Source organism: Paraburkholderia agricolaris (assembly GCF_009455635.1).
GTDB classification, from domain to species: Bacteria; Pseudomonadota; Gammaproteobacteria; order Burkholderiales; family Burkholderiaceae; genus Paraburkholderia; species Paraburkholderia agricolaris.
On the sequence record NZ_QPER01000001.1, the window covers coordinates 1,317,978 to 1,375,648 of the forward strand.

The 57,671-nt window shown below is 61.7% G+C and carries 47 protein-coding genes (2 of these 47 cut by a window edge); 23 read left to right on the forward strand and 24 right to left on the reverse strand.

Annotated features, from left to right (window positions below; genetic code table 11):
- Positions 1-960: the 5' portion of a phosphodiester glycosidase family protein gene (locus GH665_RS05980; protein WP_217361863.1), read on the reverse strand. 747 nt of this gene lie to the left of the window's left edge; only the first 960 of its 1,707 coding nucleotides appear in the window; its start codon is at positions 958-960; its stop codon lies off the left edge, out of view.
- A gap of 560 nt (positions 961-1,520) precedes the next feature.
- Between GH665_RS05980 and GH665_RS05985 the strand changes: the two genes are divergently transcribed.
- Entirely contained in the window at positions 1,521-3,194 is a 1,674-nt protein-coding gene (locus GH665_RS05985) for a hypothetical protein (RefSeq protein WP_153135071.1), read from the forward strand.
- A gap of 20 nt (positions 3,195-3,214) precedes the next feature.
- Here GH665_RS05985 and GH665_RS05990 read toward each other — a convergent pair whose 3' ends face one another.
- From GH665_RS05990 to GH665_RS06005, 4 genes are all read right to left on the reverse strand, one after another.
- The gene (locus tag GH665_RS05990; protein ID WP_153135072.1) at positions 3,215-4,795 is read right to left on the reverse strand and encodes an aspartate:alanine exchanger family transporter; all 1,581 of its coding nucleotides are present in this window, start codon (positions 4,793-4,795) and stop codon (positions 3,215-3,217) included.
- Between the two features lie 153 nt (positions 4,796-4,948).
- A complete protein-coding gene (locus GH665_RS05995; RefSeq protein WP_153135073.1) occupies positions 4,949-6,079 on the reverse strand; it encodes an acyl-CoA dehydrogenase family protein in 1,131 nt (376 codons plus the stop codon).
- Between the two features lie 12 nt (positions 6,080-6,091).
- Positions 6,092-7,300, reverse strand: a complete 1,209-nt coding sequence (locus GH665_RS06000; RefSeq protein ID WP_153135074.1) for an acyl-CoA dehydrogenase family protein — start codon at positions 7,298-7,300, stop codon at positions 6,092-6,094.
- A 97-nt stretch (positions 7,301-7,397) separates the two neighbouring features.
- Positions 7,398-9,518, reverse strand: coding sequence for a 3-hydroxyacyl-CoA dehydrogenase NAD-binding domain-containing protein (locus GH665_RS06005; RefSeq protein WP_153135075.1), 2,121 nt, complete (start codon positions 9,516-9,518; stop codon positions 7,398-7,400).
- A gap of 166 nt (positions 9,519-9,684) precedes the next feature.
- Between GH665_RS06005 and GH665_RS06010 the strand changes: the two genes are divergently transcribed.
- The 4 genes from GH665_RS06010 to GH665_RS06025 all read left to right on the forward strand — a co-directional run bounded on the left by GH665_RS06010 (position 9,685) and on the right by GH665_RS06025 (position 12,158).
- Positions 9,685-10,593 carry a LysR family transcriptional regulator gene (locus tag GH665_RS06010; protein ID WP_153135076.1) on the forward strand — a complete coding sequence of 303 codons (909 nt, stop codon included), beginning with the start codon at positions 9,685-9,687 and terminating at the stop codon, positions 10,591-10,593.
- Between the two features lie 115 nt (positions 10,594-10,708).
- Positions 10,709-10,897 carry a hypothetical protein gene (locus GH665_RS06015; RefSeq protein WP_153135077.1) on the forward strand — a complete coding sequence of 63 codons (189 nt, stop codon included), beginning with the start codon at positions 10,709-10,711 and terminating at the stop codon, positions 10,895-10,897.
- A gap of 97 nt (positions 10,898-10,994) precedes the next feature.
- Positions 10,995-11,282, forward strand: a complete 288-nt coding sequence (locus GH665_RS06020; RefSeq protein ID WP_221306501.1) for a hypothetical protein — start codon at positions 10,995-10,997, stop codon at positions 11,280-11,282.
- A gap of 495 nt (positions 11,283-11,777) precedes the next feature.
- Positions 11,778-12,158 (forward strand): DUF5594 family protein, encoded by a 381-nt coding sequence (locus GH665_RS06025; RefSeq protein ID WP_153135078.1) that lies wholly within the window; start codon positions 11,778-11,780, stop codon positions 12,156-12,158.
- On the opposite strand, the gene GH665_RS06030 is transcribed toward GH665_RS06025, so the two are convergent.
- The 6 genes from GH665_RS06030 to GH665_RS06055 form a co-directional block, all read right to left on the reverse strand.
- A complete protein-coding gene (locus tag GH665_RS06030) occupies positions 12,155-13,735 on the reverse strand; it encodes a methyl-accepting chemotaxis protein (protein ID WP_153135079.1) in 1,581 nt (526 codons plus the stop codon). The two genes, GH665_RS06025 and GH665_RS06030, sit on opposite strands and share 4 nt — an antisense overlap.
- Before the next feature lie 21 nt (positions 13,736-13,756).
- Positions 13,757-15,556: a methyl-accepting chemotaxis protein gene (locus GH665_RS06035; protein WP_153135080.1), complete on the reverse strand. Its 1,800-nt coding sequence runs from the start codon at positions 15,554-15,556 to the stop codon at positions 13,757-13,759.
- Between the two features lie 352 nt (positions 15,557-15,908).
- Positions 15,909-18,020: a phosphocholine-specific phospholipase C gene (locus GH665_RS06040; RefSeq protein ID WP_153135081.1), complete on the reverse strand. Its 2,112-nt coding sequence runs from the start codon at positions 18,018-18,020 to the stop codon at positions 15,909-15,911.
- A gap of 81 nt (positions 18,021-18,101) precedes the next feature.
- Complete coding sequence (locus GH665_RS06045) at positions 18,102-18,428, reverse strand: hypothetical protein (RefSeq protein WP_153135082.1); 327 nt, start codon at positions 18,426-18,428, stop codon at positions 18,102-18,104.
- Positions 18,429-18,565: 137 nt separating this feature from the next.
- Positions 18,566-19,027 carry a RidA family protein gene (locus GH665_RS06050; RefSeq protein ID WP_028200405.1) on the reverse strand — a complete coding sequence of 154 codons (462 nt, stop codon included), beginning with the start codon at positions 19,025-19,027 and terminating at the stop codon, positions 18,566-18,568.
- A 124-nt stretch (positions 19,028-19,151) separates the two neighbouring features.
- Positions 19,152-20,015, reverse strand: coding sequence for an IclR family transcriptional regulator (locus GH665_RS06055; RefSeq protein ID WP_153135083.1), 864 nt, complete (start codon positions 20,013-20,015; stop codon positions 19,152-19,154).
- Positions 20,016-20,133: 118 nt separating this feature from the next.
- Between GH665_RS06055 and GH665_RS06060 the strand changes: the two genes are divergently transcribed.
- The 3 genes from GH665_RS06060 (at position 20,134) to GH665_RS06070 (ending at position 24,063) form a co-directional block, all read left to right on the forward strand.
- Positions 20,134-21,336, forward strand: a complete 1,203-nt coding sequence (locus tag GH665_RS06060) for an aminotransferase class V-fold PLP-dependent enzyme (protein ID WP_153135084.1) — start codon at positions 20,134-20,136, stop codon at positions 21,334-21,336.
- Positions 21,337-21,493: 157 nt separating this feature from the next.
- Complete coding sequence (locus tag GH665_RS06065; RefSeq protein ID WP_153135085.1) at positions 21,494-22,612, forward strand: porin; 1,119 nt, start codon at positions 21,494-21,496, stop codon at positions 22,610-22,612.
- Between the two features lie 80 nt (positions 22,613-22,692).
- Entirely contained in the window at positions 22,693-24,063 is a 1,371-nt protein-coding gene (locus tag GH665_RS06070; protein WP_028200401.1) for a GntT/GntP/DsdX family permease, read from the forward strand.
- A 48-nt stretch (positions 24,064-24,111) separates the two neighbouring features.
- Here GH665_RS06070 and GH665_RS06075 read toward each other — a convergent pair whose 3' ends face one another.
- The 4 genes from GH665_RS06075 to GH665_RS06090 all read right to left on the reverse strand — a co-directional run bounded on the left by GH665_RS06075 (position 24,112) and on the right by GH665_RS06090 (position 28,735).
- On the reverse strand, positions 24,112-24,942 hold the full coding sequence (locus tag GH665_RS06075) for an alpha/beta fold hydrolase (protein WP_153135086.1): 831 nt from the start codon (positions 24,940-24,942) through the stop codon (positions 24,112-24,114).
- An 8-nt stretch (positions 24,943-24,950) separates the two neighbouring features.
- Entirely contained in the window at positions 24,951-26,540 is a 1,590-nt protein-coding gene (locus GH665_RS06080) for a benzoate-CoA ligase family protein (protein WP_153135087.1), read from the reverse strand.
- A 108-nt stretch (positions 26,541-26,648) separates the two neighbouring features.
- Positions 26,649-28,247, reverse strand: coding sequence for a 3,4-dehydroadipyl-CoA semialdehyde dehydrogenase (locus tag GH665_RS06085; RefSeq protein WP_153135088.1), 1,599 nt, complete (start codon positions 28,245-28,247; stop codon positions 26,649-26,651).
- Between the two features lie 8 nt (positions 28,248-28,255).
- Positions 28,256-28,735 (reverse strand): DUF4863 family protein, encoded by a 480-nt coding sequence (locus tag GH665_RS06090; protein ID WP_153135089.1) that lies wholly within the window; start codon positions 28,733-28,735, stop codon positions 28,256-28,258.
- A gap of 184 nt (positions 28,736-28,919) precedes the next feature.
- Here GH665_RS06090 and GH665_RS06095 point away from each other — a divergent pair, with 184 nt between their 5' ends.
- The 4 genes from GH665_RS06095 (at position 28,920) to boxA (ending at position 34,522) form a co-directional block, all read left to right on the forward strand.
- Positions 28,920-29,912: a helix-turn-helix transcriptional regulator gene (locus GH665_RS06095; RefSeq protein ID WP_153135090.1), complete on the forward strand. Its 993-nt coding sequence runs from the start codon at positions 28,920-28,922 to the stop codon at positions 29,910-29,912.
- Positions 29,913-30,029: 117 nt separating this feature from the next.
- Entirely contained in the window at positions 30,030-31,700 is a 1,671-nt protein-coding gene (gene boxC / locus GH665_RS06100) for a 2,3-epoxybenzoyl-CoA dihydrolase (protein WP_153135091.1), read from the forward strand.
- A gap of 97 nt (positions 31,701-31,797) precedes the next feature.
- On the forward strand, positions 31,798-33,225 hold the full coding sequence (gene boxB, locus GH665_RS06105) for a benzoyl-CoA 2,3-epoxidase subunit BoxB (RefSeq protein WP_153135092.1): 1,428 nt from the start codon (positions 31,798-31,800) through the stop codon (positions 33,223-33,225).
- Positions 33,226-33,283: 58 nt separating this feature from the next.
- A complete protein-coding gene (gene boxA / locus GH665_RS06110) occupies positions 33,284-34,522 on the forward strand; it encodes a benzoyl-CoA 2,3-epoxidase subunit BoxA (protein ID WP_153135093.1) in 1,239 nt (412 codons plus the stop codon).
- A gap of 93 nt (positions 34,523-34,615) precedes the next feature.
- Here boxA and GH665_RS06115 read toward each other — a convergent pair whose 3' ends face one another.
- Positions 34,616-35,380 (reverse strand): TetR/AcrR family transcriptional regulator, encoded by a 765-nt coding sequence (locus GH665_RS06115; protein WP_153135094.1) that lies wholly within the window; start codon positions 35,378-35,380, stop codon positions 34,616-34,618.
- 302 nt (positions 35,381-35,682) lie between these two features.
- On the opposite strand from GH665_RS06115, the gene GH665_RS06120 reads away from it, so the two are divergent.
- The 8 genes from GH665_RS06120 (at position 35,683) to GH665_RS06155 (ending at position 45,615) form a co-directional block, all read left to right on the forward strand.
- Positions 35,683-36,963, forward strand: a complete 1,281-nt coding sequence (locus GH665_RS06120; RefSeq protein WP_153135095.1) for a Zn-dependent hydrolase — start codon at positions 35,683-35,685, stop codon at positions 36,961-36,963.
- Between the two features lie 108 nt (positions 36,964-37,071).
- Positions 37,072-38,421 carry an NAD(P)-dependent oxidoreductase gene (locus tag GH665_RS06125; RefSeq protein WP_153135096.1) on the forward strand — a complete coding sequence of 450 codons (1,350 nt, stop codon included), beginning with the start codon at positions 37,072-37,074 and terminating at the stop codon, positions 38,419-38,421.
- Positions 38,422-38,488: 67 nt separating this feature from the next.
- Positions 38,489-39,817 carry an NAD-dependent dihydropyrimidine dehydrogenase subunit PreA gene (gene preA / locus GH665_RS06130; protein ID WP_153135097.1) on the forward strand — a complete coding sequence of 443 codons (1,329 nt, stop codon included), beginning with the start codon at positions 38,489-38,491 and terminating at the stop codon, positions 39,815-39,817.
- Between the two features lie 117 nt (positions 39,818-39,934).
- Complete coding sequence (locus GH665_RS06135; RefSeq protein ID WP_153135098.1) at positions 39,935-41,446, forward strand: NCS1 family nucleobase:cation symporter-1; 1,512 nt, start codon at positions 39,935-39,937, stop codon at positions 41,444-41,446.
- A gap of 108 nt (positions 41,447-41,554) precedes the next feature.
- A complete protein-coding gene (gene hydA, locus GH665_RS06140; protein ID WP_153135099.1) occupies positions 41,555-43,006 on the forward strand; it encodes a dihydropyrimidinase in 1,452 nt (483 codons plus the stop codon).
- 353 nt (positions 43,007-43,359) lie between these two features.
- Complete coding sequence (locus GH665_RS06145) at positions 43,360-44,142, forward strand: amino acid ABC transporter substrate-binding protein (protein ID WP_153135100.1); 783 nt, start codon at positions 43,360-43,362, stop codon at positions 44,140-44,142.
- A gap of 22 nt (positions 44,143-44,164) precedes the next feature.
- A complete protein-coding gene (locus GH665_RS06150) occupies positions 44,165-44,842 on the forward strand; it encodes an amino acid ABC transporter permease (RefSeq protein WP_153135101.1) in 678 nt (225 codons plus the stop codon).
- Positions 44,842-45,615: an amino acid ABC transporter ATP-binding protein gene (locus GH665_RS06155; protein ID WP_153135102.1), complete on the forward strand. Its 774-nt coding sequence runs from the start codon at positions 44,842-44,844 to the stop codon at positions 45,613-45,615. Before GH665_RS06150 ends, GH665_RS06155 begins: the two co-directional genes overlap by 1 nt.
- Before the next feature lie 400 nt (positions 45,616-46,015).
- On the opposite strand, the gene leuA is transcribed toward GH665_RS06155, so the two are convergent.
- The 3 genes from leuA to GH665_RS06170 all read right to left on the reverse strand — a co-directional run bounded on the left by leuA (position 46,016) and on the right by GH665_RS06170 (position 49,721).
- Positions 46,016-47,734, reverse strand: coding sequence for a 2-isopropylmalate synthase (gene leuA, locus GH665_RS06160; protein WP_153135103.1), 1,719 nt, complete (start codon positions 47,732-47,734; stop codon positions 46,016-46,018).
- Positions 47,735-48,070: 336 nt separating this feature from the next.
- Positions 48,071-48,940, reverse strand: a complete 870-nt coding sequence (locus tag GH665_RS06165) for a class I SAM-dependent methyltransferase (RefSeq protein ID WP_153135104.1) — start codon at positions 48,938-48,940, stop codon at positions 48,071-48,073.
- A gap of 127 nt (positions 48,941-49,067) precedes the next feature.
- Positions 49,068-49,721 carry a cadmium resistance transporter gene (locus GH665_RS06170; protein WP_153135105.1) on the reverse strand — a complete coding sequence of 218 codons (654 nt, stop codon included), beginning with the start codon at positions 49,719-49,721 and terminating at the stop codon, positions 49,068-49,070.
- A gap of 298 nt (positions 49,722-50,019) precedes the next feature.
- Here GH665_RS06170 and GH665_RS06175 point away from each other — a divergent pair, with 298 nt between their 5' ends.
- Positions 50,020-50,580 (forward strand): hypothetical protein, encoded by a 561-nt coding sequence (locus tag GH665_RS06175; protein ID WP_153135106.1) that lies wholly within the window; start codon positions 50,020-50,022, stop codon positions 50,578-50,580.
- 96 nt (positions 50,581-50,676) lie between these two features.
- On the opposite strand, the gene GH665_RS06180 is transcribed toward GH665_RS06175, so the two are convergent.
- The 4 genes from GH665_RS06180 to GH665_RS06195 form a co-directional block, all read right to left on the reverse strand.
- Complete coding sequence (locus GH665_RS06180) at positions 50,677-52,557, reverse strand: glycosyl transferase family 1 (protein WP_153135107.1); 1,881 nt, start codon at positions 52,555-52,557, stop codon at positions 50,677-50,679.
- Positions 52,558-52,707: 150 nt separating this feature from the next.
- Complete coding sequence (locus GH665_RS06185) at positions 52,708-53,997, reverse strand: DUF3443 domain-containing protein (RefSeq protein WP_153135108.1); 1,290 nt, start codon at positions 53,995-53,997, stop codon at positions 52,708-52,710.
- 61 nt (positions 53,998-54,058) lie between these two features.
- Positions 54,059-54,523 carry a DUF2844 domain-containing protein gene (locus GH665_RS06190; RefSeq protein WP_153135109.1) on the reverse strand — a complete coding sequence of 155 codons (465 nt, stop codon included), beginning with the start codon at positions 54,521-54,523 and terminating at the stop codon, positions 54,059-54,061.
- A gap of 233 nt (positions 54,524-54,756) precedes the next feature.
- Positions 54,757-55,002 carry a hypothetical protein gene (locus GH665_RS06195; protein ID WP_153135110.1) on the reverse strand — a complete coding sequence of 82 codons (246 nt, stop codon included), beginning with the start codon at positions 55,000-55,002 and terminating at the stop codon, positions 54,757-54,759.
- Here GH665_RS06195 and bamC point away from each other — a divergent pair.
- Complete coding sequence (gene bamC, locus GH665_RS06200; protein ID WP_153135111.1) at positions 55,001-56,233, forward strand: outer membrane protein assembly factor BamC; 1,233 nt, start codon at positions 55,001-55,003, stop codon at positions 56,231-56,233. The two genes, GH665_RS06195 and bamC, sit on opposite strands and share 2 nt — an antisense overlap.
- Before the next feature lie 181 nt (positions 56,234-56,414).
- Positions 56,415-56,570 (forward strand): hypothetical protein, encoded by a 156-nt coding sequence (locus GH665_RS38925; RefSeq protein WP_217361864.1) that lies wholly within the window; start codon positions 56,415-56,417, stop codon positions 56,568-56,570.
- 530 nt (positions 56,571-57,100) lie between these two features.
- On the opposite strand, the gene GH665_RS06205 is transcribed toward GH665_RS38925, so the two are convergent.
- Positions 57,101-57,671: the 3' portion of a DMT family transporter gene (locus tag GH665_RS06205; RefSeq protein WP_153135112.1), read on the reverse strand. It continues 356 nt past the right edge of the window; the window shows 571 of its 927 coding nt (coding positions 357-927); its start codon lies off the right edge, out of view — the gene reads right to left on this strand; the stop codon is at positions 57,101-57,103.

The window sequence follows — 57,671 nt, forward strand, 5'->3', positions numbered from 1 at the left end:
ACTGCCGCAATTGTATATTTGACCGAGGATCGACCGGTTGACCCCAACGATCTGGGTGCTCGCGCCTGCCGCGTTGGCGAGCGTAACCGTGGTCGACAGGTTGGGTAAAAAGACCACGCTCGGCTGCCCGTTGACCTGCGTGAATGACACACCGGCTTCTCCGTTTGCGGCCATACCTTCGAGCTTGCCGTTGGACACGATCGTACTGGCCGCGCCCTTCAACTCGACACCCGTAGCGCCAGCATTGGTCGACCAGAACCCGGCATTGATTGCGGCGATACCGCCCAGGCGCGCGGCAGTCGCTTGAGGCGTTTCGCCACCCACCCCTAGCATGCCACCGACGTCCGTCTCGTTACCACCGGCGATGACGTTCTGGAGGTTGCCTTTAAACGTCGGCGAGACGGCTAGAATGTTCACGAGCCAAGGTCCGGTCGACGTGGCGTTGCCGTCGGTTCCGGTGTTGCGCACCGTGGGCCGATACTTGCGGCCGGTCGCTTTGGCTATCGCAAGCGCGACTGCTTGCGCATCGGCCTGGATCGCATACTGCCCGATTGACACATTGAAGCCGAGGGCTGAGCCGTCGGGAGCGAAGCCCGCTGAATCGTAGCGAACCTGATAGCCCGCCGCGGCCATTGCCGCCGCCGCCGGTGCCGCGGCACTCTGCGTCGCGGCGAATTCCACCGTGACTGTCCAGAAATCGGTACTCGCCGTTTGACCGCGCGCGATGTGATAGTACGTTAAGCCGCGCGTCAACTGGGTTGTCGTACGGGCTTCCGGTAGCGCAGATGGACCGAGCGGCAGTTCCGCTGCGGGCAAATGCCAGGCCTCAGCGGCGGGTTGCCATGGACTGCTGCTGCGATTGTCATGCGGGCTGTCGCTCAGACTGTCACTTCCACAGCCCGCTAGTGGTGCCGCGGTTGCGGTGAGCAGCGCCAGGCTTACGATCATGGTACGAAGCATCTTTTTGGCCGATTTCATGACTAACCATGTTGGCATTCGATAGCGTAAAGCCGGATTTCGCTCAATTGCGTATTCGCGATGAACTCAGGTCGACGAAAGCCGCGGTGGACTTCTTACCGGTCCGCGTGAACCTTGCCGGTCGAAGGAGTCTGGAGCGCCCCTTGGGTAACACAGGTTGTCGGAGAGTTCCACAAGCAGTCGATTTCACTCAATAGATGCAACCTGTCTGGCGAGGTTGTCACCTGGACCACGTGTTGGCAAGATCGCGAAAGCCGATGTTCCCCGGGGGGCGATGTCGATCGCCGTGCTCGGGGAATTTCTGTTCTGGGGTGCCCTCGTGAGGCTCCCGAACTCCCGGGCAGGAAAGCCGACCGGGAGGGGCATTCCGTCCTCTTCGACACGAAGCGGTGCAGTGCCGAGGTCTTTTGCCATTAGCCAGCTCTCTTCGCTTTTCTGGCAATAACCTCGCGCGTTTAGAGTCGGCTACGAGTCGCGCACATACACTGAGCGATCGCCGGGTGAAGTGAGCAGTACGTTGTCGTGCGCGAGGCTGTGTGGTCATGACTGAGAGAATCAGCGATTCGGACTCGATATCTCCGATCGAAAAGCCGGTTGCGGAAGCACCACTGCAGCAGCCGGCCAGTGCTTCACGGCTGTCGTCGATGCCGGCCGAACTCGACGCCTTGCGCGAGAGGCGCGCGGCTGGCGGAGCGCTCGGCAACGTGTCCTCCGCCACTTTTCGCACGGCACGCTCGGCACAACTCGTGGCAAACGCGGCCGCGTCCCCGCTTTCCCTGCGGTCGGTCGACGGTCCAACGCCCTTTATCCCCGTCAGTTATTCGGCCAGATCCCATGCAGTGATCGCGCAAAGCCTGGACGGTTCAAACGTCGACATCGCGGTTTATCGTGATGAGTCCAGTCAGGCCGGCGGCTGTGCGGCGATCGAGATCCGCAGCGAAGGGGGTTACGCGGTAGAACATGCGCAGTTGAGCAGGGTGATCGTCGACGCGGTCAACGCGTACGGCCTGCATCCGGGCAACGGTTTTGTCCTGATCAATGGCGACTCATCGATTTCACACACGCCGGCCGCTCTGGAGCGTGCTGTCGGCGACGCACTTGCTTCGCTCGGCTACCGCGAACTCCGGGCACGCGCGATGCGATTTCCGCACCCCATCACGGGTGATATGACCGGCGGCATACAAGTGGAGGGCACAGCGCCGCCTGCGCTCGATGTCGCACAAGCCGTGGACAGTCCGCGCACTGTATTGCATTGCCACCAGACCCTCTGGCGAAAGTCACCTGATATTCTGTTCGCGGCTCATGGGCGTTTGCCCAAGGGGCAGGCAGGAGAAGCGTTCCATGTGCCGCTGGATGCGTACTTCGTCCGTGGCGCGATCCATGCGGACGGTCACGTGATGAGCGCGCATGAGATCGTCTACCGGGTGGTCTCTTCGGGCGCGTACCGGTATGGGCAGCAGCTTGCGTTCTTGGCCGAGCCTGATGGCGCGTTTTCCCAGGAGCACATTGACCGGCTCGCGGAGGATATCGCCGACGTGACACAGGTTCCACTCACGCATATCCGCGACGAACACGCGAAACGCTCACCTGGACCGCCCGGCGCAGCGTTCGAGGTGGTAGCCGAGAACTACGCCCGCTCGATTACGCCAGAGCCGGATTTGCGCCGTCCGTCTTCCAGCGGACTGGGCGTGCTTGAGAATTTCGGCAGGGAGAAGGTCGCGTTCAAAGGCCAGGCTCTCGATCCGCTTTGGGGCGAGCCCGTAGTCGTTACCATTCAGCGCACGCCTAACGGGTCGTCGTTCATCCGCTCGCCGGATCAGATCGTGGAAGCCAAGCGCCGGATTCAGGCGCTCGGTTATCCTGTGGAGCGAATCAGACGTACCGGCAATATCTTCGGATGTCCCGCATGGATTGCCGAGGAACAAGCCTTGATATTCGATTCGAAGTCGAACTACCGGGCGGGTTCGAAGCAAAGCCCCGTCCTGAATGCGCAGACGCTTGAACATCTTCAATATATTCGGGCGCTTGCTGCGGAGAGCGGCAATGAACTGGTCGACGCGCAGATCGGCATCCGCCGCGACGGTGCCGCTGTATTACGCGACACCGGGCTTGCGAGTCTGACAGGCGTGCATGGCAGCGGACGCGGTGTCGACGCGCTTCTTGACGTCGTCGAGGCCGAAACGAGGCTTGGCATCGCAAAGCGCGACGAGACATAGTCGAAGAGATTTTCGGCCCTTCACCATAACCTCGCCGCAACATCCACAAACAGTATCTTCACGATCGTCATAGCCGGAAAGATCATCGCGTAGCCGATGTCCGGCTTGTCGGTCGCCGTGAGCTTATTGGCGAAAGCAAGGATCGCCGGATTACCACAGGCGCCGGCGACGATACCCGCCACTTCGTCGTAGGGCAGCCGGTACACCAGGAGGCCCAGGATCAGAACCGGCACGCCCAGCGCGAGGAGCACGATCGCACCAAGCGCAAGCATCAGCAATCCGGTCTGCGAGACAGTTGCGGCGAACTTCGGCCCTGACGCCATGCCGACCTGCGCAAGAAAAATCGTCAGCCCGAGGTTGCGCAGCACGAGGTTCGCGGGCAGCGGCATCGTCCAGTTGACGCTGCCGGTTCGGCGCAGTTTGCCTAACACGAGCGCCACGATCAACACGCCGCATAGGCCGAGCGCGAGCTTGCCCAGACCCGGCAGCGGAATCTGGATCGCCCCGACCAGAAAACCCAGCGCCATCCCCAGACCGACCGAAATGTAGCTGAACTCGGCGGTGCCCTTGATCGAATCGCCAAAGAAGGTCCGCAATGCCGGAAACGCCGCGCGCTGTGTCAGCAAGCCAACACGATCGCCGTATTCGAGGATGAGATCGGGGTTTGGCATGACGTCCGCGTCGCCGCGCCGCACATGCGCGACGATCGAACCGTCCGGCATCTTCAGTTCGCCGAGTGTGCGGCCCACTACATTCGCCCGCGACGCGAACACACGCAGATAGTCGAGATCGCCACGGTCTCGCAGAACCCGTCCAGGGGCTGCTTCGCCGAGCCGCTTGCGGGCTTCGGCGAGCGCATCTTTTTCCGGACTGACGGCGAGCACCACATCGTTCTCAGTCAGCACGAGTTCAGGCGTGGCCGGCGCGTTGTGATGCGCGCTGCGTACCGCGACGATCTGTACGTTGGCGGGTAGGGCGGCAACCGTCTCGCCGAGCGTCTTGCCGCTGAAAACAGGATTGCGCAGCGCGATTTCGAGGATTTCAAGGCCGGTGTTGGAGGCCGTTCTGATCTTCGGCGCGAGGATCGCGAACGCCAGATAGAGCAACAGGATCGGACCAGCCACGCCAAATGGGTAGGATACCGAATAGCCGACTGCTGCGTCTTCGGTGCCGAGGCTTGCAATGGCCGCCTGCAACGCAGCCGTGCTGGTGCCCGAACCGGAGAAGAGACCGAGTGCATAGCCCGGATTCAGGTGCATGATTCTCTGAATCGCGAAGCTCGCTGCCCCCGCGCATAGCACGCCGATCAACGCGAGAATGTTCGCACGCCGGCCGGCGGCGCTGGTCAGCCCGAGGAAAAACTGTTTGCCGTACTGCACGCCGACCGTGTAGAGGAAGAGCGACAAGCCGAGCGTGCCGATCATCGGTGCAGGTGCCGATTTTGGCGCGAACCAGCCGGCGGCGAGTGCAACGAACAACACAGCGCCGACGCCAAGTGAAAACCCTTTGATATTGATTTCGCCGACGAAATAACCTACCGCGATGGTAAGGAACAACGTCATTAAAGGCTGCTGCTCGAGAAGCGTCTTCAGGAAATCCACGTTGCCTCCGATAGGGGGTGAGACGTCGGGTTCTGCCGGTTTCCTGCGACTGCGCTGCTTATGCTGAATGAGTCAGAGAGCCGCCCTCGCGGGCGGGATGTTCGCCAGTATCTAACAGATTGCGGTTTTTTTCCTTGTGTTTGAAACCGGGCCTCAACCTTTGCCGAGTGCGATATACCGTTCGAGATGGTGATCTTCATCGCCCAGTTGATGGTCGATCATCACGAGGCGTTTTGCATAGTGAGCCAGTGGCAACTCCCATGTCATGCCGATACCGCCATGCAGTTGAATGCACTCCTCGGCGACCAACGCGCCAATCCTGCCAATGCTGTACTTTGCCGCTGAAATGGCGCGTTCCCGCACCGTGCGTTCAGACTCAAGCGCTGCCGCGCCGTTGATCACCGCCGAGCGTGCCTGTTCGATCTCGAGCAGCAGATCGGCCATCCGATGCTGCAAGGCCTGGAAGCTGCCGATCGGCACGCCGAACTGCTTGCGTGTGCGCAGATACTCGAGCGTGTAATCTTTCGCGACATCCATCGCGCCCACCGCTTCGGAGCACAAGGCAAGCACGCCGCAACTGATCGCGTATTCGAGCGTCGCAAAACCTTCACCCGTCATACCGAGTATGGCGTCATCACTCAGCGTGACATTGTCGAACGTGACCTCGGCTGCACGGCCGCCGTCGATCTTGCGGTAGCCGCGCACGCTGACACCTGCTGCGTCGCGCGGGACGAGAAAGAGGGTGATGCCGGCTTCTTCATCTTCAGCACCGGCTGTGCGTGCCGAGACGAGAAAGAGGGCAGCGTTCTCGCCTTGCTGGACCACCGCTTTCGCGCCGCTAAGCTTCCACTGGTTCCCGTTGCGTTCCGCGCGTGTCGTTACGCGTGAGAGTTCGTAGTGGCCGTCCGGCTCGCCATGCGCGAGCGCCACGATGCGGGAGCCGTCGATCAGATCGCCCAGCGTGGCCTTTTGCGTTTCATTGCCGCCATGGGCGATTGCCTGGCCGACCATGAGCGTATCGAGAAACGGCTCGACCACGAGTCCGCGACCCAGACATTCGAATACGACCGCGATATCGAAACCGCCGCCGCCAAAACCGCCATCCGCTTCATCGAACAACGCGCCGACAATGCCGAGTTCCGCAAATCGATTCCATAGGTCGGTGCTAAAGCCTTCGGGCGAGCGTGCAATCCGGTCGCGGGTTTCGAACCTGTATTGCTCCGTGATGAAGCGGTTGAGCGTATCCGCCAGCATGCGGCGGTCTTCGGTGTGCTGAAAATTCATGGCGTTCGCCCCTTAAAGTCCCAGGATCATTTTGGAAATGATGTTCTTCTGGATTTCGTTGGAGCCGCCGAAGATCGACAGCTTGCGGTTATTGAAGTAAAGCGACGCAGCGCTTGCCGCTTCGTCGGGGCCGACCGGCGTGCCTTCGAAACCGTCGTACAAGGCTTCCTCGACAAACGGCTGCGCATACGGTCCCATCGCGCGGCGCGTCAGCGAAGAGATTTCCTGGCGGATCTCGGTGCCGCGAATCTTCAGCATTGAACTTTCGGCACCCGGCACACCGCCGCCGGCTACTGCTGCGATCACGCGCAGGTTGGTGGTCTTCATGTTCTCCAGATCGATCTCGACGCGCGCCATGCGGGCGGCAAACGACGGATCATCCGCCAGCGGCCTGCCGTTGCGCCGCTGTTTCGCAGCGATCTTGCGCAGCCGGTTGAAGGCGGCCACCGAGAAGCCGACGCCCGCGATATTGGTCCGCTCGTACGTGAGCAGATATTTGGCGTAGGTCCAGCCCTTGTTTTCTTCGCCCACGAGGTTCTCGACGGGCACGCGGACGTCCGTGAAAAACACCTCGTTGACTTCGTGCTCGCCGTCGAGCGTGATGATCGGGCGCACTTCGACACCGGGCGTATTCATGTCGATCAGCAGTAAGCTGATGCCTTCCTGCTTGCGCACGTCGGTCGCGCTGCGCACGAGGCAGAAGATCATGTTCGCGTAGTGGCCGAGCGTGGTCCATGTTTTCTGACCGTTGACGATGTAGTGCTCGCCTTGCGCGTCGCTGCCGCGTATCGCGGTGGTCTTGACCGAGGCGAGGTCCGAGCCCGCGCCCGGTTCCGAGTAGCCTTGGCACCACCAGTCGGAGCCGTCGAGAATGCGTGGCAACCAGTGCTGTTTTTGCGCCTCGTTGCCGTATTTGATCAATACCGGCCCGAGCATGTTGACGCCGAACGGCACGACACGCGGCGCACCCGCCAACGCGCATTCGTTCTCGAAGATAAATTTCTGCACGGCGTTCCAGCCTGGGCCGCCGTACTCCTTCGGCCAATGATTGGCGAGCCAGCCTTGCGCGTTGAGAATCGCGTGCCATTCGGCCATGTCGTCGCGTGTGAGACGGCGGCCGCCGTGTACCTTGACGGCGAGCCGTTGCGGGAGCTTGTCGTGCAAAAAGCGCTGTACGTCGGCGCGAAAAGCCTCTTCGTCAGGCGTGAAGTTCAGATCCATGATGGGTTTTTTCCTTGATGTTTAGCGGGCCCGTGGGCCGGCTGACCGGTTAGGCTCAGGCCGTCACCGGTCAGCATGCGCCAGATGACGGGCGCTCTCAAGCTGTCTGGTTGAGGCTCGCGAAATCGGCGCCGCGTTCGACCAGGTCGACCAGCAACGGCGACGCGCGCCAGAAGAGCGGGTCTTCTCTCGCGAACTCGCGAATGTCGGCGAGAACCGTGGCGAGACCAACCGTATCGGCGTATTTCATCGGGCCGCCACGATAGCGCGGAAAACCGTAGCCATAGAGGAAGGTTACGTCGACGTCGAGCGGGCGCAGCGCGATGCCTTCGTGCACGACGTTTGCCCCTTCGTTGATCATGACGGCCATGTAACGGCGGATGATTTCTTCGTCGGTGAACGTACGCGGCGTGACGCCGGCGCGCTCACGCTCGGCTTCGATGATGGCTTCGACCTCGGGGTCGGGCGTGCCGGTGCGCGAACCTTCGGGGTACAGATAGAAACCACGGCCGGTCTTCTGGCCGAACCAGCCGCGTTCGCAAAGACGGTCGGCGATCTGCACGTAGCGTGCGTCGGGGTTGCGGGTGGCGGCGCGCCGCTTGCGCGTGGCCCAGCCAATGTCGCCGCCCGCCAGATCGACTACCTGGAACGGGCCCATCGGGAAGCCGAACGCACGCACGGCCGCATCGATCTGATAGGGCGACGCACCGTCTTCCATCATCGCGTCCGCCGCGCTGCGATACACCGCCAGCACGCGATTGCCGATAAAGCCGTCGCACACGCCGGCCCGCACCGGTGTCTTGCGCAGCTTCTTCGCGAGTTCGAAGGCCGTGGCCACCACGTCTGCGCTGACCTGCTTCGGCACGACCACTTCCAGCAGCTTCATGATGTTGGCGGGCGAGAAGAAGTGCAGGCCGATCACGTCCGCGGGGCGCGAAATGCTGGAGGCAATCGCGTCGATGTCGAGATACGACGTGTTGGTGGCGAGCACCGAGCCGGCTTTGCAGACACGGTCGAGTTCAGCGAATACGGCTTGTTTCACCGACAGGTCCTCGAATACGGCTTCGATCACCAGATCGGCGTCGGCGAGCGCGTCGTACGAGGTGCTGCCCTGCCAGCGCGTCATCACGTCCGCTTTCTTCTCAGCAGTCATGCGGCCTTTGGCGATCAGGCCGTCGTAGACCTTTTCGATGTGCGCGCGGCCGCGTGCGAGCGACGCGTCGTCGCGTTCGATCATCGTTACGGGCAAGCCGGCATCGAGCACGGCGACGGCGATACCCGCGCCCATGGTGCCGCCGCCCACTACGCCGATCCGGTTCAGTGCGCGTGGCTTTGCGTCGCGTGTTTCCGGCGCCTTGAGCACCTCGCGTTCGGCAAAGAACGCGTGAATCAGGCCGGCGCGCTGCGGGCTATCGAGGCATTCCAGGAACAGTTTGCGCTCGAGCCGCAGGCCGTCTTCGAATGTTTGTTCGACAGCCGCTTGCACGGCATCGACGATCTTGAGCGGAGAGAACAGGCCACGCGATTTCTTCGCCGTTTCCGCGCGCGCCGCGGTGACGGCGGCGAGGCTCGCGGCGCGGTCGCTTAGTGCGGCGGCGTCGCGCGTGCGGCGTACCGGCGCGTGAGCGGCCAGTAGTTCGTGCACATAGGCGAGGCCTTCTGCGAGGATGTCGTCGCTGCTGCCGAGCCGGTCGATGAGGCCGAGCGCGAGCGCTTCCTTCGCGCCGGCATGGCGGCCGCTCAGGATCAGGTCAAGGGCCGCCTGCGCGCCGACCAGGCGCGGCGTGCGCTGTGTGCCACCCGCGCCCGGCAGCAGGCCGAGCTGTACCTCGGGCAAACCGAGCTTCGCGCCATCCACGGCAAGCCGGTAGTGTGCCGCGAGGGCCACTTCCAGCCCGCCACCGAGCGCGGCGCCGTGGATCGCGGCCACCACCGGCTTCGAACACGCTTCGATTTGATTGCACACGTCCGGCAGCGAAGGCGGCACCGGCGGCTTGCCGAACTCGCGAATATCCGCACCCGCGATGAAATTGCGCCCGGCGCCGACGATCAGCACCGCCTCGACGGCCTTGTCGGTCTCCGCGGCTTCGATGGCGGCGAGCAGGCCGCGCCGCACGTCGGCGGACAGCGCGTTGACCGGCGGATGGTCGATGGTGACCAGCAGGACTTTGCCGCGCAGTTCGCGCGTGACAACGTCGGCGGAAGGGGTGGGGGTCATCGTGTCGTCTCCTGACTGTTTGCTAGCGAATCAAATCGGATCAAATCGAGCCAGAGCGGGGCATACCGGGTCTGGCGAATTCTCCGATTCTCGGTTGGTCAAGGTTTATTGACAATTACATAGACCGTTGACAGACTGTCAAAATTATTTTGACAAAGGCAGCATCATGGACGTCAATTCGCTGACCCTGCTGGTTGATATCCTCGATGCAGGCAACCTGAGCGAAGCTGCCCGCCGGCTGAAAATGAGCCGGGCGAACGTGAGTTATCACCTGAACCAGTTAGAGCGCTCGATCGGCCTGCAACTCGTGAGGCGCACCACACGCCGGGTCGAGGCGACTGAAATCGGCCTGCAGTTATACGAGCATGGCCGCACGATCCAGAACGCGCTGCTGGCTGCGCGCGAGTCGGTTACCACGCTCGGGCAGAGCTTGCAGGGGCGGGTGCGATTGAGTGTGCCGAGCGGCTATGGGCAACTGGTGATGTCGGATTGGCTGATCGCGTTCAAGCGTCTCTATCCCGGCATCGTGCTCGACGTGATGTTTGAGAATCGCGTTGAGGATCTGATGCGCGACGAGGTCGACATTGCGGTTCGGGTGATGTCCGAACCGCCGCAGAATCTCGTCGCGCGCGACATGGGGCCGGTGCGCTACGTTGCGTGTGCTTCGCCGGATTTTGCCGGAAGCCGTGGCATGCCGGCGCGGCTTGACGATTTGCGCACGGCGCCGGTGATTACGTCGGCGGTGGTTGGCAGACAGTTGCGGGTGGCCGCGTATTTGCGTGAAGAGCGCCATGAAGTGCTGCTCGAACCGGCGATTATTTCGGAAAACTTTCTGTTCTTGCGTCAGGCGGTGCTGGCGGGCCTGGGTGTCGGACTGGTGCCGGACTACGTGGTGCAGGACGACCTGCGTCGCGGCGCTGTGGTGACGGCGCTGGATGAATGGCGTTTAAGCATCTTCGGTACGAACATGTACATGCTCTATATGCCGAATCGTCATCACACGCGGGCCGCGGCGAGTTTTATCGAGTTCATTCTGGAGCAGGCGCACGGCAGCGGGAGATGCGGCGCCGGCTGAGCCGGAGCGGAGCGATTTTCTTCCTGGTTACACCGCTGCCTTGCTCGCGGTATGCTTGACGAAACGGCGCGATAGCCGTGCAGGTGGCAGCACACGAATCTCGGGGGAGACACAGATGAAATGGTCAATCGCATGTTTCGCGTTGCTTGCAATCGCCATTGTCATTGTGTTGGTCTCGCGTTTGCCGGGCGAGGACGCCATCCGTCTCGCTGGCTATGCGGGCACGGCGGGTTTCGCCGCGCTGGTCGGCTTCCTGATTCGCTGGCGCGCAAATCGCGGTCAACGCAACAAACGCGCGGGGTGAGTGCGGCAATCCCGAGTCCAATTTTTTACTGAATGAGAACGATGCATTGTCACATTCGGTTGATATACAGGAGTTGCAATCCGCGTAGGAGATTGATTTGGACGCTCGAAAATCGGTGTTACATGTCGTCGAACCTGCCACGAAGCATCCATTTGAGAGTTGCTTCCTTGACCTCGGCGGCCATTCCGCCGAGCGAGCCTTGACGGTGCTCACTGCAGCGGTTCATGCTGCCCAGCGTGAAATGAATGCTTTTGACTGGATTACAGACGCGCTCCCTGGCGCCACGCTCAAACCGGCCCTGGCGTTTGGAACAGTAGGCGAACTCTACCGCTCGTACACCCGACCTGCCGAACTGGGGCGCCTGAAAGGCGTACTACGTTCCTGACGAGGATATGTCACGGACGTGATCGAATAGCGCGAGTAGAAACGACGACATTATTCGAGCGCGACGCGACACACGACAATTCGATCAGTGAGGCACACCAGGAAACGGTAGCGCAACGCTCCCTAGGTTTCCCTGGCAGACCCGTCCGCGATGCACGTAGTGCGGAGTGGGAGCTGATGAGCGCCTTGTCACTAACGGGGAGTGTGCGGGAACACAGATTCCAGATGCACCACTACCGTGGCTGCGCGGGGGACCCGCTTATGAGCTGGCGGTGTAAAGCCGCTTTCTTTTGCCTACTTTTCTTTGCGGCAGGCAAAGAAAAGTAGGTGCCGCCCCGCACAGGGGCAACGCTAATAGACCACTACCAAAGCAAGAAAAGGCCAAAACCCCACCAGCCTGTCTCGACGCAATTGCCGGGCAAACCCGCACCCAGCGGGCCCACTTCGCCCCCATGCTACGATGCTCCGAACACCATACAGAACGCCGGAGACATAGATGCGCCCCGAGAGTGCCGCCCGTTTCGACGAACAGTTCGCCCCTCGCATTGCCGAGGCAATCGCTGCCTGTTTCGCCACCACCGTGCACACCGAAGTACTGCCTTACGGCGGCCACGGCCACCCCACAAGCGTACGGATTCACGCAGCGCCGCTCGAAGGACTCGGCCACTACCCGCATCCGCTCAACCTGTTCCTGACCTGGGATAGCGACGAGATCGAACGGCTGATGGGGCCCGAAGGACCGGCACGCTTCGCCGGCTATCTGGCTGCGTTGCCACGCAAGCTCGAAGCGTGGCGCCACGTGCGCGAACTGGATTTTCTGTCGCACACCCAGGGCGAGCCGACCATATTGATCGGCGGCCTCGATTTCGGCTCTTAAGAGGCCGTGCCGATCCGGAAGAAACTCACGCTTTGCACCAGACCCGATGCCTTGCTCTGCACCGCATCGGCTGCCGCGGCTGCCTGCTCGACCAACGCCGCGTTGCTCTGCGTCACCTGATCCATTTGTGTGACCGCATCGTTCACCTCCGCAATGCCCGCAGCCTGATCGACGCTGGCCGTCGCGATCGCCTCGACGATGCGTGTCACGCTGCCCGCGCTTTGCACCACGCCGTCCATCGTATTGCTTGCGTGGTTGATCAACTGCGTGCCGGCGTCGATGGTGGCAACCGACTCGCGAATCAGCGCCTTGATTTCGCGCGCGGCATCGGCCGAGCGTTGGGCGAGACTGCGCACTTCGCTTGCGACCACTGCGAAGCCGCGCCCTTGAGTGCCGGCACGCGCCGCTTCAACGGCCGCGTTGAGCGCCAGAATATTGGTCTGCGCGGCAATCGCTTCGACCACCGCGATGATGTCGACGATACGCTTCGACGCCGCGTCGATCTGGCCCATGGTGCGCACCGCGTCGGTCATCACGGCGCCACCGTCGCGCGCCGCTTGCGCCGCGGTTTGCGCGAGGGTAGTGGCCTCGCGTGCGTTGCTGGCGTTGCGCTGAACCGAGTCGGTGAAATGCTGCATCGACGCGGCGGTTTCTTCGAGCGACGCGGCCTGTTGTTCGGTACGTGCCGACAGATCGAGGTTGCCCGCGGCAATCTCCTGCGTCGCCGACGAAATCGTATGCGCGCCTTCGCGAATCTCGCTGACGATGTGCCGCAAGCGATGATTCATTTCGTTGAGCGCGACCAGCAGCTGGCCGGTTTCGTCGCGGCTCACCACGACAACATCGGCGCGCAGATCGCCTGCCGCGACCGCTTGCGCGACCCCCACCGCCTGTCTGACCGGCAGCGTGATGCTGCGGCTCAGGAACCAGATCGCGAACGTGCCCACCCCGAGCGAGCCGGTCACGACCGACAGAAGCAGCACGCAGGCGAGCGCATACGCATGTTCCGCGGCCTCGTTCGTGCGCACGTTGGAGTCTTGCGCCTGCTGCATCACCGAGGCGACGATGTCGTCGATAGCGGCGGTCGGCGCGCGGTCGATGCCTTTGACGAGCCCGTCTACAACGTGTGCCGTATTCGGATCGGCCGTGTCATAGCGTTTGAGCGCGTCGAGGTAGCTGTCCTGCAGCGCGGCGTGGGTGGCGAGCGCCTTGTCGACGCCATCGGCGTTGGCATCCAACGCACCTAGCTGATCCTTCAATCGAAGCAAAGCGGCGTGTGTCGTGCTGCTTTCCTTGCTGAAGGCGTCACGGTAACGGGCGAACGCGGCCGGATCGGCGCCGCGCAGCAACAGGTCCTTCCATTCCTGCACCTGCTTCTTGAACTCGACCTGCGCGACGCGCGCCGTGTCGGCAGCTTGTGCATACTGGCTGAGCGTTTGCGCGGACTGAATTTGCAGCGCATGCGTATTCGTCAAGGCGTGCCAGCCTTCCAGACCCACCACCGTCGTTGCCATTAGCAGCACCGCGCCCAGCAGCGCCAGCTTGACGGCGATTTTCAGATTTCTATAGAACGTCACTGCGATTTCCTTGGATACACCTTAGTCCAGCTTGAATTGCGCGACGGCGCCGGCAAGACTCACGGCCTGGCTTTGCAACGCGGTGGCGGCCGCTGTCGATTCCTCGACCAGTGCGGCATTCTGCTGAACCATTTCGTCGAGCTGGCTGACCGCGCGGTTGACTTCCTGAATCCCGCGCGTTTGTTCGTTGGCCGCCTGGGTGATTTCGGAAATGATGGTTGTCACGTTGGCCACGTTGCTGACGATCTCCGTCATCGTCGCGCCGGCCTGACGGACCTGGCCTGAGCCGGAGCTCACACTCGCCACCGTCGATTCGATCAGCGCCTTGATCTCCTTGGCGGCCTGCGCGCTGCGTTGCGCGAGGCTGCGCACTTCGCCGGCCACCACCGCGAAGCCGCGACCCTGTTCGCCGGCGCGCGCCGCTTCCACCGCCGCGTTCAACGCGAGGATGTTGGTCTGGAACGCGATGCCGTCGATGACGCCGATGATGTCGGAGATTTTCACCGACGCTTGTTCGATCTCGCCCATCGTCGTAATCACGTCGGAGATCACCACGCCGCCGCGCGAAGCGACCTGCGACGCGCACACGGCGGTGTCGTCGGCCTGCTTCGCGGCGCTCGCCGATTGCGTGACCGTCGAGGTGATTTCTTCCATCGACGCAGCGGTCTGCTGCAGGCTGGCCGCAGCGGATTCGGTGCGGCCCGACAGGTCGACGTTGCCCGCGGCGATTTCATTTGCGGCAACGCGCACCGATTCGCTGGCATCGCGAATCTGGCGCATCACGTGGCTGAGTTTGTCGATGAAGGTATTGAACGCGCGTGCGATCTGCGTGACCTCGTCATTGCCGGTGGCGGGCAGACGTTGAGTCAGATCGCCTTCGCCCGAGCCGATTGCGTCCATTGCATCGCGTACTTTCGAAAGCCGCTGGAACGACACGGCGGTGACCGCGGCCACGATCGCGGCGGCAATGACGGCAATCACGATCAGCGCGATGATCGAAGCCGTCAGCAGCGATCGCATGCCTGCCGTCGCTTCCGCTTTGTCGAGTGCGACGACCGCATACCAGTCGGTGCCGGGAATGGCCTGAGCGCGCAGCAGCTTCGTGCTGCCGCTCACGTCGACTTCGATGGGGTGATCGGCGCTGAAGAGTGCGGTTAGTTTGTCGCCTGTGAGCGCGGGCGCCAGGTCCGTGACCGGTTTCAGGGTCAGCTTCGCGTCCGGGTGCGCAACGATATGGCCGCTCGTGTCGATCAGCATGCCGAAGCTCGCGGGTGTCGGGTGAATCGCCTTGACGTTGGCAATCACGCTGTCCATCGCGACGTCGCCGGACACGACACCTTTCACCACGCCGTCGCGCACCGCCGGCACGGCGAACGCGACCACCAGCTTGCCGGTACCCACGTCGACATACGGTGGCGTCACCACCGGTTTGCCGGCTGCCGCGGCCTGCTTGTACCACGGGCGGCCGGTCGGATCGTAGTCGGGCGGAATGCCGGTCGGGTCGGAGAACTTGGCGGTCTTGTCCGCGTAGCCGACGTACACATTGGAGAACTTTCCCGCAGCGGCGATCTGCTTTAACGCGGCGGACGGATCAGGTTGCAACACGGCGTCCTGCAACGAGTTGATCATCTGGCTATTGGAGGCGATCCAGTCCTCGATACCGTCTGCATGTCCGCTTTCGACAGCATTCAAACTGCTTTCGATTGCCTCGGCGTTATACGAGTTGGCGACGACATAGTTGAGAACGGTGTTGGCCGCGAGCGCGACCACAACGATGGCGACGCACAGGGCGACGATGCGCGCGCGAATGGAGGAGAACATGTCGGGAGTTTTCGGAGTAAGCAGTGAGCCGTAGTCGGTGAGGCGGTGGCCTCAGATGCTGTATACGGCCTGGGCAGCGGGGACTTGAGCGGGCAAAACTTTCGATTTATGACGGCCGCCGGTAACACCGCGTGCGGCGGCGCGCCGCGATGCTCCACATTTTTTCGCGCCAGTGGCGGTTTTCAATGGTTACCGAAACACTACCCTTGGTAACGGGCTGGAAGCGTTATATTCGTCTGAATATATCGGGTATGTGTGATGACACGAATACTCAAAAAAAACGGCCGCTGCTTTTTATCGCAGCGACCGCTTCGTTCATGGGCTGAATTGAAAATTGAAGCTGAGTTGAACCCTAGCTCCCCAGCGCCGGATCGCTCATGCTGCTTCTGCCGGTTTCCACGTGTCCGGCGAAGCGCCGCGTGAACGACGGGTCGGTATCGACAGTGATCGTCAGGTCGTACCAGCCGTAGGCGTTGCGCAGATCGAGGTACAACTGTTCGGTATCGCCGCCGCGTACAGAATGCTTGACCACGTTGCCGGTGTCATAGGCGTTGACGATGGTGAACTGGCAGCGCGCGCTGCCCACATTCTCCAGCCGCAATTGCAGGTTGCCGTTCGCGACGTCGTAGCCTTCAGCCACTTCCGGCCGCGCGATATCGGAACCGTTCCACCAGCTTCTCGCGACCGGCTTGCCCGCGAAGCGGCGCAGAAAACCGTTCGGACCGTAGACCGTGTAGTCGTAAGTGCCGTCGGGATTCACCGGCAAGTGATCTTGAAGCCGCTTGCCCGCTTCGACAGTGTACGTAAGCGGTGCGGCGAGTCCATTCGCGGCATAGACGAGAAACACGGCGCCCGCGTGGCCCGAGTTGACGAAACGCATCGTCAACTGGTTCGCCGAACCTTCGCCATGCACGCGCACGAACAGTTCGTACGGCAACGCGCGAGCCGGGCGCACGCCGGGTTCCTGCTTCGGTACGGCCTGCACGAGCGGCGGCAACGGCACGTAGTCCGGATGCCGGTTCTGATCGGGCGGCACATAACCGCTCGTGCTCGGCAGCGTCGGGAACGCATCGTTCGGGGTGCTGAAGTTGAACGCCGACATCAGGTCGCCGCACACCGCACGGCGCCACGGCGTGATGTTCGATTCACCGAGATTGTGATGCTGGCCGAAGCGCTTTTCGATAAAACGGATCACCGAGGTGTGATCGAACAGTTCAGAACACACGTAGCCGCCTTTCGACCACGGCGAGACCACCAGCATCGGCACGCGCGGCCCGAGCCCGTACGGACCGGCAGGCGTGCTGCCGCTGCCCGCATAGTTTTCATTGCTGGTGTCGACGGTCGACAAACCGTTTGCACTCGATGCCGGCGCGAACGGCGGCGCCATGTGATCGAAGAAGCCGTCGTTCTCGTCGTAGTTGATCAGCAGCACCGTCTTGCTCCACACCTCGGGATTCGACGTGAGAATCTGCAAGACCTGATCGATGTACCACGCACCGTAGTTCGACGGCCAGTTCGGGTGCTCGGAATACGCTTCCGGCGCGACAATCCACGAGACTTGCGGCAGGGCGTTGTTCTGCACATCGCGTTTGAGGATGTCGAAGTAGCCGTCGCCGTTCGCCGCGTTCGTGCCCGTGCGGGCGTTGTCGTACAGCGGGTTGCCCGGCTGCGCGTTGCGGTACTGATTGAAGTAGAGCAGCGAGTTGTCGCCGTAATTGCCAATGTACGGGTTTTGGGTCCAGCCCCATGAGCCGTTTGCGTTGAGCCCCGTCCCGATGTCCTGATAGATCTTCCACGTGATGCCGGCGTTCTGCAGGACTTCCGGATAGGTGGACCAGCCGTAGCCGGCCTCTGCATTGTTGATCACCGGGCCGCCGCCGCTGCCGTCGTTGCCGACCCAGCCGCTCCACATGTAGTAGCGGTTCGGGTCGGTAGGGCCCATCAGCGAGCAGTGGTACGCGTCGCAGATCGTGAAGGCGTCGGCGAGCTGGTAGTGAAACGGAATGTCGTCGCGCGTGAGGTAGGCCATCGTCGTGGTGCCCTTGGAGGGCACCCATTGATCGTAGCGCCCGCCGTTCCATGCGGCGTGCGTGCTGGTCCAGTCGTGTGCGAGGTCTTGCAGGAATTGCAGTCCAAGGTTCGGCGCGGTGGGGCGGAACGGCAACACATAGCCGAGGTCCGCGGCGAGCGGCTGATACCACACCGGCTTGCCGTTGGGCAGGTTGATTGCGCGCGTGTCGCCGAAACCGCGTACGCCTTTGAGCGTGCCGAAGTAGTGGTCGAACGAGCGGTTTTCCTGCATCAGCACGACGATATGCTCGACGTCGCGGATGCTGCCGGTCTTGTTGTTGGCGGGAATCGCAAGGGCGTTGCGAATGCCCAGCGGCAGCATGCTCAGCGCGGTCGCAGAACCGGCGGCGTGCGCGGCGGAGCGCAGAAAATCACGGCGATTTTTTGAGGTCATGGTTTTGGCTTTCGATCTTCGGTGAAGGAACGATGCACGCAACACGCGAGCTTCGCCCGCGCAAAGCGTGGCGCGCGAAACTCAATCTACGGTGTGAATGACAGGTGTGACGAGCGGCGTCGACGCGGCGGCGGACAATGCCGGGTCGGCGCTTGATGCGGGTAGTGCAGGGGTTTGAATCGTTACTGCGGTGCTCGCGGGTGCGACGGAGGAAGGATTTGCCGACAGAACCGCGGAGCTGTTGCTGTCTCCGGTGGAACTATCGGTAGAGCTAACCGACTGGGTGTCCGCGGTTTTGTCGTCGTCGTTGCCGCAGGCGCCGAGCAACATGCAGAACGACACGGCGGCCAGTGCGCCTGCCAAACGTTTGCGACAGAAGGCAAAGGAGGGCTTCGACACAATAGACATGGCAATGTCTCCGGCACGGGGAGGATGCACCGGGGCATCCACGTGCCCAGGTCAGCGATGCGCAAGCATAGTCGCTGACCTGTGTAACTTTTGTGAAGATGTGGAAATTTGGGTATTTGTTGAGAATTGGGCGGCCGTCAATCCTGAATTGCGACAATCGCCTCGATCTCGACCGTGATATTGCCGGGCAGCGAGCCGACCCCGACCGCCGAGCGTGAATGCCGACCGGCATCGCCGAATACATCGACGAACAGATCCGAGCAACCGTTGATTACGCGCGGATGCTCGGTGAAATCCGGCGCGGCGTTGACCATGCCCAGCAGCTTGACCACGCGCTTCACGCGCCGCAAATCGCCCAGTTCGTTATGCAGCACGGCGAGCAGATTCAGGCCGACCATTTGCGCGTGGCGGTACGCTTCGTCCGCGCTGACGGTCGTGCCGACCTTGCCGGTCATCAGTGAGCCGGTTTCGTCGAGCGGACCCTGGCCGGACAGAAACAGCAGATTCCCCTCGCGTGTGCAGTGCGTGAAATTGCCGATCGGCGTCGGCACTTGCGGGAGCTTGAGGCCGCGCGTGTGCAGCCGGTCGTAGCAGTTCATCGATGGGGACGTGATGGTGAGCGGTCTGTTAAGGAGTTAGCGTTGCACGCTGCAGTGGGCTTTCGGGCTTTTTGCGTTGTGTTGCGTCGCGTTGTATCGCGGACGTTGAGGTCTTACGGATGCATTACGCCGCCGGTTCCTGCTCGCGATGCCGCCAGCCGAGACGCGCTTCGATGCGGGCGGCCACTGCCTGCACGGCTTGCGCGAAACGCTCGGTGCCGAGCGCGGCTTTTGCCTCGGGCATCACGATGGAAATCGTGAAGACGCACGCGCCGGTGTTATCGAGCACGGGCGCCGCGAGACATGCCACGGACGCATCCGATTCGCCGATCTGAATCGACAGTCGTGCCTCCAACGCTTCGCGCGCAATCTGCGCGAGCACTTGCGGCCGGGTTTCCGCGCGGCCGGTCGGCGAGCTTTGCGCGTGCTGTGCGAAGAAGGTGACCCGTTCGGCATCCGGCAGATGCCCGACCAGCAAACGGCCGGACGCGGTCCAGTTGAGCGGCACGCGGCTGCCTACTCGCGAAGTCACCCGAAAATGCCCGGGACCTTCGGCCATTTGCTGCACGACCATCATGCCGTCTTCGAGTCCGCACACCTGCACGGTCTCTTCGACTTCCGCCGAGAGCCGCTGCATTTCTTCGTGAGCGACCGCAAGGTAGTCGAGCGAGCTCGCGTACGTCAAACCATAACCATACAGACGCGAGCCGAGCCAGATCGTGCCGTCCATGCGCCGGGCCAACAGGTTCTTCTCGACCAGATCGTTGATGATCGAATACACGGTGGAGAGTGGCGCGCCGACCATGCGCGCGACTTCATACGCGGTGGCCGGCCGGTTCGCTTGCTGGAGCGCGTCGAGAATCTGCACGGCGCGATCGATCGCGCTGGTGCGGGTGCGCGGCACCGCGCTTTCTTCCCGGCTTCCAGCCTGGGTTGCGGTGTCGGCGGGTACTGCTTCAGACGCGGAAGGTCGGGACGTGCGAGCCATCGTGCTCCTCTGACGCGAGATGTTTTTGTCCAGTTGACGCAGGTCGATTGTATGCTAGACTGATCCGCAATTACAACATATATTCCATAATTAAGAAATACCGGGTTGGAGGCGCTTCATGGACATTCGCTCTCGCTTTGGCTTACGCCCTGTCATCAATGCTTCGGGCACGATGACGAGTCTTGGCGCGTCCAGTGTCAGTGCACCGGTGATCGACGCGGTGGCACAAGTGCTGCCGCAATTCGTCGAGATCGACGATCTGCAGCGTCGCGCCTCGGCGGCGATTGCCGCTGCATGCGGTAGCGAAGCCGGCTATATCACCGCGTCGTGCTCGGCGGCGATCACGCTTTCCATCGCCGCGATCATGACGGGCGACGACCCCGGCCTGATCGAACGGCTACCCGACACGAGCGCCATGCCGCGCAATGAAGTTGTGATTCAAACCGGCCACCTCGTCAATTATGGCGCACCGGTGGACCAGGCGATCCGTCTGTCCGGCGCGCGGGTCGTGCCGGTGGGGGCGTCGACCGAGGCGCACGGCTATCAACTGAATACCGCCATCACTGAACGCACCGCCGCGGCGCTTTATGTGGTTTCGCATCATACGGTGCAATTCGGCATGATCCCGCTCGAAGAATTCATTGCCGTCGCGCATGCGAAGGGCGTGCCCGTGATCGTCGACGCGGCTTCCGAATACGACCTCAAGCGTTTCATTGCAGCAGGCGCTGATTTCGCGCTCTACTCGGCGCACAAATTTCTCGGTGGACTGACCGCGGGTATTGTCGCGGGCAAGAAAGCGCTGGTACGTGCCGCCTATTTCCAGAATGGCGGTATTGGCCGCGGCATGAAGGTCGGCAAGGAGGGTATCGTGGGCGCAATCGCCGCGCTCGAACAATGGCAGCGGCGCGACCCTGTCGCGGTTCGCGCCCGCGAACGCGGCTACCTCACGCTGTGGCGTGAAACCTTAAATCGCTGCGACGGTGTATGGGCGGAAATCGATGCCGACCCGACCGGCAATCCGCTCGACCGCCTGAAACTGCATATCGATCCCGCGCAAGCTCGCATTACCGCGTGGGATCTCGCCGATGCGCTCGCGCGGCCGCCCGAAGGCCAGGTGCCGGTGATCGTGCGCGATCACGAAGCCGAACTGCATTTCTTTTTCCTCGATCCGTGCAATCTGCATCCGGGCGAGGAGCAGATCGTACTGGCGCGGCTTACCGCCGAACTCGAGCGCGCGCGGCAGTCGCCTGAACCGGTCGTCACACCGTTCTATCTGCGCGACGCACGCCGCATTGCCGCGCGCCGGAACTGGCCTGACTGATTTTCCCCGGCCCATATCGATTCATCGATGACCGTTGTTTGACCGTAGCACCGGATCGCGACCCGGTGTCGCTTTGACTTGCCTGCTAAGTACTACTTATATAGCTGGAACATCGTTGTGTAACCGGCATTTGTCTCTCTTTCGACTTGAGGAAACCATGAAGCACAAACAGATTCTTCGCACAGCCATTGCCTTCGCTGCCGCCGGACTTGCTGCACAGGCAGCCCACGCGCAAAGCAGCGTAACGCTGTACGGCATCGTCGATGCTGGCTTTACCTTCACCAATAACCAGAAGGGCGAGAAGGCGTATCAGGCGACCCAGGGCAATGTGCAGGGCTCGCGCTGGGGCCTGCTCGGCACCGAAGATCTGGGCGGCGGCAACAAGGTCATGTTCAAGCTCGAGAACGGCTTTAGCCTGGAGAGTGGCGCATCCGGTCAGGGCGGCCGCATGTTCGGCCGTAGCGCATGGGTGGCGCTCTCCAACAACACGGCGGGTACGATCACGCTCGGCCGTCAGTACAACAGCGTGCAGGACTATCTGTCGAACATGCAGATCAATGGCATTGGCGCGATGAGTCAGTACGGCAACGCGATCTACGACAACGACGATATCAACAATACGTACCGCACCGATAACGCGATCAAGTACACCACGCCGACCTATGCAGGGTTTACCGCGAACGCAATGTACGCGTTCTCGAATACGGCGGGCCAGTTCGCCAACAATCGTGCATGGAGCGTCGGCGCCGACTACGTGAATGGTCCGCTGCATCTCGACGCGGCCTACTCGCTGGTCAATCAGCCGGCTAGCAATACCGCGGGCGCGGCGCCGTCGGACAACTACTACGGCACCGGCTCGTCGATCATTAGCGGCGTACAGCGCAACCAGGTGTGGGGCGCGGGCGGCTCGTACGTGTTCGGCCCGGCAACCGTCCTGCTGCTATACACGAACTCGCAATTCCAGTTGCTCAACGGCGGCAGCCTGCATTTCGCCAACTATGAAGCCGCGGTGAAGTATCAGCTCACACCGGCCGCGCTGCTCGCGCTGGGTTATATCTACACGACGCAGAACGCCAGCGGCACCACGGCCACCAATGCGCACTACAACCAGTTGAGCCTGGGCGGCGAGTACTTCCTATCGAAGACCACCGACCTCTACCTGAACGGCATCTACCAACGTGGCTCCGGTTCGCACGCATGGGTCGAAGGCATTTCGAATCCGTCGAGCAACAACGGCCAGTTCGTGACCGTCGCCGGCATCCGCCACAAGTTCTAAGTCCGCCGCCCGCGCCGCTGCTCATACAACATTCCGCTTAACGGAAGCCGCGGCGCGGATCTATCTCTTCAGGAGCACCTATGGCGACCGTTCAAGGAAGTCTGTTACTCGTCTATGCATTGATTGCCATCATCGCGCTGGTCGTGCTGATCGCGCGCTTCAAGATGAATCCGTTCATCACGTTGATGATGGTGTCGGTAGCGTTGGCGCTTGCCGTCGGCATGCCGGCGACGTCGATTCTCAAGTCGTTCGAAACCGGTGTGGGTGGCACGCTCGGCCACATTGCCATCGTGGTCGGGCTCGGTACGATGCTCGGCAAGATGATGGCCGAGTCGGGCGGCGCGGAGCGTATCGCGCGTACGCTGATCGACCTGTTCGGGCCGAAGAATGTGCATTGGGCGATGATGTGCATCGCGTTCCTCGTCGGTCTGCCGGTGTTTTTCGAAGTCGGTTTCGTGCTGCTGATTCCGATCGCGTTCAACGTGGCGCAGCGAACCGGCACGTCGATGATACGCGTCGGTATTCCGATGGTGGCGGGTTTGTCCGTCGTGCACGGTCTGATTCCGCCGCACCCGGCTGCGCTGCTCGCGGTCACGGCGTACAACGCGGATATCGGTCATACGATTTTCTACGCATTGATCGTCGGCATTCCGACCGCTGCCGTTGCGGGTCCGCTGTTCTCCAGACTGATCGCGCGTTTTGTCGTGCTGGACGGCGTCAATCCGATGGCGCAGCAGTTCATCGAACAGGATGCGAAGCGCTCGCAGCAGGAACTGCCGGGTTTCGGCATCACGCTGCTGACGGTACTGTTGCCGGTGTTGTTGATGCTGGTCGGCAGCTGGGCCGATCTGATCGTGCCGGCCAAATCGTCGTTGAACAATGCACTGCGTCTGATCGGCCATCCGGATATGGCGCTGTTGCTGGCCGTGCTGTTGAGCTTCTACACGTTCGGCAAGTCGCGCGGCTTTAACCGTGAGCAGATTCTCAAGTTCACCAACGAGTGTCTTGCGCCGACCGCGAGTATCACGCTGGTGGTGGGAGCGGGCGCGGGTTTCGGACGCATCCTGATCGACAGTGGCGCATCGAAGGCGATCGTCGATGTCGCGACAGGCGCGCACGTGCCGCTGCTGATTCTCGCGTGGCTGGTGGCGGCGTTGATTCGCGTGGCGACCGGTTCGGCAACTGTCGCAATGGCGACAGCGGCCGGCATCATCGCACCGATTGCCGCAGCGGCGGCGGGTACGGTGGGCGGTGTGCGGCCCGAGTTGCTGGTGCTGGCCACGGGTGCAGGTTCGCTGATCCTGTCGCACGTGAACGACGGCGGTTTCTGGCTCGTGAAGGAGTACTTCGGCATGACAGTGCCGCAAACCTTCAAGACGTGGACCGTCTGCGAAACGATTATTTCGGTGACGGCGTTGGTGTTGACGTTGGGCCTTTCGACCGTGATTTGAACGGGGAGTCTTGTCGCGGCGCGTCTTGAGGACGCGCCGCGATTCTGTTCAGCGCTGCCGCGAGATAAAGGCCGCAATCGCATCATTCAGCGCGTCCGGCGCGTCGCGATGCGGCGAGTGTCCGCAGGCATCGAGCTTCATCAGTTGCGCATGCGGCACGCGCTCGCCAATCGTATCGATCTGGGCCATCGTGCCGTAGTTGTCGTCGTGGCCTTGTACCGCGAGCAGAGGCTGCTTGATCGAATCCAGTTCATCGACAATGCGCCATTCCCTGAACGCCGGATTCAACCAGATATCGTTCCAGCCATAGAACGCGGAATCGACATCGGCATGATAGCGGCTGAGCTTGCCGCGCAGATCCGTGGTTTCGTAAAGCTGTCTGGTTTGCGCGATGCTCTCCACCGAAATGTCTTCGACGAATACATGCGGGGCGATGGCAACCGCGCCGGCCAATTCATCCGGGTGCAGCGCCGCATAGAGCAGCGTGATCGAGCCGCCGTCGCTATGACCGATCAACCACATGCGTTTGCGTTCCTGCGCGCCGATATCGAGCGCATCGAATAATGCGGGCAGGATATCGCGCGCCTGCGCGGTCATGAAATCGACCGGCCATTTGATCTCCTGCACGCGCGGTGTGGACAAGCCATAACCGGGCCGGGAATAGACGAGGCCACGCATGCCGAGCCGCTCGCACAAGGCTTGCGGCCAGTCGCGCCACATCGCAATCGATCCAAGTCCTTCATGCAGGAATACGGCGATGGGTGCATGGGCTGCGGCCTGATTCACCCAACGGTACTCGATGCGCAACGACCCATGCGATGGCGTGGCGGCCAGTTCCGCAAAGTTGCTGGCCGAGGTCGCGGTTAAGGGGTTCTGCATGGATCACCTTATGACTGTTCGCGCAATTTGAAGCGTTGAATCTTGCCGGTAGCGGTTTTCGGCAAATCGTCGACGAACAGGATATCGCGCGGGTACTTATGCGGCGCGAGCCGTTCCTTGACGAAAGCCTTCAATTCATCCGCGAGTATCTCAGACGGCACGAATTCACGCTTCAACACCACGAACGCGCGAGTCTTGACGAGGCCACCGTGATCGACGCCAACCACGGCCGCTTCCAGCACGGCGTTGTGCTGCATCAGAACCATTTCCACTTCGACGGGCGAGACATACTGGCCGCTCACTTTCAGCATGTCGTCGCTACGGCCCGCATATACGTAGCAGCCGTTCGCAAGCCGGCGGTATTTGTCGCCGCTTCGAATCCACTCGCCGAGGAACGTGGCACGCGATTTCTCGCGATTGCTCCAGTACATGAGTGCGGCGCTCGGTCCTTTGATATACAGGTCACCGACTTCGCCGTCGGGCACGGCAAGACCGGCTTCGTCACGCAGTTCAACTTCATAGCCGGGCACAGGGCGGCCCGTGGTGCCGTATTCGACAGCCCCCGCGCGATTCGACAGGAAGATATGCAGCATCTCGGTCGAGCCGATGCCGTCAAGAATCTCGCAGCCGAAGTGGGCGGTAAAACGCTCACCGATTTCGCGCGGCAAGGCTTCGCCCGCGGACGTGCATACGCGCATCGCGACGTCGGCACGTGCGGGCAGGTTGGGCGAGACGAGCATGCTGGCGTAGAGCGTCGGCACGCCGTAGAAAACGCTCGGGCGATACCGCACGAGGCGTGTGAAAATCGCATCCGCGGTGGGGCGCTCGGCCATCAGCACGGCCGTGGCGCCGACCGAGAGCGGGAATGTGAGGCCGTTGCCCAGACCGTACGCGAAGAACAATTTGGCCGCGGAGAAAACCACGTCGCTTTCAACGATGCCGAGAACCGGTTTTGCGTACAACTCAGCGGTCCAGTACAGATTCGCATGCGTGTGGACCGTGCCTTTCGGCTTACCGGTCGAGCCTGACGAGTACAGCCAGAACGCGATATCGTCGCAACCGGTCGTGCATCCTTTGCTAGCCGGAGCAGCCACGTCGATCAGATCTTTGAGGCATGGTGTGGCTAAGGATTCGCTCTCGGGCTGTGAGACGATCAACTGGCAACCGTCGTGTTCGGCCGTATCGAGCGCCTGAATGACAGTCGGCAGCAACGCGCCCGACGCGATCACGGCGCGCGCGTGACTGTGCGTCAGCATATACACGTAGTCGGCAGCGGTGAGCAGCGTGTTCGCAACGACCGGGACCACGCCCGCATAGAGCGCGCCGAGAAACGCGATCGGCAGTTCGACGGTATCGAGCATCACCAGCAGCACGCGCTCTTCCGGATGCACGCCGAGCGTGCGCAATGCGCTCGCGAAACGCCGGGCCCGGTCCTCGAGTTCGCCGTAGGTGATGATGCCGGTGTCGTCGATATAAGCGGTCTTGCCGGCGCGCGATTGATTCAATCGAAACAGGTAGGCCGCGAAATTGAATACCGCGGGCGGCGGTTCGGCCGTCACGGCGGGCTGACGCGCAGCCGGTTCCAGCAGGGCTTCCATATGTCTCCTCCAACGGGTGGGGGCGGTCCGGCGGTTATGTGCTCATGATCCACGCGATGCTTACTGTGTGATTGCTTCCTTCCTTGCTTCGTGCCTGACTTGTGCGCGCTATGCCGCGGGCAAATGCGTGGCTTGCGTCAATGCGTCGAGTGCGGCGCCCGCTGCCTGAACCGCCGAGCGCCTGTGGTAGAAACCCAAGGCACGCAGGCCGCCGAGTTCTTCGCCGCCACCCGCGCGGCCCGGTCCACCATGCAGCGACATCGGCATCACGTTGCCGTGGCCGGTCTGGCTCTGTTGAACCGCGGGCGAGATCGCGTGGACACGTCCATGCGAATCGGCGAGTTCCAGTGCGAGCTTGCCAGGATGGGCGTCGTCGTTCGCATAGATCGAAGCGACAAGCGAGCCCTGGCCGCGTCGCGCGAGTGCGATTGCGTGCGCTTCCGGGAGAGTTCCGCTTGCTGCCGAAGCGACGCGATACGGCGCCACGGTTGCGACCGGTCCAAACACTTCGACGTCATGCAGCAGCGTCGCGCTATCGGGATCGTTGACCACGAACAGATGAGGTCCGACGCAAGCCGAAATCGCTGCATCGGCATCGATAAAGGGTGTCGCCGAGCCGTCGTACGCGAGCACCGCTTCCTCGCGCAACGCGGCGATGCCGGCCAGCACGTTGTCGCGTTGCTCGCGGCTTACGAGCGAGCCCATTCGCACGGCCTCGTTGCGCGGATTGCCTACCGTGATTTTCGCGAGCTTTGCTTTGAGTGCTTCGAGCACCGCTTCGAGCGATGCTTCCGGCACGAACGCACGCCGGATCGCCGTGCATTTCTGACCGGACTTCACGGTCATTTCCCGCACCACTTCCTTGATGAACAGTTCGAAGGCGAGGGTATCGGGTGTCGCATCGGCACAGAGAATCGCGCTGTTAAGACTGTCGGCCTCGACATTCAGCCGTGCGCCGCGTTCGACGAAAGCCGGATGCGCACGCAAGGTTGCAGCGGTTTGCGCTGAGCCGGTGAACGACACCACGTCGAAGGCCTGAATCTGCTCGAGCAGACCCGCGGAACTGCCGCAGATAACGGATAGCGCGCCGGGCGGAAGAATGCCCGCGTCGATCACATCGGCAACCATTCGTTGTGTAAGCCATGCTGTCGCCGTGGCGGGCTTGATGATCACCGGCACGCCGGATAGCAGAGCCGGCGCTGCCTTCTCCCACAAACCCCACGACGGGAAATTGAACGCGTTGATAAAGAGCGCGACACCACGTGTCGGCGTGAGCACATGCTGCACGCTGAACGATTGGTCCTTGCTCAGCGATACGGCGTTGCCGTCGCGCAGCGCATGCACGTCGCCGAGCGAGGCGCCGAGTTTCGCGTAGTACGACAGCGTGAAGATGCCGCCGTCGATGTCGACTGCCGAATCATTGCGCGTGGTGCCCGAGTTCGCGGTTGCGATCGCATAGTAGTCGTCGCGTTTCGTCTGCAGCAGTTTGACGATTTCGGCGAGGCGGGCGGCGCGCTGCGCATAGGTCAGCGCGCGCAAGGCGGCGCCGCCTTCTTCACGCGCGAAAGCGAATGCATGGGTGAGATCGAGGCCCTGGCTCGAGACGCGCACGAGCGCTTCGCCGGTGACCGGGTCGGTCAATGTGATGCCGTCGCCGCTGCCCGCGACCCATTGGCCTGCAACGTAGTTATTCAATAGTTCGGTCATGGCGAGTCTCAGGCGGAAGGAGGCGGGGCGGTGAACTCGATCGCGCCTTGCGGCAGCAGATACAGCACCAGCGCCTGGCCGTCCGCGACGGTCGGGCGATGCGCGCTGCCGGGGCTATACACGCACCAGCCGGCAGGATGACCGTCGAAGGTGGCGCCTTCGGTGAGCGGCATGATCAGATCGATTTCGCCGTTCGGGTGAACGTGATGTGGACCGGCAATATCCTTCATATCCACGACGTCCACAGAAAAACCGTGGGTCTCCGGCAGCGCCTTGAAGATCCGGCCATAGCGAATGCCGCCGCCTTCGCGGTTGCACAACCAGCCTTCGGCCACGCCGGTGCGGCAGGCGTCCGTCAGATTGCGGAAGGTTGCGCTATCCGCGGGATAGGTGTCGTTGAGCCATGTGGCCAGCGTGCTGTCGAGCGGCCGGCCGGCAAGCTGCTCGGTCACGCCCGCAACCAGGCGTTGGAAGTTATGTGGGGACATGCAAGCCTCCAGATCGACGCGCGTACGCAGGTTAATTCATGCGTGTCGTCGCACCGTTTCCGTAACGCTGCCGAAAAACCTCGGTAGCGTTTGTTATTGGATCAATATTTGGCGAAAATTAACCGTTCACTCTGCACCTGTCAAGCACTATAGTACATGTAACGTATTCAAGAGGCAGTTAAACATGAACCAAAATTACTCTTCCACACCGCTGGATGATTCTGCCGATGAAGACGCAAGCCGCACGGAGCGGGCCGCCGGCGCCACTGAGCGCGCCGGCGAACGCGAGGAGCGTGATCCTTTTCTCACCGCAATGGGCGAGCGTGTGCGCCTGCTGCGCGCGCGCCGCGGCATGACGCGCAAAACGCTGGCGACCGAAACCGGCTTGTCCGAGCGTCATCTGGCGAATCTGGAGTCCGGGGTGGGCAACGCGTCGGTGCTGGTGCTGCGGCAAATCGCAGCGACGCTGAACTGTCCGCTGGCTGAAGTCATCGGCGACGAAACCACCGCATCCGCCGAATGGCTGCTGATCCGCGAATTGCTGCAAGGGCGCGACCAGGCGGCGCTGCAGCGCGCCCGCGTGGCGCTTGCCGAGATGTTTGCGCAAGCGCCGCGCGACCCGCATCGCAGGGACCGGATCGCGCTGATTGGCTTGCGTGGGGCCGGCAAGTCGACCTTTGGGCGGATGCTGGCGCAGGAGCGCAAGGTGCCGTTCGTCGAACTCACGCGCGTGATCGAGCAACTGGCCGGCTGCCCGCCGTCCGAGATTCATTCCCTCTATGGCGCGAGCGCGTACCGGCGCTATGAGCATCGCGCGCTCGAGGCGGTGATTCAGGAACACGAGCGCGCGGTGATTGCGTCGCCGGGCGGGCTGGTGTCGGAGTCCGGCACCTTCAACGCACTGCTGTCGCACTGCTTCACCGTATGGCTGCAAGCCACGCCGGAAGAGCATATGCGCCGTGTCGTGGCGCAAGGCGACCTGCGCCCGATGTCCGGTAACAAGGAGGCGATGGACGACCTCAAGCGCATCCTCGCGGGGCGCAGTGAGCTTTACGGCCGCGCCGACATGACCTTCGATACCAGCGAAAAAACCTTGGCCGACGCCTACTTGCAACTGCGCGACCGGCTTGCTGCAAGGCTCGCGGCCGAATCGCCGGATGAAGTACGGATCGGCTGACGTGCAGTGGGGTTCCAGGGTTTACTAGCAAACATGCACTAAAGTGCTTTACATGGGGTTGACGATGCACTATTGTTCGAGAAACAAGTTTCGCATCGTCCAGTCAGGAGACGCCCCATGTCCACAGCAGAAACCGCAATCGCGCCGGTCGATTACCGCACCGATCCCTCGCAGTACAAGCATTGGAAGCTGAGTTTCAACGGTCCGGTCGCGACCCTCGGCATCGATATCGCCGAGGACGGCGGCATCCGGGACGGTTACAAGCTGAAGCTGAATTCATACGACCTCGGGGTCGATATCGAATTGCACGACGCGATACAGCGCATCCGCTTCGAACATCCTGAAGTCAGAACGGTCGTGCTGACGAGTCTCAAGGACCGGGTGTTCTGCTCGGGCGCGAACATCTTCATGCTGGGCCTCTCCACGCATGCGTGGAAGGTCAACTTCTGCAAGTTCACCAACGAAACGCGCAACGGTCTCGAAGACTCGTCGCGTTATTCGGGTCTGAAGTTTCTCGCTGCCGTGAACGGTGCGTGCGCGGGCGGCGGTTATGAACTCGCGCTCGCTTGCGACGAAATCTATCTGGTGGATGACCGCTCGTCGTCGGTATCGCTGCCGGAGGTGCCGCTGCTGGGCGTGCTGCCGGGCACCGGTGGCCTGACGCGCGTCACCGATAAACGCAAGGTGCGTCACGACCGTGCGGACATCTTCTGCACGGTGGTGGAAGGCATTCGCGGTGAGCGCGCGAAAGCATGGCGTCTCGTGGATGAAGTCGTGAAGCCGAATCAGTTCGACCAGGCGATTCAGGCACGCGCGCTCGAACTCGCCGAACAAAGCGATCGTCCATCGGATGCGCAAGGCGTGATGCTCACGCGTATCGAACGCACCGATCGCGAAGACGGCCTGACTTACAAAACGCTCGACGTCACGATCGATCGGGCGAAACGCATCGCCACTTTTACGGCCAGGGCGCCGCAAGCCGGACAACCCACCGGGATCGACGCGATCGTCGCCGCCGGCACGAGCTGGTGGCCGCTGCAGTTTGCGCGCGAACTCGACGATGCGATCCTGTCGATGCGCACCAACGAGCTCGACGTCGGCACCTGGGTCTTCAAGACCGAAGGCGATGCACGCAATCTGCTCGCCGCCGACGCCACGCTGATGCAGCACAAGGACCACTGGTTCGTGCGCGAAACCATCGGCCTCCTGCGCCGCACGCTGGCGCGTATCGACGTGTCGTCGCGTTCGCTATTCGCGCTGATCGAACCGGGCTCGTGCTTTGCGGGCACCTTCGCGGAACTCGCGTTTGCCTGCGACCGCAGCTATATGGCGGCACTGCCAAGCAACGAAGACGAAGAGCCGGCTATAACGCTGACAGAAGCTAACTTCGGTCTCTATCCGATGGTCACGCATCAATCGCGCCTTGCGCGGCGCTTCTATGAAGAAGTCGAGCCGCTCGACGCGGTGCGCTCGAAGATCGGCCAGGCGATCAAACCGGTTGAAGCCGAGCGTCTGGGCCTCGTGACCGCTTCGCCCGACGATATCGATTGGGCCGACGAAATTCGCATCGCGCTCGAAGAACGTGCTGCCATGTCGCCGGATGCGTTGACCGGCCTGGAAGCGAATCTGCGCTTCAACGGCCCGGAAACCATGGAGACGCGTATTTTCGGGCGTCTCACCGCATGGCAGAACTGGATCTTCAACCGGCCGAACGCAGTGGGCGAGAAGGGCGCGCTCAAGGTGTACGGCAAAGGCAGCAAGGCGCAATTCGACGTCTCACGTGTTTGAGTTTCTTCGACACGACACGACGTAACGTTTAGCGACGCCACCTGCCCGGCGCGCGCCTCTCATCCGCAAGCTCTGTATTCCGACCAGGGAACCGACCATGTCTACGATCAATTACAGCGAAAAGATTCCGAACAACGTCAATCTCGCCGACGACCGCGCCCTGCAACGCGCGCTCGAACAATGGCAGCCGAATTTTCTGTCGTGGTGGGGCGATATGGGCCCGGAAGGCTCGCATGGCTACGACGTGTATCTGCGCACGGCGGTGAGCGTCGACGCGGGCGGCTGGGCGCATTTCGATCACGTGAAGATGCCGGATTATCGCTGGGGCATTTTCCTCACGCCCGGCGAGCAGGACCGCAAGATTCATTTCGGTGAGCACAAGGGCGAAGCGGCATGGCAGGACGTGCCCGGCGAGCATCGCGCGAATCTGCGCCGCATTATCGTGACGCAAGGCGATACGGAGCCGGCTTCGGTGGAGCAGCAGCGGCATCTGGGTTTGACCGCGCCGTCCATGTACGACCTGCGCAACCTGTTCCAGGTGAACGTGGAAGAGGGCCGCCACCTGTGGGCGATGGTCTATCTGCTGCACCGTTACTTCGGCCGCGACGGTCGTGAGGAAGCCGAAGCACTGCTCGGCCGCCGTTCGGGTGACGATGACAACCCACGCATTCTCGGCGCGTTCAACGAGAAAACGCCGGACTGGCTGGCGTTCTACATGTTCACGTACTTTACCGACCGTGACGGCAAGTTCCAGTTGTCGGCACTCGCCGAGTCGGGTTTCGATCCGCTCGCACGCACCACGAAGTTCATGCTGACCGAAGAAGCGCATCACATGTTTGTCGGCGAATCGGGCGTGTCGCGCGTGATCCAGCGCACCGCGCAGGTGATGAACGAACTGGGCACGGACGACGTCGCGAAGATTCGCGCGGCCGGTGTGATCGATCTGCCGACTATCCAGCGTTATCTGAACTTCCATTATTCCGTGACGATCGACCTGTTCGGCGCCGATCATTCGTCGAATGCGGCTACGTTCTATAGCTCGGGCCTGAAGGGTCGCTATGAAGAGAACAAGCGCGACGACGATCATCAATTGAACGGTCAAAGCTACAAGCTGCTCGACGTGCAGAACGGCAAACTGGTGGAGCGCGAAGTACCGATGCTCAACGCGATGAACGAAGTGCTGCGCGACGACTACATTAAAGATTCGGTGGCGGGCGTCGGTCGCTGGAACAAGGTGCTCGAGAAGGCCGGAATCGATTTCCGCATGACGGTGCCGCATAAAGCGTTCAACCGCCAGATCGGCACCTTTGCGGGTACTCGTGTGTCGCCCGATGGCCGGGTGGTCAGCGAAACCGAGTGGGCCGCCAACGAAGCGAAGTGGCTCGCAACGCCGGAAGATCGTGCGTACGTCGCTTCGTTGATGGGCCGCGTGGTCGAGCCCGGCAAGTTCGCGAACTGGATTGCGCCGCCGGCCATGGGTGTGAACCGTCAGCCGGTCGATTTCGAGTACGTGCGTTTCAATTGAGTACGGTGATTGGAAACGCGCGGTGTCGTATTCGCGCGAATATAGGGTGGAGGAAGTCATGAACGGCCCAGTATCGATCGAAGTTCTCAGGCAGCATCTGATCGATCCGGAAATCTGCATTCGCTGCAATACGTGCGAAGAGACTTGCCCGGTCGATGCGATCACGCACGACGAGAACAACTATGTCGTCAAGGCGGATGTTTGCAACGGCTGCATGGCGTGCGTGCCACCGTGTCCCACCGGCGCGATCGATAACTGGCGCACCGTGCTGAAGGCCGACGCATATCCCATTGACGAGCAACTCAAATGGGACGTGCTGCCGGAGCAGAACACGATGGCCGTGCCGGCGCCGGAAGAGGGCGACACCGGCGCATCGGGCGATGCGCCGGCAGACGCGAGCGGTATCGAAGTCGATACCGTGCGCGGCTCGGTCGTGCCGCCATGGTCTGCCGCGAAGCCCTACGTGAATCTCTATACCCACAAGGCGCCGACTACCGCAACGGTGGTCGGCAACTACCGGCTCACCGACGCTTCGACCGATAGCGATATCCATCACATCGTGCTCGATTTCGGTTCGATGCCGTTCCCTGTTCTGGAAGGCCAGTCGATCGGCATCCTGCCGCCTGGAGCCGCCGCCGATGGCCGCACGCATCACGCGCGGCAATATTCGATTGCGAGCCCACGCGACGGCGAACGCCCTGGCTATAACAACGTTTCACTTACCGTGAAGCGGGTTTCCCGACAGCATGGCGACGCGCTCGATGGAGTCTGCTCGAACTATCTGTGCGATCTGAAAAAGGGCGACGTGGTGAGCGTGATCGGCCCGTTCGGCGGCACGTTCCTGATGCCGAATCATCCGAACTCGCATCTGCTGATGATTTGCACGGGCACCGGATCGGCGCCGATGCGCGCGATGACCGAGTACCGTAGGCGGCGGCGCCTGAAAGGCGCGACCGGCAAGCTGATGTTGTTCTTCGGCGCGCGCACCAAGGAAGAGTTGCCGTACTTCGGCCCGTTGACGAATCTGCCGAAGGATTTCATCGACACGAACCTGGCGTTCTCGCGTACGCCGGGTCAGCCCAAGCGCTACGTGCAGGACGCGATGCGTGAGCGTGGGGTGGACGTCGCGCACATGCTCAAGGACGACAACACGCATATCTACGTGTGCGGATTGAAGGGCATGGAAGACGGTGTGCTGCAGGCGCTCAAGGAAATCGGCGAACAGCATCAACTCGACTGGGAAGCGCTGTGGATGAAGCTGAAGCGGGAAGGGCGGTTGCATCTGGAGACGTATTGAACGGGTAAGCGAGCTGCCAAGCCGCGAGAGCGATCTCACGCACTAGTATGAAAACCGGCTGACCGTGAAAAACGCAGCCGGTTTTTTTGCTTTCTATCTGGACGGGTCCGCGCCGTCCTCGTGCTGCGCCGGCGACACCGCGCCACACGCGCGGATCACCAACTGCACGACTTCCTCCGTGGTTGCTTCGAATGCCTTCTGTGTCAGCGCGCGCTTGCCTTTAAGCGCGCGAATCTGCGCGTCGAAGTCGGCGTAATGCTGGGTAGTCGCCCAGATCATGTACATCAATGTTTGCGCATTCACCGGCGCCAGCAGTCCGCGTGCGATCCAGTTGTCGATCACCTTCACTCTGCTGTCCAGCCAGGGCTTCACGCGCCCCGTGAGAATGTCCTCCATGTGTTCCGCGCCGTGAATGATCTCGCTCGCCCACACTTTCGAGCCTAAGGGCCGGCGGCGCGACAACTCCATTTTCGCGCGTACGTATCCGCCGATCGCTTCGACCGGATCGTCGCTGCACTCGAACGTATCCGCCGCGCGGTGCCAGTCCTCGAACAGGTCTTCCAGCACACGCCGGTACAGCGCGAGCTTTGTTGGGAAGTAGTAATGCAGGTTAGCTTTCGGTAAGCCTGCGCGCTCCGCGATCATCGCCGTGCTGGTGCCGTCGAGTCCTCGTTCCGCGAAAACGGCTTCGGCGCACGCCAACAAATGCGTTTCATTCGACTCGCGAATGTGCGCCTTGCGCCGCCGCAAAGGTGCGGGCGTTTCGTCCTTTGTCTCGTTGTTTTCGGTGATGTCGGCAGCCACGTTGTCGTCTCTCATGTTGGCCTTCATCGGCATGTGTGCCGCGTCGCGCTTCATTCTAGTCGTTTGAGCGCGGATGGGCGCACGCATTCGATACCGCCGATAAACGCGTGCTGCACTGCAATGGCACGCTTCTCGCTATGTTTTCCACCGTACGAAAGGTGTTGATTTGGCGGGCTTAATCGTCTACAACCTGTCCAACTGGACAGGATTGAGAGAGCGGGCGATGCCCCAGGGTTTGCCCTCTGAACAGGAGGCGATCGAAAGCATCGAGTGTGCACCGCCGCCGTGCGGCCACGCCCCAAAACCCGCCGCCCCTGCACCAGTTTCATGTCGGTTCACCGAAAGGAGCGAGACGAATGAACGCGGTATCCGAAGCGCTGAAGAGCGCAGAACCCACTACGTCGATCAAGGTCGACGGCAAGCGGTTGTGGGACAGCCTGATGACGATGGCGAAGATCGGCGCGACGCCCAAAGGCGGCGTCTGCCGGCTGGCGCTGACCGACCTCGACAAACAGGGACGTGACCTGATCGTGAGCTGGGCGAAGGAAGCCGGCTGCACGGTCAGTGTCGATCAGATGGGCAATGTGTTCATGCGCCGCACCGGCCGCAATCCCGCTGCATTGCCGGTCATGACCGGCTCGCACGCGGACTCGCAGCCAACCGGCGGCCGCTTCGACGGCATCTATGGCGTGCTCGGCGGACTCGAAGTAATTCGCAGTCTGAACGACCATGGCATCGAGACAGAACATCCGGTTGAAGTGGTGATCTGGACTAACGAAGAAGGCTCGCGTTTCGCGCCTGCAATGGTTGCCTCCGGTGTGTTTGCCGGCGTCTTCACGCTGGACTACGGTCTCTCGCGTAAGGACGTGGACGGCAAGACCATCGGCGAGGAACTCAAACGGATCGGCTATGCCGGCGATCTTCCTTGTGGCGGCCGCCCCTTGCACGCCGCGTTCGAATTGCACATCGAGCAAGGGCCGATTCTCGAAGCCGAGCAAAAAACCATTGGCGTGGTGACCGATGCGCAAGGTCAGCGCTGGTACGAAATCACGCTGACGGGGCAAGAGGCTCACGCAGGTCCCACGCCTATGCCGCGCCGTCGCGATGCTTTGCTCGGCGCCGCGCGCGTGGTCGATCTGGTCAATCGCATCGGGCTGGATAACGCGCCGTTCGGCTGCGCGACGGTCGGCATGATGCAGGTCTATCCGAACTCGCGCAATGTGATTCCCGGTCGTGTGTTCTTCACGGTCGATTTTCGTCATCCGGACGATGCCGTGCTCGCGAAGATGGATGCCGCGTTGCGTCAAGGCGTGGCGGATATCACGAGCGCGATTGGTCTGGAAACCGAACTCGAACAGATCTTTTACTACGCGCCAGTGGCTTTCGACGAAGCCTGCGTGAAGTCCGTGCGCGCCGCGGCCGAACGCTTCGGCTACCCGCATCGCAACATGGTGTCCGGTGCGGGACACGACGCCTGCTATCTGTCGCAAGTCGCACCGACCTCGATGGTGTTTGTGCCGTGCGTCGACGGGATCAGTCACAACGAGATCGAAGACGCCACCTTCGAATGGATCGAAGCGGGCGCCAACGTGCTATTGCACGCGATGCTCGGACGAGCGTGCGAGCCGGTTTCATAACGCTTTAGCGGTAGCCTCACCGTAGTGCCCATAAAACAAGCCGTCCCGGCTCCGCGTCAGCGCAGCCGGCAGGACCGGCTACGTCCTCACATCGAAGAAGGAACGTGTATGGCCATCAAGCAAACCGGCGATATTGCGGCTCACCGTCTATCGGCCGATCAACTCTCGTGCGAGTTCTCGGACATTGCGCCGCTGCTCGACGCGAGTGCCGCGGCTGCGGCGGCGAGCCGCTGTCATTACTGTTACGACGCGCCCTGTGTGAACGCGTGTCCGACGCAAATCGACATTCCCAGTTTCATTCGCAAGATCGGCAACGGCAATCTGAAGGGCGCGGCCGTCGACATTCTGTCGGCGAATCCGTTAGGCGGCATGTGCGCGCGCGTTTGCCCGACCGAGATCCTGTGCGAAGGGGCTTGCGTGCGCAACCATCAGGATGCGAAGCCGGTGGCGATCGGCGCGCTGCAACGGCATGCGACTGATTGGGCGATGGCGCGCGGTGAAGTGCTGTTCAAGCGTGCGGCCGAAACAGGGCGGCATGTCGCGGTGGTCGGTGCGGGACCGGCTGGCCTGGCGTGTGCGCATCGGCTTGCGTTGGCCGGCCATAACGTGACCATCTATGACGCGCACGAGAAAGCGGGCGGCCTGAACGAATACGGCATCGCCGCTTATAAAACCGTCGACGATTTTGCCCAGCGCGAAGTGGCGTGGCTGTGCTCGATCGGCGGCATAGAAATCAGGCATGGCGTAACGCTTGGACGCGACGTGGATCTCGACACGCTGCGCAAACAGCATGACGCGGTCTTCCTCGCGATCGGTCTGACGGGCGTGCGCGCGTTGGCGATGGAAGGCGAGGACCTGAGTGGCGTGATGAACGCGGTGGATTTCATCGAGCAGGTGCGCACCGCGAACGATTTCGGCACAGTGCCGGTGGGCCGCCGGGTCGTTGTGATCGGCGGTGGCAATACGGCCGTGGATGCGGCCGTGCAAAGCCGCAAGCTCGGCGCGAGCTCGGTGACGATGGTGTATCGGCGTGGCGTCGAATCGATGAGCGCGACGTGGGCGGAACGCGACTTCGCGCAGACCAACGGCGTCACGCTGGTCACGCACGCAACGCCGGTACGTTTGATTGGAGACGGTGGCGTGGTCATCGGCGTCGAGTTTGAACGTACGTCAGGCGATGGCAATCATGAACGCTTCGTAGTCGAGGCCGATATGGTGCTCAAGGCCATTGGACAGACCCTGGTGCCCGTCGGTATCGAGCGCGAATTGCTGACGCTGGACGGCAGCCGCATTGCTGTCGACGCAAACGGACAAACCTTGTTGTGTGGCGTGTGGGCGGGCGGCGATTGCGCGGCAACGGGTGGGATCGATCTGACGGTGCAAGCGGTGCAGGACGGCAAGACCGCTGCTGCCGCGATTGACGCCGAATTCGCCCGTACGGCCGTCAAAGCCGCGTAAGGCGACATAAACCTGCCTTAGCTACGCATCACACAAGATAAAACAGCAGTCCCCCAAGGAGCCGAACATGGCCGATCTGCGCTGTACGATTGCCGGCATTACGTCGCCGAATCCTTTCTGGCTCGCCTCCGCGCCGCCGACCGACAAAGCCTATAACGTGAACCGCGCGTTCGAAGCGGGCTGGGGCGGGGTGGTGTGGAAGACGTTGGGCCTCGACCCGCATGTGGTGAACGTCAGCTCGCGCTACGGCGCCGTGCAATGGAACGGCCAGCGCATCGCGGGCCTGAACAACATCGAATTGATTACCGATCGCCCGCTCGACGTCAACCTCAAGGAAATCGCACAGGTCAAACGCGACTGGCCCGAGCGCGCGATGATCGTTTCGCTGATGGTGCCGTGCAACGAACGCGACTGGAAGTGGATCTTGCCGCTCGTCGAAGATACCGGCGCCGATGCGGTGGAATTGAACTTCGGCTGCCCGCACGGCATGAGCGAGCGGGGTATGGGGGCGGCGGTGGGCCAGGTGCCCGAGTACATCGAAATGGTCACGCGCTGGGTGAAAGAAGGCTCGAAGCTGCCGTGCCTCGTCAAACTCACGCCGAATATCAGCGACATCCGCCTCGGTTCGCGGGCGGCCTATAAAGGCGGCGCGGACGGCGTGTCGCTGATCAATACGATCAACTCGATTGTCGCGGTGGATCTCGATGCAATGTCGCCGTTGCCGATGGTCGACGGCAAAGGCACGCACGGCGGCTACTGCGGTCCGGCGGTCAAACCGATCGCGCTGAACATGGTGGCCGAAATCGCACGCGACGTGGAAACGCCGAATCTGCCGATTTCCGGCATCGGCGGTATTTCGACGTGGCGCGATGCGGCCGAATTCATGGTGCTCGGCGCGGGCAGCGTGCAGGTGTGCACCGCGGCGATGCATTATGGATTTCGTATCGTCTCCGATCTCGCGGATGGCCTCTCGAACTGGATGGACGAGAAAGGTTACGCGACGCTCGACGACATTCGCGGCCGTGCCGTGCCGAACGTCACCGACTGGAAATACCTGAACCTCAAATACGACATCAAGGCGCGCATCGATCAGGACAAGTGCATCCAGTGCGGCCTCTGTCATATCGCCTGTGAAGACACGGCTCACCAGGCGATCATGAAAGAAAAAGATGGCGTTCGGCATTTTGAAGTGATGGACTCCGAATGTGTCGGCTGCAATCTGTGCATGCATGTGTGCCCGGTCGAGCAGTGCATCACGATGGAGCGGGTGGACAGCGGCGAGTACGCGAACTGGACCACGCATCCGAACAACCCTGCGCGGGTCAATGCTGGAGCAGGCGACACGTCGGACGCGGCTGAAGCCGTCGAGCACGCCCATGCCGCAAAAGCAGCCTGAAACATGGGCTATCTGTAAGAAAGGAAACGCAGCGTTTGTACTGAACCTGGTGTTTTCCCAAGGCCCGACGCGCCATCAGAAGTCGCGCGGGCCTCAACGATCAGTGGAGATCTTTCGATGAAGCAGACAGCGCAACCCGTCGATCCGCAGTTTGCGGCCGGCGCGCAGGGCAGCAGTCTTTATAACGACGACCTTGCGCCCACCGGCATCGCGCAGCGTACGTGGCGTTGGTATCACTTTGCCGCGCTCTGGGTCGGGATGGTGATGAACATTGCGTCGTACATGCTCGCAGCCGGGTTGACGGAGGAGGGCATGTCGCCGTGGCAGGCGGTGGCGACGGTGCTGCTCGGCAATCTGATCGTGCTGGTGCCGATGCTGCTGATCGGACATGCGGGCGCGAAGCACGGCATTCCTTATGCGGTGCTGGTGCGTTCCTCGTTCGGCACGCAAGGCGCGAAATTGCCGGCGATGCTGCGCGCGATCGTCGCGTGCGGCTGGTACGGCATTCAGACATGGCTTGGCGGCAGCGCGATCTACACACTGCTGAACATTCTGACCGGCAACGCGCTGCACGGCGCGGCCTTGCCATTTCTCGACATCTCGCTCACGCAACTCGCGTGTTTCCTGGTGTTCTGGGCGCTGCAGATCTACTTCATCATTCACGGCACCGATTCGATCCGCTGGCTCGAAAGCTGGTCCGCGCCGATCAAGATCGTGATGTGTATCGCGCTGGTGTGGTGGGCGACCTCGAAGGCGGGCGGACTCGGTTCGATGCTGTCGGCGCCGTCGCAGTTCGTGCCGGGTGGCAAGAAGGAGGGCATGTTCTGGGTGACCTTCTGGCCAGGCCTCACAGCAATGGTGGGTTTCTGGGCGACGCTGGCGCTGAATATCCCCGACTTCACCCGCTTTGCCAGGACGCAGCGCGATCAGGTGATCGGCCAGTCAATTGGCTTGCCGATTCCGATGGCGCTGCTCTCGGTGATCTCCGTGGTGGTGACCTCGGCGACGGTGGTGATCTACGGCAAGGCGATCTGGGACCCGATCGACCTGACGAGCCGCATGACCGGCATCGGCGTCGGCCTTGCATTGATTATTCTGACGCTGGATACGATGTGCTGCAATCTGGCGGCGAATCTCGTCGGTCCGGCTTATGATTTTTCGAGCCTGTGGCCCAAGGGTATTTCATACCGCGTCGGCGGCATGATTACCGCAACCATCGCCATCGTGATGATGCCGTGGAAGATTCTCGCCACCACGCAGGGCTATATCTTCACTTGGCTGGTCGGCTACTCGGCTTTGCTCGGTCCGGTGGCGGGCATTCTGATGGTCGACTACTTCCTGATTCGCGGCACGCGGTTGAACGCGCGTGAACTGTTCGACGAGCATGGTGAGTACAGCTACACCGGCGGCTGGAATATCGGCGCGGTGGTGGCGCTTGTGATCGGCGTGCTGCCCAATCTGCCTGGTTTTTTGCACACCGCGTTTCCGGCATCGTTCCCGAACGTTCCGGCCATTTTCAATACGCTCTATACCTATGCCTGGTTTGTCGGGCTCGCGTTGGCGTCGATCGTATACAGCGCATGGATGAAGCTGAGCAAGGGGCCGAGCGCGCGCGTGGCGAGTGCGTGAGTGGGCAAATGCTTGAATGCTTGAATGCATGCGCATGAGCCAGGCGCGCAGCAGACGAAATAGGTAATACGTAGCACCGAAACCAGCAGTTCATAAGGAGGCGGCAACATGACGACCCTGATTCGCGGCGGCACGATTATCGACGCGGACGACACGTATCGTGCGGACGTGTTGTGTGCGGACCCGCAGGATGGCGGCACGATCCTGCAGATCGGAGCGGACCTGGCAGCGCCGGCCGGCGCCACGATCGTCGATGCGGGTGGGCAGTATGTGATGCCCGGCGGCATCGATCCGCACACGCACATGGAATTGCCGTTCATGGGCACCACGGCCAGCGACGATTTCTATACGGGTACGGCCGCGGGTTTATCCGGCGGCACGACCAGCATCATCGACTTTGTGATTCCGAGTCCGAAGCAGCCGTTGATGGAGGCGTTCAAGGAATGGCGGGGCTGGGCGGAAAAGGCTTCGGCGGACTACGGTTTTCACGTCGCGGTAACGTGGTGGGACGATTCGGTCTATCGCGACATGGGCACCCTGGTGCACGAACATGGCGTGTCGAGTTTCAAGCACTTCATGGCCTATAAGAACGCGATCATGGCCGATGACGAAGTGCTGGTGAACAGCTTTTCACGTTCGCTCGAACTCGGCGCGCTGCCTACCGTGCATGCGGAAAACGGCGAACTGGTGTTTCAGTTGCAGCGTCAGTTGCTGGCAAAGGGCTTTACGGGCCCGGAAGCGCATCCGTTGTCGCGGCCGCCGGAAGTCGAGGGTGAGGCTGCCAACCGCGCGATTCGCATCGCCCAGGTGCTGGGCGTACCGGTCTACATCGTTCACGTCTCCTCGAAAGATGCGGTCGACGCGATCGCGCGCGCTCGCAGCGAAGGCCTTCGCGTGTTCGGTGAAGTGCTGCCGGGCCATCTGGTGATCGACGAAGCCGTGTATCGCGATCCCGACTGGACCCGTGCCGCAGCGCATGTCATGAGCCCGCCGTTCCGTTCCGCGGAGCATCGCGAAGCGTTGTGGCGGGGGCTGCAAGCAGGGCAGTTGCACACCACCGCGACCGATCACTGCGTGTTCTGCGCGTCGCAGAAGGCCATGGGGCGCGATGACTTCACAAAGATCCCGAACGGCTGCGGCGGTGTTGAAGATCGCATGGCGGTGCTTTGGCATCACGGTGTGAATTCGGGGCGTCTCACGCCGAATGAGTTCGTGCGCATCACGTCGACTAACGCCGCGCAGATCTTCAACCTGTATCCGCGCAAGGGTGCAGTGCAGGTGGGCGCGGATGCCGACCTGGTCGTATGGGACCCGGCGGCCAGCAAAACGATCTCGGTGAAGACGCATCATCAGAAAGTCGACTTCAACGTGTTCGAAGGAATGACGGTGCAGGGTGTGGCGATGCACACGCTCACGCGTGGCGCACTGGCATGGACCGATGGCGAGTTGCGGGCCGTGCGTGGCGCTGGGCGTTATCTGAAGCGCCCGCCGAATCCGGCTTATTTCGACGCGATCCGGGTGGCCAACAAGCGCAAGGAGCCGCATCCGGTGGAACGGTAAGCCGTTTGCAATCTGACGGGCGGCCTCCTCGCGCCGCCCGGACTGACCCTTTTCGACGCCGCGCGTTCGCCGCGGCGATACCCCTCCCGCGTTTTCCCCGATGGCGTCCGGCACGTGTTCCGTGGTGCGATGCATGCCGCGTCTTCAATATCTGCTGTAAAGCCGAATTCGACGTTGCATGAGATGTTCTGGCTGTTCGCTTAGCACGCACGCGCATATTGATCGGAAACCTGATCCTTTGTAAAAACGCGGACCGTTTGCTACAGTCCGCCCACTCTGTCTGGCCCGACCGCCGGCGGAATGCCGCACACCACACCATGCAAACGACGTAGCAAACTTTACGGAGCCACCTGATGAAGTCGATTCGTTCCATTCTGCTGATCGCACTGCTGCAAGCGGTAGCCCTGAGCCCGGCATTCGCTGCTGACGAGCTCGCGCAGATCAAGTCCGCGGGCGTGTTCAAGATCGGCACCGAAGGCACTTACGCACCGTTCACGTACCACGATGAATCCGGCAAGCTAACGGGTTTCGACGTCGAGATCGGCACGGCGATTGCGCAACGCCTGGGCGTCAAGCCGCAATTCGTCGAAGGTAAGTGGGACGGCCTGATCGCCGGCCTCGACGTGAACCGCTACGATGCGGTGATCAACGAAGTCGCCGTCACCGACGCGCGCAAAGTCAAATACGATTTCTCGGACCCATACATCACTTCGCACGCGGCGCTGATCGTGCGTTCGGACAACACCACGATCAAGACGTTTGACGACCTGAAGGGTAAGAAGTCGGCGAATACGTTGACCAGCAACTTCGGCAAGATCGCGGCCGCGCATGGCGCGGATGTGATTCCCGTGCAGGGCTTCAACGAATCGATCGATCTGTTGACGTCGGGCCGCGTCGACGCGACCGTCAACGATTCGCTGTCGTTCCTCGACTTCAAGAAGCACAAGCCGGACGCGAAGGTGAAGATCGCCGCGCTCGATACGTCGGCGGACAGCAGCGACAAGTCCGCGGTGCTGATCCGCAAGGGCAATCCTGATTTGCAGGCGGCGATCAATAAGGCGCTTGCCGATATGAGGAAAGACGGCACGTACCTGAAGATTTCGGAAAAGTACTTCGGTAAAGACGTTTCCCAATAAGCGCTACCAGCGAGTCTGAATCATGCCGGCATGGTTGCATCTGATGGCGCAGTCGCTGTGGCCTCTGCTGTATGCGGGGCTGGTCTTTACCGTGCCGCTCACGCTGGCATCGTTTGCGATTGGTATTGTCGTGGCGTTCATCGTCGCGCTGGTCAGGCTATTCGGGCCGCGCTGGGCGATAGCGTGCGTGCGCTTCTATGTGTGGCTATTTCGAGGCTCGCCGTTGCTGGTGCAACTGTTCGTGATTTTCTACGGACTGCCGAACGTGGGCATCGTGCTCGACCCGTTGACGGCGGCGATCATCGGCTTCTCGCTGAATGTCGGCGCGTATAACTCAGAGGTCATCCGCGGCGTGATCGAGTCGATTCCGAAGGGGCAGTGGGAAGCGGCGTATTCGATGGGGATGACGCGGGAGCAGGCGCTGCGCCGCGCGATCCTGCCGCAGGCGGCGCGCGTTGCGTTGCCGCCGCTGTCGAACTCGTTCATTGCGTTGGTGAAGGACACTTCGCTTGCCGCGGTGCTGACTGTGCCCGAGGTGTTTCAGGCGGCGCAGCGGATTGCCTCGGTAACGTATGAGCCGTTGATTCTGTACACCGAAGCGGCACTGGTTTATCTCGTGTTCAGTTCGGTGTTGTCGTCGGCGCAAGTGCGGCTCGAGCGCAAGTTTGGCCGTCACGCACTTTTTCAGGCGAGCAACTGATGATTCGACTGGAGAACATCGACAAGTACTTCGGCGAGAACCGCGTACTGAGTTCAGTGGACTTGCAACTTGAGCCGGGTAATGTGACTGCGCTGATCGGGCCGTCCGGCAGCGGCAAGAGTACGCTGTTGCGCTGCGTGAATCTGCTGGAAATTCCGGAGGCCGGATCACTTGAGTTAGGCGACCAGCGCCTTGAATTCAGCCGGGATCACAAACCATCGCGCGAGACGGTGCTAACGCTTCGCCGCCGCACTGGCATGGTGTTCCAGAATTTCCAGTTGTTTCCGCATCTGACGGTACGGCAGAACGTGATGGAGGGTTTGCTGACCGTACTGAAGTGGGACAAGGAGCGGGCGCGCGTACGTGCGGACGAATTGCTGGAGAAAGTTGGCATTGCGCACAAGGCGGACGCATGGCCTTCGACGCTGTCCGGCGGCCAGCAACAGCGGGTAGCGATTGCGCGCGCGCTGGCGCCGTCACCGGAGGTATTGTTATGCGATGAGCCGACGTCGGCGCTCGACCCCGGCCTGGCAGCGGAAGTAGTTGATGTTCTGAAGCAACTGGCCACAGAAGGCATGACGATGTTGATGGCGACGCATGACCTGCGGCTTGCCGCGACGATTGCGCGGGACGTGGTGTTTCTGAACAATGGTGTGGTGGTAGAGGCGGGCCCGTCGAGGGACATTTTCATGCAACCGCGCGAACGGGAAACGGAGCGTTTCGTATCAACGCTGACACACAGCCTCCCGGACGCATGGACAGCGCAAGGCTGACGGGGCAGACCAAACGAGAACGAAAGCGCCCTCATCAGCCCCCGGTCAGCAAAAAGAAGAGGGGCGCCGAAGCGCCCCAAAAGAATACGACAGCACGAAACCAGCAACCACTGGTTTGCCGGCAGACCTTTCCGGCGAGCGCGCAGCGCGAGTCGGGAGGTATGACTGCCTTGTCACTGAGGTGGAATGTGCGAGGAGACAGATTCCAGATGTACCACTACCGCGGCTGTGCGGGGGACCCGCTTAAGAGCTAGCGGTGTAAAGCCGCTTTCTTTTGCCTACTTTTCTTTGCGGCAGGCAAAGAAAAGTAGGTGCCGCCCCGCACAGGGGCAACGCTAATAGACCACTAACACAGCAAGGAAAGGCCAAAGATCAAAAGACCAAAGGCCAGACCAGCAAATCAAACCACAACGCGCTCCGCGTCATCCCTCAACGCAACATCAAAAAACCGCCCTTGTGCCTCAGCACCAGCCCTCACATAAGCCCGATTAACCCCACTAATCACAGCCCGAATCGAAGCCGTGACAAGGTTGGCATCGATGCCAACTCCAAAAGCACTCCCAACCACATCAGCCCCAGCCATCTCGGCGACAGCCACAGCACGAGCATCGGCACCCTGCGTCAAAGCCCGTTCCTCATAGTGCTGAATCCGCACAGGCACACCAATCGCGTGCATCAACGCATCAAGTGGCCCATTCCCTTCGCCATTCAGCACGCGCCGCGAGCCATTAATCTCGACGGTGAGCTTGATATGCTCACGCCCATCGTGTTCAGACAGACTATGTCCAACATAGTGAATCGGCGCAGTACTGCGCACATACTCCTGCTGGAACAATTCCCAGATCTGCGAAGGCGTAACTTCCTGACCGCTGTCATCGGTAAACCGCTGCACAGCAGAGCTAAAATCGACCTGCAAGCGCCGCGGCAACACCACCCCATAGCTCTGCTCGAGCAAGTAGGCAATCCCGCCCTTACCAGACTGACTATTCACGCGAATCACCGAATCGTAGGTCCGACCGAGATCGCTCGGATCGATCGGCATATACGGCACTTCCCACATCGCATCCGGTTTCTGCACAGCAAAACCCTTCTTGATCGCATCCTGATGCGAACCGGAGAACGCGGTGAACACGAGATCGCCGACATACGGATGACGCGGATGCACCGGCAACTGCGTGCATTCCTCGGCGGTACGCGCGACTTCATTGATATTCGAAAAGTCGAGTTCAGGATCGATACCCTGCGTGTAGAGATTCAACGCAAGCGTCACGAGATCGACATTGCCGGTGCGCTCACCGTTGCCGAACAAACAGCCTTCGATCCGATCTGCTCCAGCCATCACAGCCAGTTCCGCGGCAGCCACCGCGGTACCCCGATCGTTATGCGGATGCACTGAAACGATCAACGAATCGCGGCGTGCGAGATTGCGGTGCATCCATTCGATCTGGTCGGCGTAAACATTCGGCGTCGCCATTTCCACGGTAGCGGGCAGGTTGACGATCGCTTTGTGGTCGGGCGTCGGCTGCCAGATATCGAACACGGCGTCGCACACTTCCTTGGCGAATTCGAGTTCGGTGCCGCTGAACACTTCCGGACTGTATTGCAGCGTGAAGTGGGTTTCCGGCGCGGCATCGGCGAGACGCTTCATGGTGCGCGCCGCATTCTGTGTGAGTTCTTTCACGCCGCTCTTGTCGAGGCCGAATACGATACGGCGGAATTCGGGCGCGGTGGCGTTGTACAGATGGACGATGGCGCGCGGTACACCACGCAAGGATTCGAAGGTGCGTTCGATCAGGTCGTCGCGAGCTTGGGTCAATACTTCGATCGTAACGTCGTCGGGGATATGACCGCCTTCGATCAACTCGCGGACGAAATTGAAGTCGGTTTGCGACGCAGACGGAAACGCGACTTCGATTTGCTTGAAGCCGATCTGCACCAGCGTCTTGAACATGCGCATCTTGCGTTGCGCGTTCATCGGCTCGAACAGCGCCTGATTGCCGTCACGCAGATCGGTACTCATCCAGATCGGCGCACGTGTGATGCTGCGCGACGGCCACTGGCGGTCCGTCAAGTTGATGGGCTTGAACGAACGATATTTGGTAGCAGGGTTTTTCAACATTTTCATCATCCTTGGGATCGATCAACCTGGGTGTCGACCGGACGACGAACAGACAAAAGCATGGCCGCCGGTCGGAAACCGGGGCTGGGTCAGTTACTGGGGAATTGAGCGGTGCTTCGGGTGTTTCAGATGGAAGCGCGCAGCAGCAGACCTAGCCCGGTAGAGCGGGCTAGTAGTAGCGATAGGGTGGTCTGGGCGCGGTACATAGTGAGCAATAAGAACATACTATTGAGATCGCGTCAAGCGGAGCGCACTGAGGCGTGGGCCCGCCGGAGGAGGCTTATCGTGCCGCGCAGCGCGCTGGGGTTGCTCTGGAACCCGAGCACGGCAAGCCTGTCACCTTGGCTTCACGAAACGCAAGGTCATACGGTCCGATTCGCCGATCGCTGCATATTTCGCCCGGTCGACGTCATGGCCTTCATACGTGGGCGGCAGCGACCACACGCCATGCGGATAATTTTTCGTGTCCCGCGGATTGCTGTTCACCTCGCTTTGGGCGGCCAGTTCGAACCCTGCCGCGCGGGCGTGCTCGATGACATAGGCTTCGGTCACATAGCCGCTGTCGATGGTCTGTTGCAGGGAGGTGCCCGGCGCCGCGCGATGTTCCTCGACACCGAGAATGCCGCCCGGTTTAAGTGCCGCGTAGAAGGCGCGCAGGTTCGCGTCGATCTCGCCGTCCTTGATCCAGTTGTGGATATTGCGGAAGGTCAGCACCTCGTCGACGCTGCCATTGGCCGGAAAACCATTGAACTGGCCGGCGCGCAGCGTGCCGACTACCACATTGCCGTAGATAGCCGGCGTGTTCGCCAGCTTTTGGGCGAAAGAGACTCGGCCGGCCTGTTCTTCAGCCGCCGACGCGGCGTCCGGGCTGTCGTATTGCGCTTCGTACAGTTTGCCGTGGTCGTGCAAATAGGGCGCGAGTATTTCCGTGTACCAGCCTCCGCCCGGCGCGATCTCAAGTACGGTTTGCGAAGACGCCACTTCGAAGAATTGCAGCGTTTCCTTCGGATGGCGGTAGATATCGCGTGCACGGTTCCTGTCGCTGCGCTGTGGCCCGGAGATTGCCGCATCGAGCGCGGCAGAATCGGCCGCCGCGGAAGAGTTCGACGTGGCCGGGGCGGCGCAGGCGGCCAGCAACAGCGCTGCGCTCAGGGCTGCGAGTGTGGCGCGCAGTGTGCGAGCCTGGGGCGTGGGGTGGAGGTTCATGGGCTCATTATCGGGTGCGATCCGCCCGGAAAGAAATCGCCAATCGGCATAACGATATGCGCTGGCGCTATTTGCCGCGACCGCATCGGCCGCCTCACGCCTGTTCCACATCCGCCCCACGCCCGTTTCAGATTCCGAACACAATCCGCAACGTATCGTTTTCCATGATCACAGAGACGCCGATTATCAGCAGAATCAGCGGCAGCAATGCGGTACCGTAGCGCCGGATCGGCGCGCCCAGCAACGGATGCTCCACCAGCCAGACCGCGCCCGCGCACCAGATGCCGATCATGACGACGAATATCAGCGAGATGAACATGCCCTCGCTATGCGAATGACTTGCGTACAAGGGCACATAGACGGCGATATTGTCAGAGCCGTTGGCGAGCGCGACGCAAGCCACGGTCCACCATGACGAGCCGGTGCCGGACGGAGTTGGCGTGGTCGAGTTAGTTGGCCTGGCCGGTGCATTCCTATGCGCGACGGTGCGCGCCTCGTTCTCGCGATCCGTGTTGCCTGGCCGAAACCGCGTCCAGGCTTTACTCACACCCACACCGATCGGCAAGATGCCGAGCAGGCCGACATAGCCGGTGGGTAACCGTTCCAGCAACGCGGCAACCAGTATCGCCCCCGCGATCAGGGCGAGCGAACCGGCGAACTGCCCGGTGATTACGCGTCGCCGCTGGCCGCCTGCTTCCGCAAGGAAGGCGAGCAGCACGAAAAGGTTGTCGATATTGGTGGCGGCATAGGCCGCCACCGAGAGCAGGGTAAGGCTGAGCATGCGGCAAAGGAAAGCGGGTCAATCACGGTGGAAAAACGGATCTGCACCCGCGAAGCAGGTCCAGCCGGAGAAACAGCAAAAACAACAGCGCGCCGCGGGCATGGGGCCGGTCAACACGATGCCGATGCCGGGCGTTGTGGTCAAGCCGTCTCTTTGTCCGGCACGACGTGTGCGTCTTGAGGCTCGATGCGTTTGCGTACTGTGCCGTCTCGCGACTGAGCCGTTTTCATGGTCGGAGGAATGCCGGCCCGTCAGCCCGTAAGCTACAATTGCCGACGGCTTGAAAAACGGAACATCAATGAAGATTCGGATTATCTCTATCGCTTGCATGACGACCGCTGCCGCGTTGCTTGCGGCCTGCACGGCCGTCTACAAGAACTCGGATGCATGCGAGCAGTTGATGCGAAGCAAGCTGGCTGAATCGTCGCCGGATACGCTCAAGGTCAGCCACAAAGGCGTCGGCATCGATGGTTCGCGGGTGGTTGTCGAAGGATCGATCGAGCATGTGGTGACGGCTTCGGAGGTTGCGGCTTCGGCGGCTGCTTCCGCCGCGCAGGCGGCGAAGGCGCCACGTCCGACCTCGGGTGCGCAGGCGGCGTCCGCCGTGTCGGTGGCTTCCGCGGCTTCAGGCGCTGTGGCTGCGTCTAGTGCGATGGCTGGCGTGGCTTCGGACGCTTCGGCCGCTACGGCCGCTTCGAGTACCGTCGCAACCTCGGTCAAACCGGTGAAGCCGAAGAAGACCAGCACGGCCGCTGCCGCCGAATGCACGTTCCACGGTTCGACGCTGGCCTTGTTCAGCTGGTTGGCGCCGGCCAGGCTGGCTTCGCCGCTTGGTCCCGCCAGCGAAGCCACCGAGTAATAATTCGATTTCGGTCCAGCGCGTCCGGATGCTTCATGCCGTGCATAACGCGCACGGCCCGATCCGGCTAGCGCAAGACGAGTTTCAAGCCGCCCCTCAAGCCGCCCCGTTCGCGAGGCGGCTTTTGTTTTTGTGCAGCAGTTTCAGCACACTTTCGCCGAACGCCTGCGGCCGCCCTTCAAAGCAGCGCTGTACGGCGTGTGTATCGATCAGGCGCTGCCGCAATGCAGTGCGCTCGTCATGCTGGTCGATCATGCGCACGGCCGTGGCGATGTAAGCCTCGACGCTGTCCGTGACGGTCCACGACGGCATGCCCACGCGCTCGAACAGCGCGCCGTCGATCTGCTCGAATACCTCCGGCCCGCGTTTGCACACGCCCGGCAAGCCGAGCGTCAATGCATCGACGATACCGTTGGTATTGCCGAACGGAAACGGGCTGAGGAACAGGTCGGATTGATTGACGCGCGCCAGATACTCAGCGTAGCCATGAAAGTCATGTACGACGGCACCTGGCACCGCTCGCACGACGACGTTGCGCAGATGGTCGAACTGCAGGCCTGAGGGCACGCCCGTCATGAAGTGAAACTCGATGGGCGTCACGGCGCGTGTGCCGATCTCACGGCACGCGTCGAGAAAGCCGGGATTGAGCTTCATCGCACTGGCCGTGACAACGACTTGCAGTGTCTCGCGCGCCGGCGGAATCTGCGCGACGATGTCCGGCAGCGCGACCGACGGGCGATACGGCTGACCGTCTTTAGGCAACTTCATCAACTGTTCGCTGAAGCAGGCAGGATCACCGACATAATCCTCTTCGACACTGATGTAGTCGATCTTGTCGGAATGCGTGGTGGCCGGATGGCCGAGCGCGGCGATCTGCAACGGCGCAATACGCAGATTGGACATGAACACCGTCAGCACGAACATGCCGACGCTCGGCATATACAGCACGTCCGGTTGTTCGGCCTCGGCAAAGTCGCGAATTGTTTTCAGGCATTCGCCGATGTACTCCGGCTCCTTCAGTTCAATGAAGCGGTCGAAGATTTTCCGTCCCGCTTCGTCGACAGCGTAATCGAAGCCGAAGCCCACCACCTCGAAATGTTCGCGCGCGGCTTCGAGCGTACGCGAGTGCGTGCGGTAGATCGAATGCGCGCCGGTGAACCACTCCAGCATGACTAGCATCACGGGCTTCCTGACGCGCTGCGATTTGCCTTTGGCAGGCGTGCGTTTCGGTGCGGGCAGCTTGGGCAGGTCGGTCAGGCCGAGTTGCGCGAGCTTGCGGCGCACCAGCACATTGATGTCCTGCTTGATCGCATGGCGCCGCGGCGTATCGGCATAGCTGCAGAACATATAGGCGTTGTGCAGCACGGCAGAGGGCAGATCGTCGAGGTCGTCGATTTGCTGCAGTTTGCCCGGCAGCCACTCCAGCAGCGCCTCGCGCTTCAGATGCGCGCTCGGGGTGCCCTTGGAGACCGGCGCCAATAAAACGAGCGCGAGTGAGGCCGCGAGGGTTTTGTCATAGGCCCAGAGGGCGGCAAAGTCGAGTTCCAGTTCGGACTCGGTCGAATAGAGCACGCATAGCTTCTCAATGAAGCTGTCGCCCGGCAGAAACTGGGCGTTCGCCGGGCCACGAGGATTCAGGTAACGGGTGACGTGGTCCGCATTGCCTGACGCGGTGGCCGAGAACAGCAGACCGATCCACTCATGGAGCGTGAGCAATAATTTAAAGCACGCGGGTGGGAGCTGAAAGTCCGGGTCGGCGAACAGCGTTGACACCGCGCTCGTCAGACGCGTGCAGAAACGTTGACGTTGCTCTTCGGGAGACAGGCCGATCAGACCCGAGGCCTGGAAACTTTCGTCCAGCTCGCCACGCGTTTGCTGGAGGCGTGCGAGCAGGGTGACGAGCTGGAGCGAGGCCTGAACATGCTGTTGCGTGTAGACGAGTTGCTCGAAATGGTCGAGCGAAAAGGTGGTTTCCATCGTTTGACTAATATTAGCTATGCAGGACTAACGATATTGAGATGACGTTAGCCAGAAACGATGATTATTGCAGTCAGGACGTATCAAATAAGCCGTGGATGACGATTGCGGAATTTTCCGCGCGGGAAAATCCGATTTGATATCAAGCACTCAGAACGCGTAATACGGACCCGGGCCGGCCGAGGTGGCGCGCGACGCGATTGCCGTATAGACCCGTCGTCCGAAAAAGAACGGCAGCCCCCAGCCGAAGCTATTGCTGGCGATTCCAGCCAGATTGTTGAACGCGTTATTCGCGGATGCAAACAGCGCGCTCGAATTGCCGATCGCAAACGACACGGTATTTGACGCACCATCGGTACCCACGATCGAGGCGCTTGCGGTTTGCGTCGAGTCCGGGCAATACCAGTAGCCGCACTGCGGCAACTGGGTATTGCGCAAGAAGAGTGCGTTCGAGCCGCTGTCAATGTAGCTCAGCGCATACGTCTGTCCGCCGCTGCTGGTCGCTACGTAGCCCGTCTGCGGATTGGCCTTGACCACGCTTGCAGCGCCGAGCGTGTTGTTCGCCTGGGTGCCGATGCCGAAAATCATCGAGCCCGATACGCTGGCCGCGCCCGCGTCGGCGATTGCCGGCAGGTCGATCACCACGCCGTTGTTATCGAGCGGGAATTGGCTCACTGGATTGGTGACCTGTTGCGCGAGCGCTTGCGTAGTCGCGACGCAGGCGCCACTGCTGTCGCAGCTGTAATACGACCGGGGCAGAGCGGTATTGACGCAAGCGCTGCCGCAGTCGGCCGCGAACAGGCCGACGCCGAGAATACCGTTGGCGCGCAGGCTCGCGACGCTCAGCATCGACGGGCCGGCGCCGGCGCAGCCGTTGGGCACCGTGGGCAGCGCGGGGTCGGCGATCAACTGGATCGGAATCGAGGTGGCCAGCTGGCCGGCCATGCGCACGTCCGCGCTGCGCACTGAGCCCCACGCATAGCCGCCGCCGAATACCGCGCACTCACCGCTCAAGCCGCCGCCCGAACTCACCGCTGCGAGCGGGAGGCTGGCCGGCAGTGCGGATGCGAGGATCCGCAGGCCCTGCGAGCCGGTGTCGACCTGAATATCGTCGATCGTCGCGCAGTTGCTGGTGCCGGGCTGGCAGACGGTGACACTGGTCGTCAGCATATTGCGCGTCAGACCCGGCGCCGTAGTGATTGCGATCGGCTGAACGTTTGGCGTGTTCGACTGTGGCACGCTCGTGCCCGTGCTGGAGTTGGGCGCCGCGGACGGTGCACTGGCGCCTGACGGATTGGCGGCGGCCGGGCTGCTGGCAGCGCTGGCTGTCCCTGCCTGTGACGAGTCGGCGCTGCTGCTGCCGCCACCGCCGCCGCCGCCGCAACCGGCGAGCGCCGCGCTGAGGAGCAGCAGGGCGTGGAGATGAGAAGAGGTATTCATGATTTTGCCGGCAGTTGGATCGTCGAAGCGTTTTCTTGATGGCGTGCGATGCGGCGCAAACTCAGCGCAAATCGCTGGCGACGACGCCGGGCGGCAAGGCCGCCGGCAGCCACGCGCGACCCACATAGCCACGCATCGGACCGCCGGACTCCACGATCACGTCGGGGCGCACCACCCGCGACGCGTGCAGATTGCCGTCCGGAGCCAACCCGGCGGCGCCCGTGCGGTAGGAGCCGGCGTACGGCCCGAGCAGCGCGCGCAGATCCGGCATGGTCGGGCCTTGCCACGTGTAGGCGATGATCTGGCCGGTACTGGTGGCGTACTCGTTGATGGTGGTATTGCCCGCATCGATCAGCGTGCGCAGGCGTAATGCGCCGTTCAGCAAGGTTTGCGGCGCGGTGCCGGTCGAATCCGTCGGGATGGGCATCGTGCCGCCCAATTCGGCGCGCGCGCCTGCGCCGACACACAGCAGGGCAGCCATCACGGTGCGAATGGCGAGGGTCGGTGAAAAACAGGGAATTCGCATGGCAACCTGCCTCGCTATTGGAGAAACCCGAAACACTGGGACCGTTCAAGTCTTATTGAGATGTCCAATTCAAGATAACACTCAGGTTTCCTTATCGTTATCAGGAGCACGATGCGGCGCGGCGGTTGATCTCAAAAATAGGATGTGAAAAGCGCGAAAAGTGTCTTTTAAAACAAGAGTCTGACAATAAAGTAGGGCGTGTCCTACGAGCGTTTGAGAAGTGTTGTGAACTGTTAAATTCGCGCCTGGAGGATTGGGTCGCCCCCGCCGGGCGGGGAGATTTTCTGTAGCCGCAGGCTTGCGCCGCGCAGCGATTCATCGGTATCCGGGTCGTTCGCCGTGAGGTGGGATCTGCTGGCGGCGTGCTGCTTATTTCGTGAGCAAACCCCGGTTTTTGCACATGTCTCGCCGGGATCGGTAAAATGTTGGGTTGATCCACGGAAACTTGCCGTGGCGTAGCGGAAGGATTCCTCGAACATGACTGATCTTCGTCTTACCAAGCGGTTTGCAGTAATGCTGATGGCAGGCGGTCTGGTCGCCGGCTGCGGCACCTCGTCGCCGACCAAAATCGACTACAAAAGCGACTCCAAGTCGAAGCAAGTGTCACTTGCCGTACCGCCGAACATGATCGATGAGACGTCCGATCAGCGTTCGTTGCCCCCGCAAGGCGGCGAAACCTCGCTGTCCACGCTCAAGCAGGTCCAGGCGCAAGCCCCCGCTGCCAACACGCTGGCGGTAGTGCCGCCGGTGAACGGCATGCACATCCAGCGCGACGGCACCGAAAGCTGGCTCGTGATCGACAACAAGGCGCCCGACCAGGCCTGGGCGCAAATCCGCCGTTTCTGGCAGGAACAGGGCTTCCTGCTGGTGGTCGACCAGCGCGACAAAGGCGTGATGGAAACGGACTGGAACGAAACCCACGCGCAGATCAACGACGGCCTGATTCGCAACACGCTGTCCAAGGCAATGGGCAACAGCTATGTGAGTTCCGAGCGCAACAAGTACCGTACGCGTCTCGAAGCAGCGCCGAACGGCGGCACCTATGTGTTCATCAGCCAGAAGGGCATGCGCGAGGCGATCACCGGCACCAACAACGATTCGACCAAGTGGGAAGCCAAGCCGAACGATCCGGGGCTCGAACAGGAATATCTGAAACGCCTGATGGCAGCGCTGGCGCTGGCCGATTCGCGCGCGAAGCCGGCCGATACGCAAAGCGCCGATCTCTCGCCGGCGGGGGCGCAAGCTGCGCCGAACGCGGCTACGGCGGGTGCGAAGTCGGCGGCTGCGGCCAATGCGGCGCAGAACGTCGCGTTGTCGGCACAACAGCCAATGCCGGACGACTCGGGCAACAACACGTCGGCACAGTTCTCGTCCACCGAGCTGACGCTCGGCGAGCCGTATGACCGTGCGTGGCTGCGTGTGGGCCTTGCGCTCGACCGCAGCAACTTCACGGTTGACGATCGCGATGCAAGCCGCGGTTTGTACTTCGTGCGCTACGTCGATCCGAAGGATCTGACTTCGGCGGAACAGGGCTTCTGGAGCCAGGTGTTCCACGGCAAGAAGGAAAAGGTCGCCAGGCAGTATCTCGTGAACGTCCGCGCGGTAACGCCTGACCAGACCCGCGTGGCCGTGGTCGACAGCAAGGGTGCGATCGACGAGAGCCCGCAGGCCAAGCAGATCATGAGCCTGATGGTCGACCAGCTGCACTGACCGATTCGCAGCAAGCAGCGAACGCTGTCAGAAAACCCGCCCGGTGCGTAGCCCGGGCGGGTTTTTTTATGTCCGCGCAGCCTCTCGCCCCGCAAGCCGTTCAGGCGCCCTCATGACGCGCACGTGTTTTGCTTCTTGTCTGAAACACCGGTATGAACCGGCGCTCAACGGGGAGATGGCTATGTTCGACGTGATTCCTTACTGGATGTGGGCAGCGAGCCTGCTCGTCCTGGCGCTTGTGTGCGGGGCCGCGCTGGCGCCGCGCGAGACGCGGCGGCCAATGGGTCTGCGGGTCAGGCATAGGGCGTCGCATCGCACGAAATGGCCGGTGCCTTGATGGTCGGCCCGCTTCAAACGTATGAAGCGGGCTCGCGCGGCCGCCGCTGTGCGGCCGCATGTAACGTGACGTTACCCCGGTGACGTAACTCGCAAAACCCCTTCCGCAAATCCTTTCCGATCCCTTTCGACGCAAAAAATGACAATAACAATCAATAGTTTGCGGACGATTTCTCGCGAAACTGCATAACTGGCACGCAACCTGCTCTTAAAGACTCATGGGGCCGGATTCGTAACATTCGACGTGATTGACGTGAGTCGGCGGCGAGTTTCGAAACAGTGAGCCCCGGACCTTTTCAGCACCGGCGAACGAACCGGTGCTTAGCCCGATGATGGCCTGCGCGCGTGGCGCGCGGCCTCGGTGGCCCCGTCGCCTATCCTCGTAGGGCGACGGTTTCGCCCGCACTCCAACGGAGTGCGGGCTATTTTTTTGGGTAGTCGAAATGAGATGCCAGGCTGCCGGGGCGGTGAACGGCGCGGCACGGGACGGGAAAGCGGCGACGCTGGGGCAAGCGTCGCGCGAGGCGGTTTTCAGGTGTCGGCGCGGCGCGCTCCGGTCCAGGGCAGACGCTTGATTACACCCGTGGCGAGTGCGGTGCCGACGAGGATTACGCCGCAGCCTTCCAGCATGCCCAGCGATACGGTTTCGCCAAGAAACAGCGCACCCCACAGAATGCCGAATACCGGAATCACGAAGGTCACGGTGATCGTGCGTGCCGGCCCCACCACCGAGATCAGATGGAAGAACAGCATGTAGGCGACGCCGGTACACGCCACGCCCAGCGCGATGACCGCGCCCCATACGTGCAGCGAGATCGGTGCGGCCGGCCAGTAGATTACGGCGAGCGGCAACAGCACGATGGTGGCGCCGGTCATCGTGCCGGTCGCGACAGTCAAGGCGTCGACGCCGGTCAGGCGGCGCTTCGTGAAATTGGCGGCGATGCCGTACAGCAGGGTGGCGCCGAGTGCCGCGGCGGCCGCGAGCGCGGTGCTCAGCGGGGTGGCGGCCGAGCCGTTGGGTGCGGCGATCTGATCCCACACCAGCATCAGGACGCCGAGAAAGCCGATCACGAGACCGGCGGTGCGCAGCGCGCTCAGGCGG

Coding starts and splice junctions, on each gene's coding strand:
- GH665_RS06000 (WP_153135074.1), bottom strand. CDS start 7,300: ATGGATCTGAACTTCACGCCTGACGAAGAGGCTTTTCGCGCCGACGTA.
- GH665_RS38925 (WP_217361864.1), top strand. CDS start 56,415: ATGTTCGACGTGATTCCTTACTGGATGTGGGCAGCGAGCCTGCTCGTC.
- GH665_RS06065 (WP_153135085.1), top strand. CDS start 21,494: ATGAAGCACAAACAGATTCTTCGCACAGCCATTGCCTTCGCTGCCGCC.
- GH665_RS06095 (WP_153135090.1), top strand. CDS start 28,920: ATGAACCAAAATTACTCTTCCACACCGCTGGATGATTCTGCCGATGAA.
- GH665_RS06145 (WP_153135100.1), top strand. CDS start 43,360: ATGAAGTCGATTCGTTCCATTCTGCTGATCGCACTGCTGCAAGCGGTA.
- GH665_RS06185 (WP_153135108.1), bottom strand. CDS start 53,997: ATGAATACCTCTTCTCATCTCCACGCCCTGCTGCTCCTCAGCGCGGCG.
- GH665_RS06075 (WP_153135086.1), bottom strand. CDS start 24,942: ATGCAGAACCCCTTAACCGCGACCTCGGCCAGCAACTTTGCGGAACTG.
- GH665_RS06085 (WP_153135088.1), bottom strand. CDS start 28,247: ATGACCGAACTATTGAATAACTACGTTGCAGGCCAATGGGTCGCGGGC.
- GH665_RS06125 (WP_153135096.1), top strand. CDS start 37,072: ATGGCCATCAAGCAAACCGGCGATATTGCGGCTCACCGTCTATCGGCC.
- GH665_RS06190 (WP_153135109.1), bottom strand. CDS start 54,523: ATGCGAATTCCCTGTTTTTCACCGACCCTCGCCATTCGCACCGTGATG.
- GH665_RS06045 (WP_153135082.1), bottom strand. CDS start 18,428: ATGTCTATTGTGTCGAAGCCCTCCTTTGCCTTCTGTCGCAAACGTTTG.
- boxA (WP_153135093.1), top strand. CDS start 33,284: ATGAACGGCCCAGTATCGATCGAAGTTCTCAGGCAGCATCTGATCGAT.
- GH665_RS06195 (WP_153135110.1), bottom strand. CDS start 55,002: ATGTTCGAGGAATCCTTCCGCTACGCCACGGCAAGTTTCCGTGGATCA.
- GH665_RS06050 (WP_028200405.1), bottom strand. CDS start 19,027: ATGAACTGCTACGACCGGCTGCACACGCGCGGCCTCAAGCTCCCGCAA.
- GH665_RS06150 (WP_153135101.1), top strand. CDS start 44,165: ATGCCGGCATGGTTGCATCTGATGGCGCAGTCGCTGTGGCCTCTGCTG.
- GH665_RS05985 (WP_153135071.1), top strand. CDS start 1,521: ATGACTGAGAGAATCAGCGATTCGGACTCGATATCTCCGATCGAAAAG.
- boxC (WP_153135091.1), top strand. CDS start 30,030: ATGTCCACAGCAGAAACCGCAATCGCGCCGGTCGATTACCGCACCGAT.
- GH665_RS06005 (WP_153135075.1), bottom strand. CDS start 9,518: ATGACCCCCACCCCTTCCGCCGACGTTGTCACGCGCGAACTGCGCGGC.
- GH665_RS06025 (WP_153135078.1), top strand. CDS start 11,778: ATGCGCCCCGAGAGTGCCGCCCGTTTCGACGAACAGTTCGCCCCTCGC.
- preA (WP_153135097.1), top strand. CDS start 38,489: ATGGCCGATCTGCGCTGTACGATTGCCGGCATTACGTCGCCGAATCCT.
- GH665_RS06035 (WP_153135080.1), bottom strand. CDS start 15,556: ATGTTCTCCTCCATTCGCGCGCGCATCGTCGCCCTGTGCGTCGCCATC.
- GH665_RS06010 (WP_153135076.1), top strand. CDS start 9,685: ATGGACGTCAATTCGCTGACCCTGCTGGTTGATATCCTCGATGCAGGC.
- GH665_RS06180 (WP_153135107.1), bottom strand. CDS start 52,557: ATGGAAACCACCTTTTCGCTCGACCATTTCGAGCAACTCGTCTACACG.
- GH665_RS06055 (WP_153135083.1), bottom strand. CDS start 20,015: ATGGCTCGCACGTCCCGACCTTCCGCGTCTGAAGCAGTACCCGCCGAC.
- boxB (WP_153135092.1), top strand. CDS start 31,798: ATGTCTACGATCAATTACAGCGAAAAGATTCCGAACAACGTCAATCTC.
- GH665_RS06165 (WP_153135104.1), bottom strand. CDS start 48,940: ATGAACCTCCACCCCACGCCCCAGGCTCGCACACTGCGCGCCACACTC.
- GH665_RS06155 (WP_153135102.1), top strand. CDS start 44,842: ATGATTCGACTGGAGAACATCGACAAGTACTTCGGCGAGAACCGCGTA.
- GH665_RS06135 (WP_153135098.1), top strand. CDS start 39,935: ATGAAGCAGACAGCGCAACCCGTCGATCCGCAGTTTGCGGCCGGCGCG.
- hydA (WP_153135099.1), top strand. CDS start 41,555: ATGACGACCCTGATTCGCGGCGGCACGATTATCGACGCGGACGACACG.
- GH665_RS05995 (WP_153135073.1), bottom strand. CDS start 6,079: ATGAATTTTCAGCACACCGAAGACCGCCGCATGCTGGCGGATACGCTC.
- GH665_RS06120 (WP_153135095.1), top strand. CDS start 35,683: ATGAACGCGGTATCCGAAGCGCTGAAGAGCGCAGAACCCACTACGTCG.
- GH665_RS06040 (WP_153135081.1), bottom strand. CDS start 18,020: ATGACCTCAAAAAATCGCCGTGATTTTCTGCGCTCCGCCGCGCACGCC.
- GH665_RS06080 (WP_153135087.1), bottom strand. CDS start 26,540: ATGGAAGCCCTGCTGGAACCGGCTGCGCGTCAGCCCGCCGTGACGGCC.
- GH665_RS06175 (WP_153135106.1), top strand. CDS start 50,020: ATGAAGATTCGGATTATCTCTATCGCTTGCATGACGACCGCTGCCGCG.
- GH665_RS06090 (WP_153135089.1), bottom strand. CDS start 28,735: ATGTCCCCACATAACTTCCAACGCCTGGTTGCGGGCGTGACCGAGCAG.
- GH665_RS06015 (WP_153135077.1), top strand. CDS start 10,709: ATGAAATGGTCAATCGCATGTTTCGCGTTGCTTGCAATCGCCATTGTC.
- GH665_RS06070 (WP_028200401.1), top strand. CDS start 22,693: ATGGCGACCGTTCAAGGAAGTCTGTTACTCGTCTATGCATTGATTGCC.
- GH665_RS06060 (WP_153135084.1), top strand. CDS start 20,134: ATGGACATTCGCTCTCGCTTTGGCTTACGCCCTGTCATCAATGCTTCG.
- GH665_RS06115 (WP_153135094.1), bottom strand. CDS start 35,380: ATGAAGCGCGACGCGGCACACATGCCGATGAAGGCCAACATGAGAGAC.
- bamC (WP_153135111.1), top strand. CDS start 55,001: ATGACTGATCTTCGTCTTACCAAGCGGTTTGCAGTAATGCTGATGGCA.
- GH665_RS06170 (WP_153135105.1), bottom strand. CDS start 49,721: ATGCTCAGCCTTACCCTGCTCTCGGTGGCGGCCTATGCCGCCACCAAT.
- leuA (WP_153135103.1), bottom strand. CDS start 47,734: ATGTTGAAAAACCCTGCTACCAAATATCGTTCGTTCAAGCCCATCAAC.